This window comes from Vibrio sp. 10N.222.55.C6 (assembly GCF_041473395.1).
In the GTDB taxonomy this organism is placed as follows: domain Bacteria; phylum Pseudomonadota; class Gammaproteobacteria; order Enterobacterales; family Vibrionaceae; genus Vibrio; species Vibrio crassostreae_C.
Genome location: NZ_JBFRSD010000028.1, coordinates 230,687 through 288,357, shown reverse-complemented (window position 1 = coordinate 288,357; position 57,671 = coordinate 230,687). Strand labels below are relative to the sequence as shown.

At 44.5% G+C, this 57,671-nt stretch carries 49 protein-coding genes and 1 other annotated feature (2 of these 50 running past the window's edge); of the genes, 20 read left to right on the top strand and 29 right to left on the bottom strand.

The window, feature by feature from the left end; translation table 11 throughout:
- Nucleotides 1-539: the 5' portion of a 23S rRNA pseudouridine(1911/1915/1917) synthase RluD gene (rluD, locus tag AB4486_RS16935; protein ID WP_017059364.1), read on the bottom strand. Its footprint begins 436 nt before the window's first position; only the first 539 of its 975 coding nucleotides appear in the window; its start codon is at nt 537-539; its stop codon lies beyond the left edge, outside the window.
- Nucleotides 540-676: 137 nt separating this feature from the next.
- Between rluD and AB4486_RS16930 the strand changes: the two genes are divergently transcribed.
- The 6 genes from AB4486_RS16930 to yjjX all read left to right on the top strand — a co-directional run bounded on the left by AB4486_RS16930 (nt 677) and on the right by yjjX (nt 8,346).
- A complete protein-coding gene (locus AB4486_RS16930; RefSeq protein WP_017059363.1) occupies nt 677-1,405 on the top strand; it encodes an outer membrane protein assembly factor BamD in 729 nt (242 codons plus the stop codon).
- A 140-nt stretch (nt 1,406-1,545) separates the two neighbouring features.
- Nucleotides 1,546-2,970, top strand: coding sequence for a lytic transglycosylase F (locus AB4486_RS16925; RefSeq protein ID WP_346393666.1), 1,425 nt, complete (start codon nt 1,546-1,548; stop codon nt 2,968-2,970).
- A gap of 424 nt (nt 2,971-3,394) precedes the next feature.
- Nucleotides 3,395-3,730 carry a ribosome hibernation-promoting factor, HPF/YfiA family gene (gene hpf, locus AB4486_RS16920; protein ID WP_004735034.1) on the top strand — a complete coding sequence of 112 codons (336 nt, stop codon included), beginning with the start codon at nt 3,395-3,397 and terminating at the stop codon, nt 3,728-3,730.
- A 110-nt stretch (nt 3,731-3,840) separates the two neighbouring features.
- Nucleotides 3,841-3,962: a sequence feature (Phe leader region), on the top strand.
- Nucleotides 3,963-3,974: 12 nt separating this feature from the next.
- Entirely contained in the window at nt 3,975-5,150 is a 1,176-nt protein-coding gene (pheA, locus tag AB4486_RS16915) for a prephenate dehydratase (protein WP_017059361.1), read from the top strand.
- A gap of 333 nt (nt 5,151-5,483) precedes the next feature.
- On the top strand, nt 5,484-7,862 hold the full coding sequence (locus AB4486_RS16910; protein ID WP_372117841.1) for a putative bifunctional diguanylate cyclase/phosphodiesterase: 2,379 nt from the start codon (nt 5,484-5,486) through the stop codon (nt 7,860-7,862).
- The gene (yjjX, locus tag AB4486_RS16905) at nt 7,825-8,346 is read left to right on the top strand and encodes an inosine/xanthosine triphosphatase (protein ID WP_017059359.1); all 522 of its coding nucleotides are present in this window, start codon (nt 7,825-7,827) and stop codon (nt 8,344-8,346) included. The genes AB4486_RS16910 and yjjX overlap by 38 nt, the downstream gene beginning before the upstream one ends.
- A 128-nt stretch (nt 8,347-8,474) precedes the next feature.
- Here the strand turns inward: yjjX and trpR are convergent, their stop codons facing one another.
- A complete protein-coding gene (gene trpR / locus AB4486_RS16900; protein WP_017059358.1) occupies nt 8,475-8,768 on the bottom strand; it encodes a trp operon repressor in 294 nt (97 codons plus the stop codon).
- Nucleotides 8,769-8,940: 172 nt separating this feature from the next.
- Nucleotides 8,941-10,890, bottom strand: coding sequence for a murein transglycosylase (gene sltY, locus AB4486_RS16895; RefSeq protein WP_372117839.1), 1,950 nt, complete (start codon nt 10,888-10,890; stop codon nt 8,941-8,943).
- 263 nt (nt 10,891-11,153) lie between these two features.
- On the opposite strand from sltY, the gene ettA reads away from it, so the two are divergent.
- From ettA to AB4486_RS16880, 3 genes are all read left to right on the top strand, one after another.
- The gene (gene ettA / locus AB4486_RS16890) at nt 11,154-12,821 is read left to right on the top strand and encodes an energy-dependent translational throttle protein EttA (RefSeq protein WP_017056147.1); all 1,668 of its coding nucleotides are present in this window, start codon (nt 11,154-11,156) and stop codon (nt 12,819-12,821) included.
- 90 nt (nt 12,822-12,911) lie between these two features.
- Nucleotides 12,912-13,280: a PilZ domain-containing protein gene (locus AB4486_RS16885; RefSeq protein WP_017059356.1), complete on the top strand. Its 369-nt coding sequence runs from the start codon at nt 12,912-12,914 to the stop codon at nt 13,278-13,280.
- 49 nt (nt 13,281-13,329) lie between these two features.
- Entirely contained in the window at nt 13,330-14,361 is a 1,032-nt protein-coding gene (locus AB4486_RS16880; protein ID WP_372100381.1) for a M23 family metallopeptidase, read from the top strand.
- Nucleotides 14,362-14,490: 129 nt separating this feature from the next.
- On the opposite strand, the gene tyrA is transcribed toward AB4486_RS16880, so the two are convergent.
- The 3 genes from tyrA to nagZ all read right to left on the bottom strand — a co-directional run bounded on the left by tyrA (nt 14,491) and on the right by nagZ (nt 18,045).
- On the bottom strand, nt 14,491-15,618 hold the full coding sequence (gene tyrA / locus AB4486_RS16875; protein WP_017056144.1) for a bifunctional chorismate mutase/prephenate dehydrogenase: 1,128 nt from the start codon (nt 15,616-15,618) through the stop codon (nt 14,491-14,493).
- Between the two features lie 117 nt (nt 15,619-15,735).
- Nucleotides 15,736-16,809, bottom strand: coding sequence for a 3-deoxy-7-phosphoheptulonate synthase (locus AB4486_RS16870; RefSeq protein WP_017059354.1), 1,074 nt, complete (start codon nt 16,807-16,809; stop codon nt 15,736-15,738).
- Between the two features lie 246 nt (nt 16,810-17,055).
- The gene (nagZ, locus tag AB4486_RS16865; RefSeq protein WP_050654338.1) at nt 17,056-18,045 is read right to left on the bottom strand and encodes a beta-N-acetylhexosaminidase; all 990 of its coding nucleotides are present in this window, start codon (nt 18,043-18,045) and stop codon (nt 17,056-17,058) included.
- Nucleotides 18,046-18,166: 121 nt separating this feature from the next.
- Between nagZ and AB4486_RS16860 the strand changes: the two genes are divergently transcribed.
- Together AB4486_RS16860 and murQ are read left to right on the top strand one after the other, a co-directional pair.
- Entirely contained in the window at nt 18,167-19,282 is a 1,116-nt protein-coding gene (locus AB4486_RS16860; protein ID WP_102332793.1) for an anhydro-N-acetylmuramic acid kinase, read from the top strand.
- A gap of 45 nt (nt 19,283-19,327) precedes the next feature.
- Nucleotides 19,328-20,248, top strand: a complete 921-nt coding sequence (murQ, locus tag AB4486_RS16855) for an N-acetylmuramic acid 6-phosphate etherase (RefSeq protein WP_032545650.1) — start codon at nt 19,328-19,330, stop codon at nt 20,246-20,248.
- A gap of 117 nt (nt 20,249-20,365) precedes the next feature.
- On the opposite strand, the gene AB4486_RS16850 is transcribed toward murQ, so the two are convergent.
- Complete coding sequence (locus tag AB4486_RS16850; RefSeq protein ID WP_017059350.1) at nt 20,366-20,716, bottom strand: DUF2799 domain-containing protein; 351 nt, start codon at nt 20,714-20,716, stop codon at nt 20,366-20,368.
- Nucleotides 20,717-21,070: 354 nt separating this feature from the next.
- Between AB4486_RS16850 and AB4486_RS16845 the strand changes: the two genes are divergently transcribed.
- The 3 genes from AB4486_RS16845 (at nt 21,071) to btsR (ending at nt 25,330) form a co-directional block, all read left to right on the top strand.
- Complete coding sequence (locus tag AB4486_RS16845) at nt 21,071-22,561, top strand: carbon starvation protein A (protein WP_372074523.1); 1,491 nt, start codon at nt 21,071-21,073, stop codon at nt 22,559-22,561.
- Between the two features lie 261 nt (nt 22,562-22,822).
- Nucleotides 22,823-24,493: a LytS/YhcK type 5TM receptor domain-containing protein gene (locus AB4486_RS16840; RefSeq protein ID WP_372117836.1), complete on the top strand. Its 1,671-nt coding sequence runs from the start codon at nt 22,823-22,825 to the stop codon at nt 24,491-24,493.
- A 105-nt stretch (nt 24,494-24,598) separates the two neighbouring features.
- Nucleotides 24,599-25,330, top strand: coding sequence for a two-component system response regulator BtsR (btsR, locus tag AB4486_RS16835; protein ID WP_055319044.1), 732 nt, complete (start codon nt 24,599-24,601; stop codon nt 25,328-25,330).
- Between the two features lie 139 nt (nt 25,331-25,469).
- Here btsR and ispH read toward each other — a convergent pair whose 3' ends face one another.
- The 6 genes from ispH to murJ form a co-directional block, all read right to left on the bottom strand.
- A complete protein-coding gene (gene ispH, locus AB4486_RS16830) occupies nt 25,470-26,426 on the bottom strand; it encodes a 4-hydroxy-3-methylbut-2-enyl diphosphate reductase (protein ID WP_029235087.1) in 957 nt (318 codons plus the stop codon).
- Nucleotides 26,427-26,601: 175 nt separating this feature from the next.
- The gene (gene fkpB / locus AB4486_RS16825; RefSeq protein ID WP_081090518.1) at nt 26,602-27,033 is read right to left on the bottom strand and encodes an FKBP-type peptidyl-prolyl cis-trans isomerase; all 432 of its coding nucleotides are present in this window, start codon (nt 27,031-27,033) and stop codon (nt 26,602-26,604) included.
- A 149-nt stretch (nt 27,034-27,182) separates the two neighbouring features.
- Entirely contained in the window at nt 27,183-27,683 is a 501-nt protein-coding gene (gene lspA / locus AB4486_RS16820) for a signal peptidase II (protein ID WP_004739521.1), read from the bottom strand.
- A 157-nt stretch (nt 27,684-27,840) separates the two neighbouring features.
- Entirely contained in the window at nt 27,841-30,717 is a 2,877-nt protein-coding gene (gene ileS / locus AB4486_RS16815) for an isoleucine--tRNA ligase (protein ID WP_372117833.1), read from the bottom strand.
- A gap of 63 nt (nt 30,718-30,780) precedes the next feature.
- Nucleotides 30,781-31,716 carry a bifunctional riboflavin kinase/FAD synthetase gene (ribF, locus tag AB4486_RS16810; RefSeq protein ID WP_017062867.1) on the bottom strand — a complete coding sequence of 312 codons (936 nt, stop codon included), beginning with the start codon at nt 31,714-31,716 and terminating at the stop codon, nt 30,781-30,783.
- Nucleotides 31,717-31,786: 70 nt separating this feature from the next.
- The gene (gene murJ, locus AB4486_RS16805; protein ID WP_032545655.1) at nt 31,787-33,349 is read right to left on the bottom strand and encodes a murein biosynthesis integral membrane protein MurJ; all 1,563 of its coding nucleotides are present in this window, start codon (nt 33,347-33,349) and stop codon (nt 31,787-31,789) included.
- A gap of 251 nt (nt 33,350-33,600) precedes the next feature.
- Between murJ and rpsT the strand changes: the two genes are divergently transcribed.
- A complete protein-coding gene (rpsT, locus tag AB4486_RS16800; RefSeq protein ID WP_004739529.1) occupies nt 33,601-33,861 on the top strand; it encodes a 30S ribosomal protein S20 in 261 nt (86 codons plus the stop codon).
- A 277-nt stretch (nt 33,862-34,138) separates the two neighbouring features.
- Here the strand turns inward: rpsT and AB4486_RS16795 are convergent, their stop codons facing one another.
- Both AB4486_RS16795 and nhaR read right to left on the bottom strand, forming a co-directional pair.
- A complete protein-coding gene (locus AB4486_RS16795) occupies nt 34,139-34,432 on the bottom strand; it encodes a metalloregulator ArsR/SmtB family transcription factor (RefSeq protein ID WP_004735028.1) in 294 nt (97 codons plus the stop codon).
- Between the two features lie 100 nt (nt 34,433-34,532).
- Nucleotides 34,533-35,423, bottom strand: a complete 891-nt coding sequence (nhaR, locus tag AB4486_RS16790; RefSeq protein WP_017059341.1) for a transcriptional activator NhaR — start codon at nt 35,421-35,423, stop codon at nt 34,533-34,535.
- A gap of 389 nt (nt 35,424-35,812) precedes the next feature.
- Between nhaR and AB4486_RS16785 the strand changes: the two genes are divergently transcribed.
- Nucleotides 35,813-36,958: a Na/Pi symporter gene (locus AB4486_RS16785; RefSeq protein ID WP_372117830.1), complete on the top strand. Its 1,146-nt coding sequence runs from the start codon at nt 35,813-35,815 to the stop codon at nt 36,956-36,958.
- Nucleotides 36,959-37,513: 555 nt separating this feature from the next.
- Here AB4486_RS16785 and AB4486_RS16780 read toward each other — a convergent pair.
- From AB4486_RS16780 to rppH, 5 genes are read right to left on the bottom strand one after another with little or no spacing between them, the layout of a single operon-like run.
- The gene (locus tag AB4486_RS16780; protein ID WP_017059339.1) at nt 37,514-38,365 is read right to left on the bottom strand and encodes a thymidylate synthase; all 852 of its coding nucleotides are present in this window, start codon (nt 38,363-38,365) and stop codon (nt 37,514-37,516) included.
- A 9-nt stretch (nt 38,366-38,374) separates the two neighbouring features.
- Nucleotides 38,375-39,196 (bottom strand): prolipoprotein diacylglyceryl transferase, encoded by an 822-nt coding sequence (gene lgt, locus AB4486_RS16775; RefSeq protein WP_017059338.1) that lies wholly within the window; start codon nt 39,194-39,196, stop codon nt 38,375-38,377.
- Nucleotides 39,197-39,253: 57 nt separating this feature from the next.
- A complete protein-coding gene (locus AB4486_RS16770) occupies nt 39,254-40,045 on the bottom strand; it encodes a sulfite exporter TauE/SafE family protein (RefSeq protein WP_017059337.1) in 792 nt (263 codons plus the stop codon).
- Between the two features lie 8 nt (nt 40,046-40,053).
- Nucleotides 40,054-42,303, bottom strand: a complete 2,250-nt coding sequence (ptsP, locus tag AB4486_RS16765; RefSeq protein WP_017059336.1) for a phosphoenolpyruvate--protein phosphotransferase — start codon at nt 42,301-42,303, stop codon at nt 40,054-40,056.
- A 2-nt stretch (nt 42,304-42,305) separates the two neighbouring features.
- Nucleotides 42,306-42,824 (bottom strand): RNA pyrophosphohydrolase, encoded by a 519-nt coding sequence (gene rppH, locus AB4486_RS16760; RefSeq protein WP_017059335.1) that lies wholly within the window; start codon nt 42,822-42,824, stop codon nt 42,306-42,308.
- Nucleotides 42,825-43,440: 616 nt separating this feature from the next.
- On the opposite strand from rppH, the gene mutH reads away from it, so the two are divergent.
- Entirely contained in the window at nt 43,441-44,106 is a 666-nt protein-coding gene (gene mutH / locus AB4486_RS16755) for a DNA mismatch repair endonuclease MutH (protein WP_102332791.1), read from the top strand.
- Nucleotides 44,107-44,174: 68 nt separating this feature from the next.
- On the opposite strand, the gene AB4486_RS16750 is transcribed toward mutH, so the two are convergent.
- The 8 genes from AB4486_RS16750 to xerD form a co-directional block, all read right to left on the bottom strand.
- Nucleotides 44,175-44,486 carry a DUF6482 family protein gene (locus AB4486_RS16750; protein ID WP_004735016.1) on the bottom strand — a complete coding sequence of 104 codons (312 nt, stop codon included), beginning with the start codon at nt 44,484-44,486 and terminating at the stop codon, nt 44,175-44,177.
- A 214-nt stretch (nt 44,487-44,700) separates the two neighbouring features.
- On the bottom strand, nt 44,701-44,952 hold the full coding sequence (locus tag AB4486_RS16745; protein WP_004735015.1) for a hypothetical protein: 252 nt from the start codon (nt 44,950-44,952) through the stop codon (nt 44,701-44,703).
- 587 nt (nt 44,953-45,539) lie between these two features.
- On the bottom strand, nt 45,540-46,874 hold the full coding sequence (gene vpsR / locus AB4486_RS16740; RefSeq protein ID WP_372117827.1) for a cyclic-di-GMP-binding transcriptional regulator VpsR: 1,335 nt from the start codon (nt 46,872-46,874) through the stop codon (nt 45,540-45,542).
- Nucleotides 46,875-47,145: 271 nt separating this feature from the next.
- Entirely contained in the window at nt 47,146-48,678 is a 1,533-nt protein-coding gene (gene lysS / locus AB4486_RS16735) for a lysine--tRNA ligase (protein ID WP_017059330.1), read from the bottom strand.
- Nucleotides 48,679-48,776: 98 nt separating this feature from the next.
- A protein-coding gene (gene prfB / locus AB4486_RS16730; RefSeq protein WP_100208942.1) for a peptide chain release factor 2 occupies nt 48,777-49,875 on the bottom strand; the annotation gives its coding sequence in 2 pieces (ribosomal slippage) (nt 48,777-49,799 and nt 49,801-49,875; 1,098 coding nt in all).
- Nucleotides 49,876-50,110: 235 nt separating this feature from the next.
- Complete coding sequence (recJ, locus tag AB4486_RS16725; protein ID WP_017059329.1) at nt 50,111-51,847, bottom strand: single-stranded-DNA-specific exonuclease RecJ; 1,737 nt, start codon at nt 51,845-51,847, stop codon at nt 50,111-50,113.
- 80 nt (nt 51,848-51,927) lie between these two features.
- Entirely contained in the window at nt 51,928-52,707 is a 780-nt protein-coding gene (locus AB4486_RS16720; RefSeq protein ID WP_372117825.1) for a thioredoxin fold domain-containing protein, read from the bottom strand.
- A gap of 26 nt (nt 52,708-52,733) precedes the next feature.
- Nucleotides 52,734-53,648 (bottom strand): site-specific tyrosine recombinase XerD, encoded by a 915-nt coding sequence (gene xerD / locus AB4486_RS16715; protein ID WP_017059327.1) that lies wholly within the window; start codon nt 53,646-53,648, stop codon nt 52,734-52,736.
- Nucleotides 53,649-53,798: 150 nt separating this feature from the next.
- Between xerD and fldB the strand changes: the two genes are divergently transcribed.
- A complete protein-coding gene (gene fldB / locus AB4486_RS16710; RefSeq protein ID WP_372106043.1) occupies nt 53,799-54,320 on the top strand; it encodes a flavodoxin FldB in 522 nt (173 codons plus the stop codon).
- A 146-nt stretch (nt 54,321-54,466) separates the two neighbouring features.
- Here fldB and brnQ read toward each other — a convergent pair whose 3' ends face one another.
- On the bottom strand, nt 54,467-55,780 hold the full coding sequence (gene brnQ, locus AB4486_RS16705; protein WP_017059325.1) for a branched-chain amino acid transport system II carrier protein: 1,314 nt from the start codon (nt 55,778-55,780) through the stop codon (nt 54,467-54,469).
- 314 nt (nt 55,781-56,094) lie between these two features.
- Here brnQ and AB4486_RS16700 point away from each other — a divergent pair, with 314 nt between their 5' ends.
- Together AB4486_RS16700 and srmB are read left to right on the top strand one after the other, a co-directional pair.
- Nucleotides 56,095-56,823: a tRNA1(Val) (adenine(37)-N6)-methyltransferase gene (locus tag AB4486_RS16700; RefSeq protein WP_017062876.1), complete on the top strand. Its 729-nt coding sequence runs from the start codon at nt 56,095-56,097 to the stop codon at nt 56,821-56,823.
- A gap of 107 nt (nt 56,824-56,930) precedes the next feature.
- On the top strand, nt 56,931-57,671 hold the 5' portion of the coding sequence (srmB, locus tag AB4486_RS16695; RefSeq protein WP_017059323.1) for an ATP-dependent RNA helicase SrmB. It continues 525 nt past the right edge of the window; the window shows 741 of its 1,266 coding nt (coding positions 1-741); the start codon lies at nt 56,931-56,933; its stop codon lies off the right edge, out of view.

Below are 57,671 nucleotides of genomic sequence, written 5' to 3'. Positions count from 1 at the left end.
GTCATTTTGCCAATTGCAATTGCTTCATACTCACGAGTAATACGACGCTTAGCAAGCGCACGCACAAGACGAGTTTGAGCTGGAACCGTTTTAGCCACAACCATAAGGCCTGTTGTGTCTTTATCAAGACGGTGCACAATACCTGCACGAGGCACTTCTGCAATCTGTGGGTAATGGAAAAGCAATGCGTTTAGTATGGTTCCATCCGGTGTGCCTGCGCCTGGGTGTACAACCAGATCGCGAGGCTTATTGATAACCAATAAGTCATCATCTTCGTAGACAATGTTTAGAGGAATATCTTGTGCTTCCCAGCGCTCTTCATCTGCAAGTTCAGCTTGCAAGATGATCTCTTCACCGCCCAAAACCTTAACGCGCGGCTTTGTAATAACTTCGCCATCCACTTGGATTTTGCCGTCAAGAAGCCACTCTTTAATGCGAGAGCGAGAAAAATCGGTAAATAGTTCAGCGACAGCTTGGTCTAAACGTTGACCTAACTGGCTGCTTTTTACTGTGTCTGTTAATGTGATCTGCTGAGCCATATCGAACTTTTTTAAAAACCGTGAGACTAATACCCATTAGTATGGATAAAATAGAATAATTGCATCATTGTATCTGTTACTGGTTAGAAAGTAACGGAAGCTTACGAAATATTTAATTCAAGGAATCGACGCCTGACATGAAACACCTTACTTTATCGGGTCTATTAGCCGTATCACTCTTGGTTGGTTGTTCAAGTAGTGAAGAGATAGTGCCAGATGTACCACCATCGGTTCTCTACTCTGACGCTCAAGAATCACTGCAGAGCGGTAGCTGGCTTTCAGCAATAGAAAAGCTAGAAGCCCTAGACTCACGTTACCCATTCGGCGCCTATTCTGAGCAAGTACAGCTCGATCTGATTTACGCTTACTACAAAAATGATGACTTGGCACTTGGCCTCGCTACCATTTCACGTTTCCTACGTTTGAACCCAACGCATGAGAAACAAGACTGGGTTCTTTACATGCGCGGCTTAACGCACATGGCGCAAGACCGAAACTTCATGCACGATATTTTTAATATCGACCGTAGTGACCGAGATCCTGAACCAGTGAAACTTGCGTTTGCTGACTTCAAGCGACTACTCGAACGTTTCCCTAGTAGCCCTTATGCTGAAGATGCACAAAAACGCATGTTCGCACTTAAGAACCGCCTAGCAGAGTATGACTTAGCAACCGCTGATTTCTACCTACGCCGCGAAGCTTGGATTGCTGCGATCAACAGAACGCAAGAGCTGCAAAAAACTTACCCAGACACCATTGCTGCGCGTAAGTCTTTAGATATCCAGCTAAAAGCTTATCAACAACTCGGCCTAGATGACGCTGTGTTAAGAACAGAAAAGTTGATTGAGTTAAACCCACTACCTTAATCAAACCTCTTACATCTCAATCCTAAAAGCGCGCTAATTTACTAGCGCGCTTTTTTTCATCTACATATCGCAAACTTGATGGATCGCATAATACACGGTATCTTCAAAAGATAACTTTTAACAAAACATCAACATGGAGTGTGGATGTGAGTAGGTTGTTATTATTTATCTGGATATCGCTATTTAGCCACTTATCCTACGCATTAGAACTGTCTCCATTAAGCAATAAGCCTTACATGGGTGACTTGGATGTGCTCAAAACCAAAGGAACGGTTAGAGTGCTAGTGTCTGCCGATCTTGGTTTCTATTACATCGAGGATGGCAAGCCAAAAGGCATCGTGGCAGAAATGCTCTACCACTTTGAGAAAAGCCTTCGTAAGAAACATCCCTATCTCAATGTTCAAATCATCCCCGTGCAACGAGATGATCTACTTCCCTCTTTAGAGTCTGGCTATGGTGATGTCGCTGTCGCTAACCTAACGATCACCGATAAACGATTACGAACCATCGATTTTTCGGATCCGATGATTAAAGATGGTAAAGAACTCATTATCACAGGGAAAAAGGCCGAACCTATCACCGAAATCAAGCAATTGAGTGGCAAAGAGGTGTGGATACGAGCAAGCTCGAGTTACTTCGAGAGTGTACAAAGAGTTAATAAGGAGCTTAACGAGCTAGGTTTACCACCACTGCATGTCCACTTTATCGAGGAGTCATTACAAGACTACGAGCTGATAGAACTGGTTAACCAAGGTTATATACAAGGCACAATTCTGGATAACCATAAAGCCAAGCTCTGGATCGATGTAATGGAAAACATTCAAGTCCATAACGACTTACCTTTACGAGAAAATGGTCGTATTGCTTGGGCTTTAAGAAAAGACAGCCCTCAACTGAAGAAAGAGATAAACAAATACGTCAAGACCGCACGAACAGGCACCCTGCTTGGGAATGTCATCTACCAGAAATACATCGACAATACTCGCTGGTTAGGCCGAGCACTCAACCCCAATAAAGTAGACCGAGTAGCTAAACTCTCAGATGTCTTTGAAAAGTATTCGAGCAAGTATGAATTTGATCCTTTAATGATGTCAGCTCAAGGTTTCCAAGAATCAGGACTGGATCAGAGCCGGATTTCTCATCGCGGGGCTATTGGTGTGATGCAGGTATTACCGAGTACCGCCAAAGATAAAAACGTCAACATCAAGAACATCCATAAGGTGGATAACAACATCCATGCGGGTGTGAAGTATATGCGCTTTATCAAAGACCGATATTTTGACGACCCGGCAATATCACCCGACAATCAAATCTACTTTACCTTGGCTTCTTACAACGCTGGTCCTGCTAAGATCAGAAAGATGAGGAGCATTGCCAAGCAGAAAGGTTACAACCCAAACATCTGGTTTAAAAACGTAGAAATCATCACTCGCAAATACGTGAGTAAAGAACCCGTAACCTATGTTGCCAACATCAATCGTTACTTCGTAATCTATAAACAATTACAAGCTATCAATGCTATCCGAGAGGACGGCACAGCGAGATTACTGAACACTAACGACTAGGATCGCCTCCATCCCAGAGCTGGGGAGCCAAAGGTATTAGGTAAAGCTAAAAAACACAAAAGCCGCATAAGAATACTTATGCGGCTTTTGTTTATCTAATTCTGAAGAAGCTTATGTAGCGACCTATATTACAAGACCTATATCACAAAACACTATTGAGTAAATTTCAATCAAGCACTTTCCATAGGCTGTAGGACGCCCCTAAAAACTGATTTAATTTTTAGCGAAGCCTTGCCTCCAAGTTATCGTTTTTCATAAGGATAACAAGCATTTTTCGCCAAAAAGATACTAAGACTTGCGTAAGATCACATTTGATTTTAATGCTTATCCCACCCAACCAAAACAAGATCTAGATCACATTCTTTATTCCTAAAAGTCGTAATCTGAAGTTAACCCATGAGGGATACAACAGAGGAAAACTTCTATGAAAATGAACATCACTGGTAAAAACATCGACATTACCTCTGCAATCCGTGATCACATAGAAAGCAAATTTAAAAAGCTAGATAAATGGCAAGTAGACATCATTGGCTGCCAAGCGAGCTTTAGCGAAGAACCAAACAAGAAGAAGAAATTTGAAGCGGTATTAACCGTACCAAAAGGCCAACTTGTTGCTTCATCAATCCATGACGACCTCTACGTAGCGATCAACGAAGTAGAACAAAAACTAGAGCGTCAACTCAACAAGCTACGCCATAAACCAGAAGCGCGCCGCGCTGAAAAGCCTGAAATCGAAGAGCTAGAAGCTGAAGTAGAATAAGGAAAGAGAACAGATTAAAAAATAGCGCCTCAGGGCGCTATTTTTTTGCTTGACGCTCGTAGCTCGCTTGCTTATTGTGTTTAAACATTCATAAAACAATCACTTTTTATGCACACTCAATCTTTGTTTATTTTTGACTTCTTTTTTCTTCCGTAAATCGGAGGCTAAGTCGTTTTAGAAAAACAAGTCAAAAACGAACAAGAAGCCTCCCACACTAGGGAGGCTTTTTTATAAGGACACATTTATGACTGACCGCTCAATTTCACTGGATGATATCCGCCTTCGTCTTAATGATTTAGACGACGAACTCCTGAAGTTACTTTCAGAGCGTCGCAAGCTAAGTATCGAAGTCGCTAAAAGCAAAGTAGAGACATCAAAACCAGTTCGTGATGCAGTACGAGAACAACAACTATTAGTTAAGCTGATCAACAACGGCAAAGATAAATACGAACTTGATGCGCAGTACATTACCAAGCTGTTTCACACCATCATCGAAGATTCCGTTTTACTACAACAGTCATACTTACAAAACCTAGCGAACCCGCAAAGCCGTAAACCATTGGCTCGCGTTGCATTCTTAGGTTCTAAGGGATCGTATTCTCACCTTGCGAGCCGCGAATACTTCAGCCGCAAGAATATGGAATTGATTGAGCTGAACTGTAATCACTTCAAAGAAGTCGCATCAACAGTAGAGTCTGGCCATGCCGACTACGGTGTCCTGCCGATTGAGAACACCAGTTCAGGGTCAATTAACGAGGTCTACGACCTGTTACAGCATACGACTCTATACATTGTTGGCGAACTTTCTCAACCGATTGAGCACTGCCTTGTTGCTAAAAGTGATATCCGTTTAGAAGACATCAAAACACTCTACTCGCACCCACAACCTCATCAACAATGCAGTGAGTTCTTGAGCCGCCTTAAGGGTGTCAACCTTGAGTCTTGCGCAAGCACCGCTGATGCAATGAAAAAAGTTAAAGAATTGGGTGGTAATGACGTAGCTGCTATTGGTAATGCATCGAGCGGTAAGCTTTATGGACTACAGCCAATCCAGAGCAATATTGCAAACCAAACAGAGAACCACACTCGTTTCATCGTTGTGGCGCGTAAGCCTGTTGAAGTATCGACTCAAATACCAGCGAAAACAACGCTCATCATGTCGACATCTCAAGAGGCGGGTTCTTTGGTAGAAACACTACTGATCCTGCAACGCTTAGGCATCAACATGACTAAGCTAGAATCTCGTCCTATCATGGGTAACCCTTGGGAAGAGATGTTCTATGTCGATTTAGAGGCGCATCTGGATTCAGATAATATGCAACAAGCGATAACGGAACTAACAGCCATTACTCGCCACCTTAAGGTGTTGGGTTGCTACCCAAGTGAGAACATCAAAGCGACTCAAGTTAAGTTGTCATAGCTGAAAGTGAGTATCAGCTTTTAGCTAACATAAGTATTTGGCCTACAGCAGGCCAAATACTTAAATCACCCTCTAGTCGAGTACTATTCTCGCTAAGAAAACTCACCCTAGCATGCCTGAAACACAATTCACTTGTTTCGCACATTCGGCACGCTTACTCTCTCCACTACTTGAGCCTTTCTAACAAAAACTCATTAGTGGCTTTTTTTATCAATAAAGACAAAACCTTACCCCCTTCACAGGAAATCATCGAACTACGTATAATTAATAGCGAGTAAGCATTAAGTAACATAAACTTATGCGCTTAATTTATAAATAGTGTTGTCATTAACTATGAAGCTAAGTACTAAAATCTTACTACTAATAGCCCCTGTGATACTGATCAGTACCGCGGCTTCTAGCTATATTATTTATTCGACGCAAAAAAGCAGTTTCATCAAACGCGAAGACAACGCACTTCAACTGAACATGGAAAAACTAGCCGGATACTTTCGCCAATCTCGTTCGTTCCTCAATAGCTACTCTTACACCTTGACCCAGAGTGATATGGTGAAGCGTTATTTTCTCACTGATCAAAATCTATCTCGCGATCTTGAACTGGTCAGTAATCTTCGAGAAGCCATTCATTTCCTGCAAGATGACGATGAAAGCTATACAGGTTTAGCGCTTCTTAATGGTGATCGAAAACTGCGTTATTACGCGGATAATAGCAATGACTCACGCACTCAGATTGACAGTAAGATATTGGAGTATGTTGACCTGCACTATCAAGACACCTTAGCAACATCGAGTACCAACTATATTCAAAACTCCCAAGGCGAAGGGATGTTGGTTCACTATGACAAGGTAGATAGAAAAGCGATTTTCCCAACCGTTAACAATCAACCCGACGATGTGTTCTTTGTTGTTGTCTCTGTCTCTCTCGACAAATTTAATGCGCTGAGAAAACAGATAGAGTTCGACTACCAAACCAGCTTGTTCTTCACATCCATAGCGGTTTCTTTGGAAAATGATGTTACTCACTCAGTCAAGCTTGCACCAGAACTGTACGCCACGGTCGATCCGGCGCAATTCCTGTTGGAAAACAAGCTCGATTCAATTTGGAACAAGCTGAGTTTGTCGTTTGCACTGTCTGCGTTTGTAACTGTCGCTCTGCTACTCATGCTTCTGTCTCGCACTGTGATTACTCCAATAACACGGCTCGATCGACAGCTACAGCAAGTCGAAAAAAAACAACGTAAGAACATTGAACGCTTAGGCACTCGTGATGAACTTGGCCGCTTATCACAGCGTTTTTATGACATGTACCAAGAGCTAGACAACACCTACCAGCAAACCAAGCTCTTGGCCGAAAATGATCAGTTAACCCAAATAGCCAATAGGCATCAGTTTCAAACCTTCGTTCAGCAATCGTTGCCAAAACCGAGTTCGAATACCGAAACCTGGGTTCTCTATTTTGACTTGGACAACTTCAAGTTTGTGAACGACAAATACGGGCATCAAATCGGCGACTCGATTCTGGTTTCTTTTGCTCAGCGTATTTCAGATATTTGTCGTCATTATAAAGAGGAATTCGACGCTCATTGTATGCCAGCCCGACTTTCTGGAGACGAGTTCGTTGTCTACATTAACGCTCCTAGTCACCGAGGAAATGTCGCGCATCGATTCTCGAACGATTTGCTCACTCCACTGCAAAAAGGCTTTGTCACCGAATCAGGCAGCTTTCCGATCACGGTCAGTATTGGTATTGCGACCTACCCTAATGATGGCAACTCAATCGAGAAGCTTCTGTCCAACGCGGATACCGCGATGTACCAAGCCAAGCGTGCCGGTAAAAACCAATTTGCTGACTATTCACGGGATTTAGACAAAGCCATTCAGCGCCAAGCAGATATTGAACGTGCGCTTAGAGGTAAGAATTTTGATGATGAATTCAGGCTCGTTTACATGCCCTACATGGATTCCACCGGGACTGATGTTATTGGCGTTGAGGTGTTATTGCGTTGGAATTCAAAGCAACTTGGTTTGGTTCCACCAGATGAGTTCATTCCAATAGCCGAACAAACCGGGCTGTTTGAACATGTTGACCGCTGGGTAATACAGAATGCGTTTGCTTCATTCCATCGACTTCAGGCTCAATTTGATCACTCAATTCAATTGTCGATCAACCTATCTTCTGCTGGCATTGAAACCACTCATCTTGCGGGTTTCATTAAAGAACACGCGGAGTTAAATCGAATTCCACCAAGCCTAATCGATTTTGAAATCACTGAAACCTTTTACTCAAATTCAGAAGGTTTTCCATTGCTGAACGAACTGGCATGCATGGGCTATCGACTTGCGATTGATGATTTTGGTTCCGGTTACACCTCTATCACTCAACTGGTGCAGTATCCAACTCAGAAAATTAAATTGGATAAAGCGTTTTTGGATACCTTGATTGAGACCAATAACCAGAACATCGTAAAACCGGTTATCGGGTTGTGTCATGCTCAGGGGAAAAAGGTCACCGCCGAAGGGATTGAAACTCAAGACATGCACCAGTGGTTACAGGATGCACAGTGCGATATGCTGCAAGGCTATTACTTTGGTAAACCCATGCCACTAGAAGAGTTGAGTGACTGGTACCGACAACATCAACTCAATCTAATCGACAACAAAAAGAATCCGACACATGAAATCTGTAATCATCGCATCGCTGAACCCAGCTAAAATAAACGCCGTTAAAAGTGCGTTCTTATCTGCTTTTCCTGATACTGAATTTGATTTCAAAGGCATCAGCGTCCCTAGTGGTGTCGCCGATCAACCGATGAGCAATGATGAAACCTATCAAGGTGCCGTGAATCGAGTTCACAACGCAACTCAAGCTCAGCCTGATGCAGACTTCTATGTTGGTCTAGAAGCGGGGATAGAAACAAACGTCACCTTTGCCTGGATGGTGATCGAAACGAATGGCCAACGTGGCGAGTCTCGTTCAGCAAGTCTGATGCTGCCACCAGCCGTGCTTGAGAAACTAGAGCATGCAAACGAGTTAGGGGATGTGATGGATGAAGTGTTTGGTACCGACAATATCAAACAGAAAGGTGGTGCCATTGGCCTACTGACACATAACCAATTGTCACGCAGTTCGGTCTATCATCAAGCTTTAATTTTGGCTCTGATCCCATTTGTGAATCCTGAACACTTTCCTATTTAGTATTTGAGGCTTCCTTAAACTTCAAAAGATTCCAAGAACAATCTTCAGAAACAAAAAACGCTAACATCCAGTTAGCGTTTTTTATCGAATTCGTATTCATACTATCGCGTGATAGCTTAATTCCATTATTACTTTAGCAATAGGTCGGCGATCACGACTTTCTCTTGCTCAGATTTGGCCTTTAGCTCATTTGAGCCTCTGGTTATCGTCGCTACGCCTACGCCCAGCATTTGACTCACCTGTCGTTGAGACATATCGCCTTTCATCAGCTCACAAAAGATATTAATTCGAGCAACCAGAGCATCTCGCTCGTCTGGTGTCATCATCATAGTCAACAACAGCTCGTGCTGATCTTTTTCGACAGCCGTCTTTACCAAGTCCATCAGTTGTTGCCAATTATCATATTCAGGTTGTGATGCCATATCTCTACACTTACTTTTAAATTCTGACTTTAAAGAGTCGCTTAACGATTGAAAGCGTTTAACACTTTATACCGAAACACTTGATGCGATCCAATGTAAAAAGGCAGTAAGTGGAAATGGTTAGCACTCACTGCCTTTATTCTTACTCAGTTTCGGGCCAAATGCCGAAGGCTTAGTATTTCGTTTTTGCCTCATGGGGCGCTAAAAACGTCCCTTTCTCACCCAAGATATCTCGATAGTAGGTCTCAAACATCAAGATATTCTGAACGTAGCCGCGCGTCTCTTTGAATGGGATCATTTCGATAAATGCAAAGGCATCGAGCTTTTCATCGCTGCGTGAACGCCACTGTTTCACACGGCTAGGTCCAGCATTATAAGCCGCAAACGCAAAGATACGGTTGTCATCATATTGAGCGAGTAAACCATCTAAGTAGTGACTGCCAATCTCAATGTTTTTGCCGACATCATAAAGATCATCGCTGCCCTGATACTTAATCTTATGTTTGTTCGCTGTGTATTGCGCCGTCTTGGGCATAATTTGCATAATGCCACGCGCGCCAACTGGAGAGCGAGCTTCTGAATCCATCGCACTCTCTTGTCTTGCTAAAGACATCAAAGTGATTGGATCGAGATCGTGCTTTTCAGCGTAGAAGTTAAACCACCACTTATGAGCAACAGGGAAGCGCAGCGCAATGTTATCCCACATCTTCGCAGAGATACTCGCTGTTACGGTAAAGTGATTCCAACGCTGTGTCGCAGCGTAAGCGGCAAGCATCTCTTTTTGCTCTTTATCTGCATTGGTCAGTAACCAGCGCCATTCACTTTTCGCTGCCGCAATTTTGTCTCGGTCAATCAGTTCACCAATACGCACCAAAGAGGTGTCGAATGGCTTCACTGTTTCAGCATTGTATTTAAGTGTCGATGTTGGATATTGAACTGGCTTACCTAACTGCTTAGCCGCAGCCACACTGTAGAAATTACGCTGACCCAAGATATCTGACAGTCGCTTATTGCCTTTGTCAGTATCGCCCGTCGCGATTTCAGCTCTGCCCTGCCAATATTGCCAACGAAGCGAAGCCTGATGTTTATCATCCAAGCGCGCTATCCACTCTTTCAAACCCGTCCAATCGGCATGTTGAATTGCTAAGCGAGCACGTCGTTCCAGCAGAACTTGCTTTGATGAACTCGCGAGCATTTTGTCGCGCCACACCATTAACTCTTCAGAGTCGGTGTTGATCAGACGAAACGTTAGGTAATCAGCGAGCTCTTGAGATTTCTCTTTCGAAAACTTCTGAGCCTTGATGACATCATCAAACACCTTTTGAGCACTGCTTGATGATTTCCTTGCTAGCTTCTCGAAAGCAAACTCGGTTTGAGCTTGGTAGAATTCATTCGCTGGATGTTTTTTAGCAAACGCGAGTACATTTTCAGGCTTGTTGTACAACGCCTTCATCTGCTTCGCTTGAGCAATTGACTCATCATGATCCAATTGCTTAATCAGATAGCTCATTAACTTACCGTTACGGCCCTCGAACGCTAGCAGCATTCTATCCAGAATCAGCTCATCAGTTCTTAGCCCAGCTTGATCCCAGCTTTTAAATAAAGGGTCACAAGCGTCATCAACACCACTACCACTCAACCAAAGTTGTTTAGCTCCTTTAAAGGCAAGCTCTTGGTTACCTTGCTCGTAATGCGCTCGATAATAAATACATTGGTATTTTTCACCGACAGGCTCTTTGGTTTGAAACTCAAGGATCGTCTTCCACTGTTTTTGAGAAGCCAATGAGTCCAAATAAGGTGCGCGTATTCGATTGGAGAAAGGCAATGCCTTGTTCTCTTCAATGAAAGCATCGACCTCAGCAGGTGTGCGATCACCTAAGCCAATCAGAAAGGCCCGATAATCGGTGTAAGGTGTTAAAGGGTATGTTTGAATTTTGTTACGCAGCGCGGAGTAAGCTTTTAGATCACGGCTGTCTAAAACCTCTTGCGCTTTGTCATAAAAGTCACGCTGCATTTCAAGCTCGGATGCATTGCTAGCCATAGCGACCGGAGCCAGTGAAACCGAAGACAAAATTGCCGATGCAGCCACAGCAATTTTCGTATTACCAATGCGGAAAAACATTCGCTCTTTCCTTAGTGCGTGTATGAATACGTGAAGTCTATTTACGCCCGACATCACATCAAATGTAAAGGATTTGAGTGTAAATATTATTAATATTTAACACTTCGCCTCAGAAGCCCATTAAATATAGTTTTAATGACCAATGTGACAATAATAGGTAAGGATTAGTTCAAGAGTGGCTTTTCTGCCCTAGGAGTAACATCTTTGAGGATATTGGTATAAAATAGCAGACAATTTTGAACAATAATTAGGATCGATCGGCAATGGCTGAATACGTATATACCATGTCTCGGGTGAGCAAAACTGTTCCACCTAAGCGTCAAATTCTTAAAGACATTTCTCTTAGCTTTTTTCCTGGCGCTAAAATCGGTGTTTTGGGTCTAAATGGTTCAGGTAAATCTACCCTACTACGTATCATGGCTGGTATTGATACTGATATTGATGGTGAAGCACGTGCACAACAAGGCCTTAAAGTAGGTTATCTACCACAAGAGCCTGTGCTAGACGAATCAAAAACTGTTCGTGAAATCGTAGAAGAAGCGGTTTCTGACGTTGCTGACGCGCTTAAGCGTATTGATGCGGTTTACGCAGCTTACGCAGAACCAGATGCAGACTTCGATGCACTGGCAAAAGAGCAAGGCGAACTAGAAGCTCTGATTCAAGCAAAAGACGGTCACAACCTAGAGACTGCTCTAGAGCGTGCTGCTGATGCACTTCGTCTTCCTGAGTGGGATGCGAAAATTGAATTCCTATCAGGTGGTGAGCGTCGTCGTGTTGCTATCTGTCGTCTACTTCTTGAAAAGCCAGACATGCTGCTTCTTGATGAACCAACCAACCACTTGGATGCAGAATCAGTAGCATGGCTTGAGCACTTCCTTGTTGATTACAGTGGTACTGTTGTGGCGATTACCCACGACCGTTACTTCCTAGACAACGCAGCTGGCTGGATTCTAGAACTTGACCGTGGTGAAGGTATCCCATGGGAAGGTAACTACACGTCTTGGCTAGAGCAAAAAGACGAGCGTCTTAAGCAAGAAAAAGCGGGCGAAAGCGCACGTCAAAAGACAATCGAGAAAGAACTTGAATGGGTTCGTCAAAACCCTAAAGGCCGTCAAGCTAAGTCTAAAGCTCGTATGGCTCGTTTTGAAGAACTGACAACTGGCCAATACCAGAAGCGTAACGAAACTAACGAACTGTTTATCCCGCCAGGTGAGCGTCTAGGTGACAAAGTTCTTGAAGTGAACAACCTAACTAAATCGTTTGGTGATCGCGTTCTTATCGACGACTTATCGTTCAGCATGCCTAAGGGTGCAATCGTCGGTATCGTTGGTGCCAACGGTGCAGGTAAATCAACACTATTCAAGATGCTAAGCGGTGCAGAACAGCCAGATTCAGGTACAGTTGAACTAGGCGAAACCGTTAAGCTTGCTTCTGTTGATCAGTTCCGTGACAGCATGGACGACACTAAGACAGTATTCCAAGAGATCTCTGAAGGCGCTGATATCATTAAGATCAACAACTTCGAAATCCCTGCGCGTGCTTACTGTTCTCGTTTCAACTTTAAAGGCAACGACCAACAGAAGATCATCGGTGAGCTTTCTGGTGGTGAACGTAACCGTGTTCACTTAGCGAAACTGCTAAAAGCGGGCGGTAACGTACTGCTACTCGATGAGCCTACCAACGACCTTGACGTTGAAACGCTACGTGCTCTTGAAGAAGCACTGCTTGAATTCCCGGGCTGTGCAATGGTTATCTCGCATGACCGTTGGTTCCTTGACCGTATTGCGACCCATATCTTAGACTACCGTGATGAAGGTCAAGTTAACTTCTACGAAGGTAACTATACTGAGTACACTGAGTGGCTTAAGCAGACTCTAGGCGCACAAGCGGCAGAGCCGCACCGTATCAAGTACAAGCGTATAGCTAAGTAAATAAGCTTGTATTTTGAACAAAGGCCGCGATAATAGCGGCCTTTGATATATCTGGCTTACGTGTAATGCATCGATATAGAGAGATTACTTATGGTTGAAAGACGTCAATTTTCACGAGTTATTTATCAAGTCCCGACTGAGATCTCACAAGGACAAGTAAAGGTATCAGGCTCAGTGCAAGACTTATCACTCCATGGTTTACTCATTCAATGCAATGAATCAAAACAACTTAGCCATGATGTCCCTGTTCAAGTGAGCTTTAAACTCGAAAACAGTGATATCAATATTCAGTTAGAAGCAACGATAGTCTCTACCATCAATACCTCAATGCGTTTACGCATAGAGCATTTAGATATTGATAGTATCAGCCACCTTAAGCGCCTTGTTGAGCTTAATGTTGGTGACGATGACCTGCTTTATAGAGAGATTGAACACCTTACCGACTTAGGTAAGGAATAATATCTCCATTACCCTTTTTCTATTAGAAGCATTTAGTTAATACAGAACCATGTCTAAAAAAGTGTCCATTACTATTCCCTCTAGTCAGGGGGAACAGACGTTTTACTTCGGTCGAAAAGCCGTACTCTTATGCATGACAACCCTGCTCTCAGTACCGATGTTGATTGGTGGTGCAACCTACATGCACCTTGAGAGTAAAAACAAGCTAGCTGCACAAGCCGGTGATGCACAACAGTTAATTGAAACTCTGATTGTTGAAAAAGAGCAGACCGAGTTCTTATACGCGGAACAAGTTGAAACCAACCACAACCTATCTCAAACCTTAACTGAGAAAGAAGGTACGATTCAATTACTGGGTAAGCGTGTATTCGATGTGGAATCCGTTCTAGGCCTGGCTGATGAAGAGTTACACACCGATGAGGTTTCACTAGAAGACCGTATTGATGCTGCAGCCGTCGATTCCGCGGTAAGAGCTACCATGTTCCGCTTAATTCCTAATGATAGTCCGATGGCTTATCAACGCATCTCGTCTTCATACGGTCGCCGTACTAACCCAATTACAGGCAAACGCCACAACCATACTGGTATCGACCTTACTTGTAAGCGTGGTGAAGATATCTTAGCACCGGCAGATGGTGTGATTGAAACCGTACGCCCAAGCAAGAAAGGCTTTGGTAACTTTATCACCATGCGCCATTCATTTGGCTTCATGAGCTCTTACGCGCATCTGCAAAAATTCAAAGTTCGCAGCGGTCAGTTTGTCAGTAAAGGTGATGTGATTGCGAGCTGTGGTAACTCAGGTAACTCAACTGGGCCACATCTGCATTATGAAGTACGCTTCCTTGGTCGCTCATTGAACCCTCAATACTTGATGGATTGGACACCAGAAAACTTCAATTACGTGTTTGAGAAAGAGAAAAAGGTGAAATGGGGCCCACTCGTTCAGCTGATTGATAACGTGGTTCGCTTGCAGATCAACCTAACTAACGTGCCTTACATCAGTTCAACTATCGACACAGTATCCAGCGATGATAACCGAGTCTCGAACGAGAATAACAAAGAGCCTATCGTGACTAACTAGGTTTGTTCGTTTGGCCCATGATGATCCAAATGCATTTCGCCTACTATAGGCCAGATGCAATATCGGCATTCAACACAAACAAAAAGAGCGACCAAATGGTCGCTCTTTTTTATTTTTCAAACCACACTATTAACCGCGATGAATCGAGTCATGTGCTTGTTTTAACAGGCTTTGGCTCTCTTGTAAAAATTGTTGTGAGTAGTCACCAAACCAATCACTCACTTGGTTGAAGCTCTCAACAAACTTAGCCTTATCTTTGCCATCTAGAATTTCTAACGCTTCTCCGAAACAGCTATGGAAGCGTCGAATCATCTCAATATTCTCATCCGAAGAAAGAATGATATCGCCGTACAAGTTCGGGTCTTGAGCAAACAGACGACCAACCATCGCAATCTCAAGTCGGTAGATTGGCGAGCTTAGTTTCAGAAGTTGATCAATGTTCGGGTTCTCTTTACTCAGGTGCAAGCCGTAAGCAAAAGAGGTGAAGTGACGAAGTGCTTGAATCAAGGTCATGCCGTGATCGTGTTCAGCTGCATCCATCTGGCAAAGGCTCGCGCCCCAAATACCAAATTGATTCAGTAGCCATTGGTAACTTTCAGAACCACGACCATCACTGTAAACAATCACCTGCTTAGCAAGGCTAGGAACATCAGGGCCAAACATTGGGTGCAATCCAACTACTGGGCCTTGATGCATGTTCATCATTGCTTGTAGAGGTTTAGATTTAATTGACGTCAAATCACATAGAATACAATCGCTTGGTAGATTACCTAGCTTCGCAATCACACCTTCCGTTAGGTGAATTGGAACCGTAACAACCACAAGCCCAGCATTATCTAAGATTTCGTCGGCCTTATCCCAATCTTGGCTGCCAAGGATTTTTACTTCGTAGCCAGACAGTTTGAACATACGACCAAACAAGCCACCAAGTTGACCATTACCACCAACGATAACCACTGAACGTAACTCTGGGTTAAGACACTTAAAGCCAGAATCTTTCTCGCTGGCATAAGACTCACGCATAGTACGACGCAAAATATCTTCGATTAACTGTGGTGGAACCCCTATTTTCTCAGCTTCTTGACGACGAGATGCCAGCATCGCAGCTTCACGCTCTGGTACATAAATAGGTAAACCATGTTCACTTTTTACTTCGCCTACTTTCTCTACTAGAGCAAGGCGTTGAGCCAGTAAATCCAACATTTGTTTATCGACAGCATCGATTTGGTCGCGTAATTCGTTCAGTTCAACGGCCATTTTATTCCTTACTAATCTATAAGCCCGTGCCAATCTATAAGCCCACAATCATGCAGGTTCGCTAGCAACAGATCTTAAAATGCCTCATTAGATGAGGCACTTAAATTTAAACTCTGACTAACCTTTCAAGCGGTTCTCTAAGAACGGGACTAATTCCGTATGTGCATGTTTTAATAGTGCCTCAGTTGAATCCCAATTGATACACGCGTCGGTAATAGAAACGCCGTATTTCATCTCATTGAGAGGTATATCCGAAGATTGGTTTCCTTCGTTAATATGGCTTTCAATCATCAGGCCGATAATCGACTTGTTGCCTTCACGAATTTGGTGAATCACATCTTCTGCAACTAAAGGTTGGCGACGGAAATCTTTACGAGAGTTCGCGTGGCTACAGTCGACCATTAGCGCTGCCTCTAAACCAGATTTACCCAGCTCTTGCTCACATTCGTGTACCGATACTGAATCGTAGTTCGTCTGCTTACCGCCACGTAAAATCACGTGACCATTTGGGTTACCTTGCGTTGTTAGTAGTGCAACCTGACCTTCGCGGCTGATACCCATGAAACGGTGGCTAGAAGAAGCCGCCTGCATTGCGTTGATTGCAGTGCCTAGGTTGCCATCGGTGCCGTTTTTAAAACCGATTGGCATTGAAAGACCACTTGCCATCTCACGGTGAGTTTGAGATTCAGTCGTACGTGCGCCGATAGCTGCCCAGCTGAAGGTATCTGCTAGGTATTGCGGGCTGATTGGATCTAATGCTTCAGTCGCCAATGGAATTTCCATCTCAGCGAGTTCAACAAGTAGCTCACGACCAACATGCAGACCATGCTCAATATCGAAAGTGCCGTCTAGATGCGGGTCATTGATCAAACCTTTCCAACCTACAGTGGTACGAGGTTTCTCAAAGTAAACACGCATAACAATATACAGTTGATCGCTAAGTTGCTCAGATAAGGCTTTAAGGCGTTTCGCGTACTCTTTCGCAGCTTCAATGTCATGGATAGAACATGGGCCACATACAACAAGCATGCGATGATCTTTCTTATGAATGATGTTTGCGATAGTTTGACGAGACTCTTGAATGAAACGACGAGCATTATCACTCAAAGGCAGTTTTGCTTTTAACTCCTCAGGAGTAATCAGTACCTGTTCGTCGATGATATTGACATTGCTTAATTCACTTTTCTGCATAACTCAACCTGTATATTTATTTTTACACCCAACATTTCCGTTTGGGTTAACAATCTTTAAAAACACAATAACAGCTAAAAAAACGATTGCAAGTGTAAACAATAAAAAACATTAAGTGTAAATTTTATTTTACACATTAGATTTGACTCACTCTAAGAGATAAATAGGTTTAAACCACGGATCACACATACAAAAAAGGCGATATTTATCATATCGCCTTATCTAAAATTATAATGTGTTTATTTATCACTCACTGCCTAGCATTCGCTTAATCGTCTCTGAGGTCTCTTTCCACCTAGCATCCGAGTGAAGTGTCGACAAATCAAAGCTGTGTTTTTTAAGCAATGAGTTGGCTAAAGGCACCTCTTGAATCGCTAAGTGATCCAGAGCTTCAATTTGTGCATCTCGTTTATTACACATCAACACCATGTCACAACCTGCATTCAAGGCCGCTTTCGCTCTGTCGGCTGGTCCACCCATTATGGCAGCGCCTTCCATCGTTAAATCATCAGAGAACACCAAGCCTTTAAACCCAAGCTGCTGCTTCAATACTTTCTGCAGCCAATACTGTGAACCGCTCGCAGGTTGATCATCATAGTGAGAGAAAACCACGTGAGCTGGCATCATGGCATCCAATATTCCAGCTTCAATTTGCGCCTTGAAGATTGCCATGTCTGTTTCAAAGATGTCGTCTCTAGGGTCATATGGCGTCTCTAAGTGTGAGTCAGCAATCACGCCACCGTGTCCAGGGAAGTGCTTGCCTGTCGTCGCCATGCCAACCGACTTCATGCCTTTGATGAAAGCGCTGCTATGACGAACAATAGTATCAATATCTTCGCCAAACGCTCGGCTACCAATCGCTTTACAGTCATGGCCTTTGTCTAATACTGGCGCAAAGCTCAGATCGATATCGTGGGCAATCAATTCTGCCGCCATCAGCCAGCCAGCCTGTTCTGCTAAATGTTCACCGTTATTCTTAGTCGCGAATTCTTGAGCAGCTGGGATAATTGAAAAGCCATCGCGGAAGCGCTGAACTCGACCACCTTCTTGGTCAACACCAATCAAAATAGGACGTTTCGCTACCTTACGAATTTCTTTGTTTAACGCCGATAACTGTTTGCTATCGTGGTAGTTTCGAGCAAATAAGATGAGACCACCAACAGTTGGGTGCTCTAAAATTTCTCTGTCTTCAGCTGTCAGCTCGTAGCCTGCAACATCAACCCACAACGGTCCCATATTTATCCCTTATTAAACCTAATTTCATAAACTTCCCGAGATTATTCTCTTTAAATTTGCTTTACAATGTTTTTAAACCAATCTGTGGAAGACTTTAAGAATGCAGTGCAAGAGCTTAGAAATGGATCATAAAGAACTGTATATCGGTGTGATGTCAGGGACGAGTATGGACGGTGTTGATACTGCCTTAGTGTCGATTGAAGATACGCGCATCACATTGCTTGCTCATGATGAGTTCCCAATGCCTGACGACCTCAAAGCGCGTCTGCTTGAAGTTTGTATTGGTCAGAAAACCGATTTGATTGCCATTGGCGAACTCGACCACCAGCTTGGCCATCTGTTTGCTGATGCGGTTCTGCAACTTCTCGAAAAGTCAGGCACACCAGCACCTTCTGTAACTGCGATAGGTAATCATGGTCAAACAGTGTTCCACCAGCCAACAGGCGATTCGCCATTTACCATGCAGTTGGGTGATGCCAACATCATTGCCGCTAAAACACAGATTCAAACGGTTGCCGATTTCAGGCGTAAAGACATGGCATTAGGCGGACAAGGTGCGCCATTAGTCCCCGCCTTCCACCATACGATTTTCCACCCGCAAGACAGCTCGGTTGTGGTGTTGAATATTGGTGGTATCTCGAATATTTCAGTGCTGCGCCCTAATCAGCCAACGCTTGGTTATGATACAGGTCCGGGCAATATGTTGATGGACGCTTGGGTTGATAAACACACGGGTGAGAAGTTTGACCGTGATGCGCAATTTGCGCTTAAAGGTCAACTCAATCAAGCTTTACTCGAACAGTTGTTAAATGAGTCTTATCTATCTCAAATGCCACCGAAAAGTACTGGTAGAGAACTATTCAACCTACCTTGGCTAGAGCAACAATTAACAGAATTTAAAGATCTTGCAGTAGAAGATGTTCAGCGCACGCTTTGTGAATACACCGCATTGACGATAGCCAATGAAGTGGAGACTTATCGCTTGGGTAACCAGCCTGCACTGTATGTGTGTGGCGGTGGTACAAGAAACCCATTGTTGATGAAGAGACTGTCTGAACTGCTTCCAAGTTGGGAGGTTGACTCAACCACCAGTAAAGGCGTGGATGCTGATTACATGGAAGCAATGGCCTTTGCGTGGCTTGCTCAGCGTCATGTTCATAAACTGCCAAGCAATTTACCAGAAGTGACTGGCGCAAGCAGAGCGGCCTCTCTAGGCGTTCTCTATCGAGCTGACTAAACAACTTTAGAACCATCATTTTAGAATCACCATTTAAGGATCATTATGAGTAACGACGCTCTCATATCAGCGCTCTCGCACCTCGTTTCGGAGGGGAGAAACCCTGACACTATGGATATTGATCTGCTCACCTCTCTCGAAGTGGTTGAAAAGATTAACCAACAAGACAAGCAAGTCCCGCTGGCGATTGAAGCGGAACTGCCACAGATCGCGAAAGCGGTCGATAAAATTGCTCATGTCTTTCAAAACGGTGGTCGACTGATTTATATGGGCGCAGGCACCAGTGGTCGATTAGGTGTGTTAGACGCCTCAGAATGCCCACCGACTTTCGGTGTTTCGGACAAAATGGTTATCGGCTTAATTGCAGGCGGACCAGAGGCGATTTTAAAAGCCAAAGAAGGTGCAGAAGACTCGCTAACTCTCGGCATTGAAGATCTGAAAGCGATTCAGTTTTCAGAAAATGATGTCGTGGTAGGTATTGCTGCGAGCGGTCGCACACCTTACGTGATTGGTGCACTCAACTATGCCAATCAGCTTGGCGCAGTAACGGTTGCATTATCTTGTAACCCTGACTCTCCAATTGCTGAAATCGCTCAAATCGCAATTAGCCCGGTGGTTGGCCCAGAAGCATTGACTGGTTCAACACGACTCAAATCAGGTACAGCACAAAAGCTGGTGCTTAATATGCTGACCACTGCCAGCATGATTCGCATTGGTAAGAGCTACCAAAACCTTATGGTCGACGTAAAAGCGACCAATGAAAAGTTGGTTGCCCGCGCCGCTCGTATCGTTATCCAAGCAACGGAGTGCGATAAAGCACTGGCGGTGTCGACACTTAAAGCGACTGATTACGATGTGAAGTTATCTATTTTGATGATTCTAACAGGGCTAGATTTAGAGTTAGCCAAGGCTCAGCTTGATAAGCAAAATGGCTTCTTGAGAAAAGCCGTCGAGAATAATCAGTAATCTTAATTTGGCTTGTAGCTTCTCATTTAGACAGCTACTTCAACGACATACAAAAAGACCAGCACACACGCGGTACTGGTCTTTTTTTAGTTTTAATTTTTTATGGCTAGCTTGGGCTTAATAGTCGTTTGAGAACTCGTCCCAGCCGCGTTGCCATTCCATACGGAAACGTTGAGCGTCTTCCGTACCAGAACACACGCCTTCATACACCTGACCAGATAAACCAATCTGATAAGCATGGTTCGGATTACAATATTCAGTCACACCTAGGTGATAACCTTCTGTGTAACTCGCTTGATCGACTGCGCCAAGCTCAGTCATCTCTGAATACGAACGCTGAGTGTGGCCTTTGATACCATCACGATAACCAATCTCTTGCCAATTGCCTTCAGCTGCTAAATCTTGAACATTGGCGCTGCATCCTGCAAGGCTAAATGCCACGGCGAATAGTACGATTATTTTTTTCATTTCAATCCTTTATATTGTTACTTCACCACTTTCTGACGAAGCGCTGCCTTTGTGGTGATTCTCCGCTGAACGCCTATCGATGTCCACTTATTGTCTAATGTTCGCCACTTTAGGTTCATTCCGACCACTCAGAATCAATAGTCGCCGTTAAGCCAACTCAAACAACCTCTCTATAGAGCTAATAGGCCTCTCGATAGAAATATCGGCCACTCAGCACAGTGAACAAACCACTAAATCAGTTATAACACCGCTAAATTGGCTATTCGACCACTCACTCTCGTAGCGGAAGTTTCTTCTCATCGACTCCTTTAATATACACCCTGACTTAATTAATACATTCAGGGATAACAAATTATGATGTGGTTTCTTACCTGTGTCGCAGCACTCATTGGTGGCTACTTTATTTACGGTACCTTTATCGAGAAGATTTTCGGTATCAATGAAAAACGCCAAACACCTGCTCACACTAAGCAAGATGGCGTGGACTACGTTCCAATGTCGACACCAAAGGTTTACCTAGTTCAGCTGCTTAACATCGCAGGTGTAGGTCCAATCTTCGGCCCTATCATGGGTGCCCTTTATGGTCCAGCAGCAATGCTTTGGATCGTTCTAGGTTGTATCTTCGCAGGTGCAGTACACGACTACTTCTCAGGTATGTTATCTATCCGTAATGGCGGAGCTTCGGTTCCAACCATCACTGGACGTTACCTAGGCAATGGCGCAAAACACTTTATGAACATCTTTGCCATTGTTCTACTGCTTCTTGTTGGTGTGGTATTCGTATCTGCTCCAGCAGGTATGATCACTAACCTAGTGAACGACCAAACTGATTTCGCGATGTCTGCAACTACGATGGTTGTTATCATCTTTGCTTACTACATCATCGCAACGATTGTCCCTGTCGATAAAATCATTGGTCGCTTCTACCCACTGTTCGGTGCACTGCTTATCTTTATGTCTGTTGGCCTAATCACTGCGATTGGTCTATCTGACGAACACCAAATCATGGGGGGCTTTGAGATCAGCGACATGTTCACCAACATGAACCCGAATGACCTACCACTTTGGCCTGCTCTCTTCATCACTATCGCATGTGGTGCTATCTCTGGCTTCCACGCCACTCAGTCTCCTCTGATGGCGCGTTGTATGGAAAACGAGAAGAACGGTCGCTTCGTATTCTACGGCGCAATGATTGGTGAAGGCATCATCGCTCTAATCTGGTGTGCACTTGCTCTGTCTTTCTTCGGTTCGGTTGAGTCTCTGTCTGACGCAATTGCAAACGGCGGCCCAGGTAACGTAGTATACAGCGCTTCATTTGGTCTACTGGGTGTATTTGGCGGTATCCTTGCTTTCCTTGGCGTGGTTATCCTACCAATCACTTCTGGTGACACAGCGTTCCGTTCAAGCCGTCTTATCCTTGCTGAATACTTCAACATGGAACAGAAAACACTGCGTAACCGTCTACTAATGGCGTTACCACTGTTCGTTATCGGTGGCATCCTGACTCAAGTTGATTTCGGTATCATCTGGCGCTACTTCGGTTTTGCTAACCAATCAACAGCCGTAATGATGCTGTGGACAGCTTCAGCTTACCTACTTCGTCACAATAAACTGCACTGGGTAACAACGGTTCCAGCTGTGTTCATGACATCTGTGTGTATCACATTCATCCTGAACAACAGCCAACTGGGCTTCGGTCTACCAATGCAGCTTTCAACCATCATCGGCGTGGTGAGTGCATTCGGAATTGCGGCTTACGTTATCAAAATTTCAAAAGGCAAAGGCGATATCGACCTTGCTGATGAAGAAGAAAAAGAAGCAAAAGGCGTCACCAAAACCGCCTAGTTCTTTCAGACTCTTGAGAACAAGAGACACGTCTTCATAGAGAGACAAAAGAACAAGCCAAACACACTTCGCTTGCTCCCGTATCACCCAGTGATTCGTGGAAATTAAGACTAAAGCCCGTCCTCTGTGATGGGCTTTAGTGTTTTCAGGCGTTAGTGCTTTCGACTCTGGGAAGCGAATATAACCTACGAAAACACAAGCAAAGCTACCGTTACCAAGCAATGAGCTTTACACTTAACAAGCGTCTCAATAGGTGAAAATATGGAACTCATTCTCTCTCTGCTGCAACAAACCTGCGTCTACTTAGTGATTGCTTACATGCTGAGTAAAACCCCACTGATTCTCCCTTTGTTGAGCATCTCATCTCGCTTAAGCCATAAGATCAGCTGCTACGTTCTGTTTTCCCTGTTCTGCATTATGGGTACCTATTTCGGACTGCAGATCAATGATGCCATCGCCAACACGCGTGCGATGGGTGCGGTAATGGGAGGTCTGTTTGGCGGCCCTGTCGTTGGCTTTGCCGTCGGCTTTACTGGTGGAATTCACCGTTACTCATTAGGCGGCTTCACAGACTTGGCTTGTGCGATTTCAACCACAGCAGAAGGCTTGATTGGCGGCCTGTTACACGTTTATCTCGTGAGAAAGAACAAAGCCAGCCAACTGTTTAATCCGTTAGTGGTTTTCTCGGTAACCCTGTTTGCAGAGATCATTCAGATGCTGATTCTGCTGGCGGTCGCAAAACCCTTCGAACAATCCTATGCTCTGGTCTCCGATATTGCGGCGCCAATGATCATCGCTAACTCGGTCGGTGCAGCACTGTTCATGAGCATCATCCAAGACAGAAAAACCATCTTCGAAAAGTACTCGGCTACCTTCTCACGCCGCGCACTGACCATTGCCGAACGTTCGGTGGGTATTTTGCATGGTGGCTTCAATTCCGATAACGCACAAAAAATCGTACGTATCGTTTATGAAGAGACCAACGTAGGGGCGGTAGCGATTACCGACCGAGAGAAAATCCTCGCGTTCGTTGGTATTGGTGATGAACACCATATTCCGAACACCCCGATTTCATCGCAAAGCACGCTCACTTCGATGGAACAGAACGACATCATCTACCTTGATGGCAAAGAGAACCCATACCAATGCTCCTTGTCGCAGGATTGTAAATTGGGTTCTGCGTTGATTATTCCATTGCGCGCGGGTAACGAAGTGGTCGGCACCATCAAGCTCTATGAGCCAAAGCTGAAACTATTCTCAACTATCAATATGTCGATGGGTGAAGGTATCGCTCAACTATTATCGAGCCAGATCCTATTTAGCAACTACCAGCAGCAGCAAACGCTACTGACACAAGCAGAAATCAAACTGCTGCACGCTCAAGTGAACCCGCACTTCTTGTTCAATGCGCTTAATACTATCAGCGCAGTAACACGTCGTGACCCAGATAAAGCTCGAGAGTTGATTCAACACCTGTCTCACTTCTTTAGAAGCAACCTAAAGCAGAACATCAACACCGTGAAGCTCAAAGACGAACTGGCACACGTCAACGCTTACCTGACCATAGAGAAAGCACGCTTTACCGATCGACTAGAAGTGGAATGGGATATCGACCCGCAGTTATATGAATCTCAATTGCCGAGCTTTACCCTGCAACCGCTGGTAGAAAACGCCATCAAACATGGGATATCTAATATGTTGGAAGGTGGCACAGTAAAGATCTACAGCGAACCTTTCGGAGGTGGATTCAAACTGATCGTCGAAGACAATGCAGGCAACTATCAGAAACCATCTCAAGATCATGTCGGATTAGGTATGGAGATTGTTGATAAACGACTCACTAATTTCTTTGGACAAGACTCAGCACTAAAAATAGAATCTCAACCACAGCAATTTACTCGAATGAGCTTTATCATACCTATACTCAAATAATGGTATTTTCGGAGACGGATCGCTCCGAGTTGAAACATTTAGAAGCAGACATTTAAAAGATAAGCGTGAACCAAGCAGGGATAGAACCAAGATGAAGATTGTAGGATGTTAAAGGCACTAGTTATCGATGATGAGCTTTTTGCTCGCGAAGAGCTGATTGAGCTGCTGACCGAAACCGGAGAAGTGGAAGTCATTGGCCAAGCGAGTAATGCAATTGAAGGGCTAAAGCAAATCAACCTTCTCAAGCCTGACGTGGTGTATTTGGACATTCAAATGCCTCAGGTTACTGGGATTGAATTGCTGAGCATGCTTGACCCGGAAACCATGCCTTATGTGGTGTTTGTGACCGCCTACGATCAATATGCGATTCAAGCCTTTGAAGACAATGCCTTTGACTACCTACTCAAACCCGTCGAACCTTGTCGATTAAACAAGAGTGTTTGCCGTCTGAATAAGGTCATCAAGCAGAATCAGAAAGCGCCAGCACAAGACATCTCTGCGATTGCTCCCTGCCACTTAGAGCAGATTCCGTGTATTGGTCATAACCGCATTGTGATCATGGCAAGCCAAACGGTTGAATGCGCCTATTCTGATATCAGTGGCGTGCATGTTCGTAGCTCATCACAAACAGCAACCTCGCAACTAACGCTTAAGATCTTGGAAGAAAAGACCGATTTGATCCGCTGTCATCGACAGTATTTGATCAACATAAAATCGATCCAAGAGATCAAACTGCTAGAAAATGGATTAGCAGAGATCATTACCCTGACTGGCTTTGAAGTCCCGGTGAGTCGTCGTTATTTAAAGACTTTAAAAGAGCAACTCGGTCTCCAGTAACGCGTTAGAATTAGACGCCTTGTTCCAAAGCACGATCAAAAAAGCCAACGTATCAACGTTGGCTTCCTGCTGTTTACAAATCAATAGTGTTTGCAAATCGATAGTGTTACGCATCGATCTTGTCACCAATCAATAGAGATTAGTCGACTTGCTTAATCTGTAGCTCTTTTGGTACTTCAAAGAACATGTTCTCTTCACGACCTTGAATCTCTTCAACGTCAGTCGCACCTAGCTCACGAATACGATCTAGAATTTGGTTTACCAGCTCTTCAGGAGCAGAAGCACCGGCTGTTACACCGATTTTCTTTTTCCCTTCAACCCACTCGGTTTGAATGTCTTCAGGACAGTCAGTTAGGTAGCCTGGTGTGCCTAGTTTCTCAGCTAGCTCTTTTAGACGAGTTGAATTCGATGAGTTCTTAGAACCAACCACTATCACCACATCAACGTCATTCGCCATCTCACGCACAGCGTCTTGACGGTTTTGAGTCGCGTAGCAGATATCGTCCTTACGTGGACCTTGGATCTCAGGGAACACGCGACGTAGCTCTTCAATCACATCGGCTGTTTCATCAACTGATAGCGTTGTTTGGCTAACGTAGTGCAGGTTACTCGGGTCGTTCACTACTAGGTTCTGTACGTCTTCTGGCCTTTCAACCAAGTACATACCACCGGTTTGGCTAGCGTATTGACCCATGGTGCCTTCCACTTCAGGGTGGCCCGCGTGACCAATCAGTACCACTTCCATATGTTTGCGGCTCGCACGAGCAACCTCCATATGAACTTTAGTCACCAAAGGACACGTCGCATCAAATACCGTTAACTCACGCTCTTTCGCTTCTTTACGAACCGCTTGAGAAACACCGTGAGCCGAGAATATCACGATGTTGTCGTCTGGCACTTCACTCAGTTCTTCGACAAAAATAGCACCACGCTGCTTGAGCCCCTCAACAACAAAGCGGTTATGTACCACTTCATGGCGAACATAAATCGGTGGCTGATACATTTCAAGTGCACGCTCTACGATACTGATCGCACGATCGACACCGGCACAAAAGCCACGAGGGTTAGCTAACATTATTTTCATTTCATTGCTCATCATTTACCGCGGAACTAAGGTTGTTTCTATAGAGTTCGCCGTCAGCGAGGTTCGCATTCTACAGTGAAGCGTCTAGACAGTGAAGCTCTGGGTTACATCACAGCTGTAGGCGGTGCTACTCTAACGTTAAGATGGTTATTCTACCGTTAAGATAGCTACTCCACCGTAAAGATAATTATTCAACCGCTAAGATGTTGACATCGAAAGTAACGTCTTGACCTGCTAATGGGTGATTAAAATCAACCGTCACTGAATCACCTGCGATCTCAGTAATAATACCTGGAATTTCCATACCGTCAGGACCTGAAAATGCCATGATAGTGCCCACTTCAACTTCAGAGTCGCCAACAAACTTAGCACGATCCATATAGTGAATATGATCTGGGTTTGGCATACCAAACGCGTCTTCCGCCTTCAGTTCGATAGACTTTTCAGTGCCGGCTTCAAGTCCAAGTAAGCACGCTTCAAAGTTCTCACTTAGGCTGCCATCACCCATGACGAACTTCGCTGGTTTGCCCATGTTCTCCGTACTATCGGCAACTGAACCATCCTTCATTTTAATCGTAAAATGTAGAGTTACTGCTGAATCATTTTTAATTGCTGCCACGTTACTTTCCTTAGACTTCTTTATTATTTGAGGATGCGCTGTGCTTTGCTTCCTTGTTGACTGAAGCATAAAAAAAAGCGCCGTCGGAATCAACCGACAGCGCTTAGGGCTATTCTATTCTGTGAGTCATAGACTGACTTTGAAGCAAGCTATTTGCTTTCGTCTTTCTTACGGAAACCATCTAAGATGATCATCGCAGCACCGATACAGATTCCCATATCCGCTAAGTTAAATGCAGGCCAGTGGTAAGTGCCCCAGTAGAAGTCTAAGTAATCGACAACAAAGCCATGTACGACTCGGTCAAACACATTACCTACTGCACCACCAATGATGATCGCATAAGCAATGTTATTCCACTTCTCTGTTGCTGGTAGTTTGCTCATCCAGTACGTCAGCATACCTGTTACCGCAAATGCGATACCCGTAAATAACCAACGCTGCCAACCACTTTGGTCGCTCAAGAAGCTAAATGCTGCACCGTAGTTGTGAACATACAAAAAGTTAAAGAACGGCAGCACCTCAATACGGTTTGCCCAGCCATAACCCATGTTGTCCATGACAAAAAGTTTAATGCCGATATCTGCAAGGAAGACTAATAGAGCCAACCATAACCAACGCACACCAGATTGTTTTAACGAAACTTCACTCATTTCTATTCCTAGTATTTACGAAGTTGGTATTCATTGTTAGTCACTTTAAGTGACCTTGATTACCAACTTGGTTAAACACATTTCCTATAACTAAAAATAACCCCAGTTGATACTGGGGCTATGATTTTTACAAAAAGTTCAGTCTTTCTCTGAGCGGTTATGCGAATTTACGCACTTCGCCTTCACCGTCAATGTTCGACACACAACGACCACAAACTTTCTCGTGACCTTCGATAGTGCCTACATCTGGAGTGTGGTGCCAGCAACGGTCACACTTCTCAGCTTCAGTCGCCGCTACTTCAACGAATAGACCTTCAACGTCTGTCGCTTGAGCCGCATCAGACTTCTCGCTCAGTGGCTTAACAACCGCAGCAGAAGTGATAAGTACGAAACGTAGCTCATCTTCTAGCTTGTTGATTTTAGCCGCTAGTGCATCGTCAGCGTATAGAGTAACTTCAGCTTGCAGTGCACCACCGATCGTTTTCTCTTTACGAGCATCTTCAAGAAGCTTGTTCACTGCGCCACGAACAGACTGGATTTCAGTCCAGAATTCGTTGCTTAGCTCTTCGCCTTCTGCAAGACCAAATAGACCTTCGAACCACTCACCTGTGAATACGAACGTGTCGCGCTGCTCTCCAGTTGGTAAAGAGCTTGGCATTTCGTTCCAAATTTCATCTGCAGTGAACGACATGATAGGTGCCATCCAACGAACTAGAGCTTCTACGATGTAGTAAAGCGCAGTCTGACAGCTACGTTGAGCATGGCTGCCCTGCTTCGCTGTGTACTGACGGTCTTTGATTACGTCTAGGTAGAAAGAACCCATTTCGATAGAACAGAACTGCATTAGACGTTGAGTCACACCGTGAGTGTTGTACTCGCCGTATGCTTTAACAATCTCTTCTTGTGCAGCTTGAGCACGGCCAACAGCCCAGCGATCAAGTGCAACCATCTCTTCAGCAGGAACTAGGTCAGTTTCAGGGTTGAAACCGTTCAAGTTCGCTAGGAAGAAACGAGCCGTGTTACGAATACGACGGTAAGCATCCGCTGAACGCTTCAGGATTTCATCAGAAACCGCAACTTCACCCGTGTAGTCTGTAGAAGCAACCCATAGACGCAGGATATCTGCACCTAGCTTGTTGGTTACGTCTTTAGGAGCAACAACGTTACCGATAGATTTAGACATCTTACGGCCGTTACCATCCACTACGAAACCGTGCGTTAGTACTTGCTTGTACGGTGCTTCGTCTTTCATCGCGATAGATGAAATTAGAGAAGACTGGAACCAGCCACGGTGTTGGTCTGAACCTTCAAGGTAAAGATCAGCACTGTGAGTGCGCTCTTCGTTCGGGAAGTTGTACTCTTCACGAGAATCAACAACAGAGAAGTGCGTAACACCTGAGTCGAACCATACGTCTAGCGTATCCATTACTTTTTCGTACTTATCAGCGTCTTCTGCGCCCATAAGTTCAGCAGCGTCTACATCCCACCAAGCTTGAATGCCTTTCTCTTCAACTAGCTTCGCAACTTTTTCAATAAGCGCTGGGCTTTCTGGGTGAAGTTCTGCTGTTTCTTTATGAACAAACAAAGCAATTGGCACACCCCAAGTACGTTGACGAGAGATACACCACTCAGGACGACCTTCAACCATGCCTTCGATACGGCTTTGACCCCATTCAGGCAACCACTCAACACTCTTGATTGACTCTAGTGCTTTAGCACGTAGGCCAGCTTGATCCATAGAGATGAACCATTGTGGTGTTGCGCGGAAGATGATTGGAGTTTTGTGTCTCCAACAGTGTGGGTAGCTGTGCTCGTAAGCGTGGTGATGCAGAAGTGCACCTTTCTCTTTTAGAACTTCTAAAACAGAGTCGTTCGCTTTGAATACGTGCTGACCAGCAAATAGCTCTGTATCTGGCAGGTAAACGCCGTTAGAACCAACTGGGTTAGCGATTTCTAGGTTGTACTTTTTACCAACCACGAAATCTTCTTGACCGTGACCAGGCGCAGTGTGAACCACACCAGTACCTGAATCTGTTGTTACGTGATCGCCAAGAACTGCAGGAACAGTAAAGTCGTAGAACGGGTGGTTGAACTGAGAAAGCTCAAGATCAGCACCTGTAGCAAAACCAAGGTTGTGGAAGTGCTCGATACCTGCACGATCCATTACGTCTTTTGCTAGTTCAGAAGCAACAACGATACGTTGAGCAGGCTGGTCGCCATTCGCTTCAACTTGGATAAGCACGTATTCAAGATCATCACGTAGACATACTGCGCGGTTAGCAGGCAGAGTCCATGGTGTTGTTGTCCAGATAACGATAGAAATTTCGCCTTGACCCGCATGACCTTCAGCTAGAGTAAATTTCTCTAGAAGCGCCGCTTCGTCAGCTGCTGTAAATTTCACATCGATAGATGGAGAAACTTTATCTTTGTATTCAACTTCAGCTTCAGCCAGAGCAGAACCACAATCAGTACACCAGTGAACGGGTTTGAAACCTTTAAGAAGGTGACCTTTGTCTGCGATTTTGCCAAGAGAACGAATGATGTTCGCTTCTGTGCCAAAATCCATAGTGCGATAAGGTTTGTCCCACTCGCCCATGATGCCAAGACGTTTGAAGCTCTCTTTCTGACCTTCAACTTGACCCGCAGCGTACTTTCGACACTCTTCGCGGAATTCAGCCGCCGAAATCTTCTGACCAGGCTTACCTTTCTTCTTCTCAACCATTAGCTCGATTGGAAGACCGTGACAGTCCCAACCAGGGATGTACGGTGCATCAAAACCAGAAAGGGTCTTAGATTTGATAATAATGTCTTTAAGAATCTTATTCAGCGCGTGGCCAATGTGAATATCGCCGTTCGCGTATGGAGGGCCATCATGCAGTACGAAAGATTTTTTACCTTTCTTTGCCTTACGGATTTCGCCGTAAAGATCTTCTTTGTACCAACGCTTCAGCATTTCTGGCTCACGATTTGCCAGATTGCCGCGCATTGGGAACCCTGTTTCTGGTAAGTTCAGGGTATCTTTATAATCACTCATCGATTCTTAATTCCGTTATATTGGGCGAAGTTAGACATTATGTTAATCGGTGGAATCATCCGATTAATTCTTTAGCTGAAGCAGCCACACCCTTGCGGCTTCAGCATCCAATTCTATTTGATTCTTTAGTGCGTCGAACGATTCAAATTTTATCTCGTCGCGCAGTTTGTGCAAAAGTCGTACTTCTAACTGTTTACCATATAAATTGGCTTTAAAGTCAAAAAAATGCACTTCCAATTGCTGCCTTACCCCATTAACTGTTGGTCGTTGTCCAATATTAGCAACGCCACCGACAGGAACACCGTCGATATCCAAAGCTTCAACAACATACACTCCCGATACAGGAGAAACACAACGCTTTAATGGAATATTAGCGGTAGGGAAACCGATAGTTCTCCCTAGTTTTCGACCATGGGACACTCGACCACTAATACTGTAATCACGTCCTAACATGGTAGCACTTGCAGCCAAGTCATCGACCGCTAATGCATTTCGTATCTCAGTACTGCTTACTCGTAATTGGTTTAAGCAATAGCTTTGGGTGCTGACCACCTCAAAACCGTACTTCTCGCCCGCCTCTTTGAGCATAGCGAAATTACCGGTACGACCTTTACCAAAGCAAAAATCGTCACCAACCACCAAGAACTTCACACCAAGCTTATCAACCAAAAGATCCTTAATGAATGCTTCCGCGGATAAACTTGCAAAATACTGATTAAAATTAACACACAATAAGCGACTGATATCTAGCTTACTCAGTTGCACGTATTTGTCTCGTAAACGAGTTAAACGTGCTGGCGCTCTATCTCGGGCAAACAGCTCCATAGGCTGCGGTTCAAACGTCATAACAACAGAAGGTAGCCCTAATGCTGCAGCTTGTTTAGAAACCTGACTCAAAACCTCTTGATGTCCTAAATGAACACCATCGAAGTTACCTATGGTTAATACACAGCCATGATGCTGCGCTTTAATATTGTGTATACCTCGGATCAGTTCCATTATGATCAGCTAAAACCTGTTATTTGCATCATTTATTGTGTGAAACCGACGGATTATATACTAATCAGTATTAATCTGTCGCTGCTTTTAAATGTTTTACTCGGATACCTAAAATCAGTACCGAAACAATATAAACAAAGCCACCAAGTCCAATCAAGCCAGTTAATGTCAGCGCTCTCTGGCTAAAGCTCCATTCAAGCCAATGTTGCATATTATCCAGCTGCCATAAAATAGCCGCTACCATCACCACACCTGAGATAATTAATTTGGCACTGAACAACAAGGTTGTCTTAGTTAATTGATACACACCCGCAAGGTGCAATCCTCGATATAACAAGGCCATATTCACAAAGGCAGACAGTGCCGTCGCAATCGCCAAACCCACATAGCCATAAAAATAAGCAAAGATCGCGTTAAACACCATATTGGTCACCATAGCGATAATGCCGTACTTAACCGGTGTTTTGGTATCTTGGCGAGAGTAATAGCCCGGAGCTAAAACTTTAATCAGCATGAAATTAAGCAAGCCTGATGCGTAAGCTACCAATGACATCGATGCTTGCTGTACATCGTGTGGAGAGAACTCACCACGCATAAATAGCACCATCAACATGGGTTTAGCTAAAACGATAAGACCTAACATCGCAGGAATACCAAGCAGCAACACCATGCGCACGCCCCAATCCATGGTATGCGCGAACCCTTCCCCTTGAGCATCTACGTGTTTACGAGACAAAGCAGGAAGAATCACAGTCGCAATCGCGATACCGAATAAACCGAGAGGAAATTCAAGCAGTCGGTCTGAGTAGTACAACCAACTGATAGAGCCTGTTGCGAGGAAGCTGGCAATAAAGGTATCAAACAATAAGTTGATTTGGCTGACCGATACACCGAACAGAGCAGGGATCATTAATGTGCGGATCTTAACCACACCCGGGTCTCTCCATCCCCACTTCGGCTTAACCAACACACCCGCTTTGATCAAGAAAGGCATTTGGAAAAGGAATTGGACTAAGCCACCAAGAAACACACCAATAGCCAAACCAATTTCTGGTTGTTCTAAATTAGGTGAGATAAACCATGCAGCGCCTATGATCATCACGTTCAAGAACACAGGAGTAAAAGAAGAGACCGCAAATTTACCTAATGTATTAAGAATGGCACCAGATAAAGCGACGAAGGTGATAAACCATAAATAAGGAAAGGTAATCTTGAGCATAAAGCTCGCTAGCTCAAATTTGGGTGCTGATGGGCCATCATTTAGCCAGTCGATAAACCAACCCGCACCAAACATCGCGGTGATCACGCCAGAGCCCAATACCCCGATGACGGTGACAATAGAAACTAAAACCCCGAGCGTCCCCGACACCTTAGCAATTAAATCTCGTGTCTTATCTTTATCACCTGCGGCGTGATATTCCGTTAATACAGGAACAAACGCTTGAGAAAACGCACCTTCTGCAAAAAGTCGACGTAAGAAATTAGGAATTTTATTAGCGAAGAAAAATACGTCGGCACTCGCTCCTGCCCCCATCAAATTTGCTACTACTACATCACGTACTAGCCCCAATACACGGGAAACAAAAGTCATTGCGCTGACAATCAGGCCTGACTTTAATAGTCGTTTACTCACAGAAACCTCTGACACTGGTTGATTACTTTCAAGCGAGGATAAATACTATCCTGTCCTAAGAAGCATATTTATTAGCATTGGTCTAAAAATGCTGTTAGAATCCCCGCCATCTTAACCGCGATGACCTTTCCATACCAAAGTTTGTTTGGCTACGATTGGTTTTTGCACAAATCATTTGACAATTAAGCGCTAATGAGGGATAGTCCTCGCCCTTAAATTGTCACCGAACTAAGTTTTTGGGAGTTAGACCCTTGGCAAACAGTAAATCTGCTAAGAAGCGCGCTATCCAAGCTGAGAAACGTCGCCAGCACAATGCTAGCCGTCGTTCTATGATGCGCACTTACATGAAAAAGACTATCGCAGCTATCGCAGCTGGTGATAAAGAAGCTGCAACTGCTGCTCTTGTAGAAGTTACACCACTTCTTGACCGTATGGCGACTAAAGGCCTTATTCATAAGAATAAAGCTGCACGTCATAAGTCTCGTTTCGCTGCTGCAATCAAAGCTCTTTAATAGAAATTTGATTACAACGCAAAACGAAAAAAACCGGCCTAGGCCGGTTTTTTTATATCTAAATTTTGAGTAACGCTTTTATTTTACGTGCTAACAGCCGTTTTTCTGACCGATAAACAATTTAAGCAGATAGATAAAACAAACAATCAGAAAAATAAATAGAGAAGCAAATTGGTACGTAGATAGATAGGTAAACACTAACGTTCAATGTGAAATGCTAACACTTCCTTGTGTCATTCTATCGCTGATAAGAAATCCCCCTCCCACCAGCAATAAGCTACTTGCAGTAAATACCATGCAGTAGGTTAATCATCGCTTTTACTTCTTCACTACTCAATGTGTAATACACAGTTTGAGCTTCTTTGCGAGTTTCGACCAAACCATCTCTTCTCAACCAAGCAAGATGTTGAGATAAAGCAGACTGACTCAGTTCCAACTTGCCACACAACTCCCCAACCGACAGTTCAGTGCCATGTAATAGGCACAAAATCTGTAAGCGACGCTCGTTAGCCATGGCTTTGAGTAGAATCACAGCTTGTGCTGAGTTCTTCTCCATCTCTTTTAAGTTCATAGTTTGGCTCCCTACAACCTTTACGCCAACTACGGGCTATCAGTATTTCCGGCATATTGCGGAGTTATGATAATCGATATCAATTCATTAACAAACTATCTCACTCGAACAATTTGCTAAAATCTGCGTCACATACGTTTTTTACTGCTGGATGTTGGATCATCCTCTCAGCAAATATGACGTAGTACTCCTCTTTTAACTCTTCAATACCGCCTAATAGTTGCAGTGATGTGTCGTCTTCCACTTCAGACATATAAATCGTCGGTGCTAAAAATATTACGTCATGATGGTAACGAGCAAAAGCCTTCATCAATGCGGCATCATCAAACTCACCTAAAATATCTGGCTTAAGCCCTTGTCTATCAAACCATTGCAGCACTTTACGACCCATTGAGGTTCGGCTGCCAGGGATCAAAAGCTTTCTTTGCTCCAATACAGCAGGGAAATTAACCCCTTCAACCTGACCTGAACTAAAAAAGCTCATTCCACTCTCACCCAGCTTTTTACTGAACAGGCCCGGGCTTTGACTAGAGTCCACCGGACAGTCAGACAAAATCATATCGAGCTTATGTTGAGAGAGTTGCTCAAGTAGCATTTCATGGGTCGATTCAAAACAGCGCAAGTGAATGCTGTTATCTGGAGGGATGGTCGACATCAGTATCTTACTGACGAGTCTTTTAGAGAGCGCATCCGCGACGCCAACATCAAACAGAATATTGGAGTGCTGGCTGTAATTCACGATGTCCAGCATCTCGTAACTCAGGCCAAACATACGATCGGCATATTTAAAGACCAGTTGCCCAAGCTCTGTAGGCTCAACACTTCGGCCATTACGCTTGGTCAACTTGCCATCCATGCGTTCTTCTAAGGCTTTTATCTGCCCCGTTACCGTTTGTGGTGTTAGGAATAGGGCTTCTGCAGCTTTAGTAACAGAGCCTTGCTTGCAAACCATCCAGAAGTAATACAGATGGTTGTAGTTGAGATGCGACATAGATGTGCCGTAATAAAAGAGTAGATACCCTTTTATATCAAATATGACACCGCCACTCAACAAACTCGGAAAAACCTAACCAAACATAGATTTACCACTTATTTTTTCGAAGTGTCTGATTTCATAATGTAATATTTCATCGATTATTTTCAATTTTTTTCTAACTTTTAAGATCTATATCACCTATAGAATTTCCATTAAAAAACAATTTAAAACAACAACTTAAAACAACCACATTAGCAATTGGAATATTTAAAGAGTAAATCATCACAAAAAAGTCGCACCTAAACCAAAATGTAATATTACTGACATATTTCCCCTCTAACATCACGCTCAGATTAAACAAACAGACCAAACACAGACTTAAACGGTCCAATGGAGAAAACATTATGAACCAAGCTACTACTGCAGCAGCGCCTATCTCGAGCACTACTCGTTGGCTACGCTGGGCTAACTTGGCATTCATGCTTTACCTACTATTACTTTCAGTTTCAATGGTTGGTACAGGCTTCAAATGGGCAACAGGCGAGCAAGCAAAGGTTCTTTTCGAATTTGCTTCACACCCAGTTGCAGGCTTAATGATTGGTTTAGTAGCAACAGCGCTTATTCAATCATCAAGTACAGTTACTTCAATTATCGTTGGCCTTGTGGCAGGTGGTTTACCTGTTGAGCTAGCAATTCCTATGATCATGGGTGCTAACATTGGTACTACGGTAACCAATACGCTAGTTAGCCTTGGTCACGTTCGTTGTAAAGAAGAGTTCAAACGTGCATTCGCAAGTGCGACAATCCACGACTTCTTTAACCTATTAGCCGTTGCTATCTTCCTACCACTAGAGATGGCGTTTGGAATTCTAGAGAAAATTTCTCACTGGTTAGTATCACCGATGCTAGCAACAGGTGATATGAGCATGGGTGGTCTTAACTTCATCAAGCCAATCACTAAGCCTGTTGTAAGTGCGATTAAAGAACCACTATCAACGTTTGGCGACACTGTTGGCGGCATCATGCTTATCGCTCTAGGTATCGTAACTATCTTCGTAGCTATTACTGTAATGGGTAAGCTGATGAAGAGCCTAATGGTTGGTCGTGCTCGTGAGATTCTAAAGAACGCAATCGGTCGTGGTCCAATCCACGGTATCGCTTCTGGCTCTATCGTGACTATCCTTGTTCAGTCTTCTTCTACGACAACAAGCTTGATGGTTCCACTAGTAGGTTCAGGTGTTCTTAAAGTACGTGACGTTTACCCATTCACTCTGGGTGCAAACATCGGTACATGTATTACGGCTCTACTTGCAGCTACAGCAGTGTCTGGTGAGTTCGCAGTATTCGCACTACAAATTGCTCTAGTACACTTGGTGTTCAACATCATGTCAACGGTATTCATCTTCGGTATCCCGTTCCTACGTGAACTTCCAGTTAAAGCGGCAGACATGATTTCAGACATGGCTGTGAAGAACAAAGCTGTAGTGGCTGGTTACCTTGTTGCGGTATTCCTTGTACTGCCTGGTAGCGTGTTAGCTCTTACCGCTTAATAGCAAAATAAACATCGCTTATAGCAAAGCCCGCTACCTCCTAGGTTGCGGGCTTTTTCTTTTTAAGAGCAGATACGGGATTCGGGTAAACGAGTAACGAAGAGCTAAAATCAAATTCGAGATATGAGTAAGCTTGTGACAAGAGCTGAAACTGATACGATATAAGAGTAAATCGGTAAGGTAAGCATTACTCACCAAAGAAGTCCGTTCTAGCTCTTCGTATCCCGCATCTCGTTTACCCGCATCTATATATTTCCGTCATTCCCTACAGCGAGGAACGAGCGTGATAGGGAATCCCACAAACACACCACGAAAGAGACTCCCAACTCCTTCCTTCGTCAGTCTAGGGAATGATGAATCGAAAAAAGATTCGAGATGCGTGTAAGCGAGTATCGAAGAGAAAGAGCCAATGCGCGTTGAGAGTATACGAGTAACATAAAGCATCACACAGCATATGATTTCTCTGCTCTTCGAATCTCGATTACTCGTCACTGTAACTTAGATACAAAAAAGGCTGCACAGAGGCAGCCTTTCAATCAAACAAAGCGAGTGAGATTAAACCGAGAATGGGTACTTAATCGCTTCGTGGCATTCGTAACCTTCAACCCAGAAGTCATCCATCGTTACCCATGTTTCCAAATCTTCTAGAGACTTAATCTGAGGATTGATATGGAATGTTGGGCCAGCTAACGGCTCACGCTTTAACTGGATATCACGCATAGGTGCAAGTTGATCTTCGTAAATATGAGCATTTACTAGCTTATGGTAAGCCACGCCAGCTTTCTTACCCGTGATTTGCGCCATGATAGCTAGGAAGACATACACTTGAACCATGTTGAAGTTCAGGCCTAGGGGTACATCGCAAGAGCGCTGAGTGCTGTTTAGGTACAGAGTATCACCAAGTAGTGAGAAGTGATGGCTGTACATACACGGACGCAAACATCCCATGTGGAACTCACCTGGGTTGTAGAAGTTTAAGATCTCGCCGCGGTCATCAATACCGTTAGTTAGATCATCAACAATCTTCTTCAGTTGGTCGATATGACCGCCGTCAGGTTTTGCCCATGCACGTCCTTGAACGCCATAAACACGGCCCATGTCATCTTCACCCTTGCGGTAAGGGTTATTCAGCCATGCTTCATTCAGGTTAGAATTCGCATCCCAAGTTTTAGTCCCTAGCTTACGAAAATCTTCAGCATTGTCGTAACCACGGATATAGCCAAGCAGCTCAGCAACTGCGGCTTTCCAAAAACTCTTACGCGTTGTTACCAGTGGGAATTGGTTATTACCAACATCATATTCAAGGTCAGCATTGATCACGGTTAGGCAACGCTTGCCCGTGCGTTCATTTTCAATCCAAGTACCGTCATCAACGATACGCTGACAGAGATCTAAATACTGTTTCACACCAATTCCTTACTTCGTTTGTTGTGGTAATTCGTCTTTGTAGTGACCACGCTTGTATGCCCACACCATCATCAGCACACCGATGATAACCATTGGCAGTGACAAAATTTGTCCCATAGAGATAAACCCACCGAACAAACCTAGGTGAGCATCAGGTTCACGTACGTATTCTACTAAGAAGCGGAATGTACCATATCCAGCTAGGAATAACCCTGATACAGAACCAAGAGGACGCGGCTTTTTGATAAACCAGTTCAAGATGAAGAACAGCACGATACCTTCAAGCGCCATCTCGTAAAGTTGAGATGGGTGACGAGGAAGTGGACCACCGTTAGGGAACACAATCGCCCATGGCACATCAGTCACACGGCCCCAAAGCTCGCTGTTCATGAAGTTACCTAGACGGCCCATACCTAAACCAAATGGGACGAGTGGTGCAATCATGTCTGCCACGCCAAAGAAGGTGCGACCATTCTTTTTCGCATACCAGAACATTGCGGTGATAACACCCAGCAAGCCACCGTGGAAAGACATACCGCCAGTCCATACCTTAAATAGGTACAGTGGGTCTGCTAGGAAAAGGTCAAAGTTGTAGAAAAGTACGTAGCCAATACGACCACCCAACACCACACCTAGAAAGCCAGCAAACAGTAAGTCTGATACTTGCTCTCGAGTCCAACCACTACCCGGTTGATCAGCTCGGCGATTTGCTAACCAAAGAGCAAACATAAAACCGACAAGGTACATTAGGCCGTACCAACGAACTGAGATTGGTCCTAGTTCAATAAGAACAGGATCGATATTTGGGAATTCGATAAAACCCTGAGACATACTTGGCTCTCTATCTAAATTGATTAACGGTTAGCTCAATGACTAACAGAAAAGACACTACAGCAGCATTGTGGCTGCTATAAACATTAAAAATACCGCAAAGAATTTCTTCAGCACAGGGGTTGGCAATTGAGTGGCCAGTTTCGCACCCACTCGAGTGGTCAAAACTGAGGTACAAGATATCGCGATCAAAGCCGGTAGATAAACATAACCCAAGCTATACGCAGGAAGATCATCGACAGAAGATCCATGCCAAATAAAACCTAGCATTCCCGAAATCGCGATAACACAACCGCATACCGAAGATGAGCCGACGGCTTTACGCATTTCCACACCGTGATGGTTAAGGAAAGGTACCGATAAAGACCCACCGCCAATGCCCGCTAAGCTTGATACCAAACCAATCCCGCCGCCACACAACACGGTTTTAGCTGAACCCGGCATCGATTTTTGGCTCTTGGAGCGAATCGACAATAGCATTTGCAACGCCAACACCAAAACAATCACACCAAAGACTTTTGGTAAGTATTGAGCTGGAATTACATCGGCCACGAAAGAGCCGAGGAAGCCACCTATCACCACACCTGGCATCAACCATTTAACGACAAACATCTCTACGTTACCCAACTTTAGATGGTTAATCGCAGACGATCCCGACGTAACGATGATGGTTGATAGCGAAGTAGCCAATGCCATTTGCATCGCAAACTCTTGGGGGATACCCGCTTTAGGAAGCAAAAACAGTAAGGCAGGAACAACCAGCAAACCACCACCAATGCCTAGCAAGCCTGCTAAAACACCAACAATAGCACCAAGGCCCGCTAACAAGCCTATCAGTTCATATGACACGTTAAATCCTATTTTTTACCTGCTCGAATGAAGCCTGTAAATTCACGCTCTTCGAAATAGTTCAGCATCATACTATAGATGTCACTACCATACGGTTTTGAAAGTGCCTTATTTGCCAAATCCTGTAATTCAGCCAAGTTCGATTGACGAATCAAATATTTGGTTCTTGCGACATTCGAGGTATTCATACTTAACGTCTCATACCCCAATCCAATCAATAGCAGCGCGCCCATCGGGTCACCGGCTAACTCGCCACAAATACAAACAGGTAATTGATATTGCTTACAAGTATCATGAATTTGTTTTAATGCCATGATCACCGCAGGGTGCATTGATTCATAGACATCGGATACTCGTGAATTGTTCCGATCAACCGCTAATAAATATTGGGTTAAGTCGTTGGTACCGACTGAAACAAAGTCGACCTTATGCGCAATCAGCGGCAGTATGTACAGCATGGATGGCACTTCAATCATGATACCAACGCGAGGCATACGCACTCGGTTATCAAGCTCATGCACTTCATCATACGCTTGTTCAATCAACTGTAGCGCGTCATCCAACTCCTGTGCACCAGAGATCATCGGCAGCAAAATACTCAAGTTATGGCTTTCACAGCTCGCACGTAGCATGGCACGTAACTGAATAATAAAGATGTCAGGATGATCGAGCGTAAACCGAATACCACGCCAACCAAGGAATGGATTGTCCTCTTCGATAGGAAAATACGGTAAGGCCTTATCACCACCGATATCGAGTGTACGCATCACCACTTGTTTCTCTGGGTAGCTTGCCAGTACAGAACGATACTGCTTGAATTGTTCATCCTCTGACGGGAATCTTTGCTGCAACAAGAAAGAAATTTCAGTTCGATACAGCCCTACGCCATCAACGCCTTGGTTGATAGCGATGTTAGTGTCTGCACTTAAACCCGCATTAAGCAGAATCTCGACTTGCTTGTTGTCTTGCGTTTTTGCCGGTAGGTACAGCTCGCGATTGACCATAGAGGAGAGCTCACTCTCTTCTAGAATCAGCCCTCGATACTCTTTGAGCAGGCTTTTAGTCGGCTCAATAAAGATCTCACCGCTATACCCATCAACAATCGCTCGCTTGCCATTAGCTTGAGCTAGGTTGAGGTTTACCCCCATGACGGAAGGTATGCCAAGCGCTCGAGATAAAATCGCTGCGTGCGAGTTCGCCGCCCCTTCCAAGGAAATCACCGCTAAGAGCTTTTCTTTGGGAATAGACGCTAATACCGAAGCGGTTAACTCACGAACCACTAGGATAATCGGCTTATCTAACGTGCGAAGTTCATGTTCAGAGTTGTGGAGGAAATAGAGCAGCCTTTGTCCGAGCTCTCGGATGTCTTGTGCTCTCTCACGAAGATACACGTCCGACATACGAGCAAAGCGATTAGAATAACTCTCTACAACCTGTCTTAGTGCCCAATCGGCTTTATCGCCTTTCTGGATTTGGCTTTTTAGATCCTTACGCAGCATAGGATCGTTGAGTAAGTGAGTAAACAGGTCAAAGATCGCCAACGCATCTTTATTGATTTCGCTATCTAAGCGCTTTCGCATGCGCTTAAAGTCATTGAGGGCGTTTTCAACCGCTACCGCCAACAACTCATGCTCTCTCTCTATATTGAGCGTCGAAGCAGGATAAACATCGGTGAGTTCAGGCTGAGTGTTGTCCCACCATAAGTCACCAATCGCCACGCCCGATGAAGCTGCAATACCTTTAGTAGCCGGTAGCTTCTGTTGCTCTAACAGCCAATGGCCTTGAGTTTGGGCGTGCGCCACAATAACGGCAAGTTGTGCAGAGAGCGTGACAAGGAAGGATTCTTCCATCTCACTAAATAAACGTGGGGTCTTCTGTTGAATGACCAATACACCGAGCACTTGTTTGCGGTGGATAATCGGAGTACCGAGAAAAGAGTGATAGACGTTTTCTCCAAGCTCTGGAAAAAACTTATAAGCAGGGTGAGCAGACGCTTGTGCAAGGTTGATAGGTTCAGCACTTCTTTTAACAAGGCCAACCAGACCTTCGTCAAAACCAATGTGAATGCTATTGCCTTTGAAGATCAGGCCTTGAGTTGCCATCAACTCAAGGCGCTGCATATCATTATTTGCCAAATACACGGTGCAACATTCCGTCTGCATCGCACTGCATGTCTCTTTAACCAAAATATCAAGAGCCGTCGACACATCTTCAACTCTTGATACGTGTTCAACTATTTCCCTTAGTTGACTGAGCATGCTTAACCTCTACGCAATTTGCGCTTTCCTTTTATTTTTCGCTCTTTAAACGGCATTGCTAAAGATGCGAACTCTTTCATCGCTCGACGGTAAACATCTCGCTTGAAAGAAACAACTTGTCGAACTGGGTACCAGTAACTCACCCAACGCCAACCATCAAACTCAGGTGTACTTCCACGCTGCATATTGATATGCGATTCATCGCAATCTAAGCGCAAAAGGAACCACTTCTGTTTTTGTCCAATACAGACAGGTTTAGAATCCCACCGAACCAGTCGTTTGGGTAGCTTGTAGCGTAACCAATGACGACTTGTCGCGACGATCTTTACATCCTTTTTAGTAAGGCCAACCTCTTCATACAACTCGCGGTACATTGCCTGTTCCGGAGTCTCACCTTCATCTATTCCCCCTTGAGGGAATTGCCATGAATGTTGCCCGTATCGTTTAGCCCAGAAGACCTGACCATGGTTGTTACAGATTACAATACCAACATTTAATCGGTAACCATCGCCATCTATCACTGGCCAACCTCTATCTAAATTTTTAATTACTCTGATTTTTCCACATATCCCCAATCGGAGCAAACTTAGTGACGTGATAAGCGCTATATTTATGAATAATAACTAGGAATATGGATAAGTTTTGCTCAAATTCTAGTTACCCACACAATAGTGAGACATAGACCACATTTATTCACCTTTTCTGTGAATAACTATGTGAAGAATTACCCGCAATCGTTTTTTTTAATCCATAGATTCATCAACACCAAAAACAACAAATCAGTCAAAATAATTTTATTATTATATAAATCAGTAGATTAAAATAACATTCTAGTTTTAAAAAACATTAGAAATGTAAAAGATCTTTCAGAAACCTGACATGGTTAAAGATCAACCACTCCGATGTTTATCCACACTACTAAGTGAAAGATTCATTTTGAACCCCATTTGGCAAGCATTTTATCCACCATAAACCCCTGTTTATTTATCCACTAAATTAATATTTCAATTAATTACCTTTATGTCCTGTGGATAACCCTGAATTTGATCCCTTCTCTCGCAAGGAGATCATTTCTTAACCAGTCGTCATTTGGTGATAACTTCTGATAAAATCATTTTTTTGATCATGCCTTTTATTATGAAACCAGAACCACAAACACAACAAGAGCTGTTAGAGCGCGCGTATGCCATCGCCGGAATGACCTTTAAAGAGCTCGCTGACGAAGCTGAGATGGTGATGCCAAACGACCTTAAGCGTGATAAAGGCTGGGTTGGGCAGCTATTGGAATGGCACTTGGGTGCACCTGCAGGCAGTAAGCCAGAACAAGATTTTGCCAAGCTCGGTATCGAGCTAAAAAGCATTCCGATTAGCTACTCTGGCAAGCCACTCGAAACCACCTTTGTGTGTGTTGCTCCTTTGATGGGTGTGCAAGGCATAACTTGGGAAACCAGCCACGTTCGAAACAAGCTGTCTAAGGTGTTGTGGATCCCTGTCGAGGGAGAAAGAGAGATCCCGCTAGCAGAGAGGCATGTAGGATCCCCTTTGCTATGGACACCAAGCGAGGCTGAAAACGAGCTTCTAAAAAGGGATTGGGAAGAACTGATGGAATTGATCGTGTTAGGCAATGTTGAACAAATAACAGCAAGGCACGGTGAAGCGCTGCATCTACGACCAAAAGCCGCCAACAGCCGAGTGTTAACGGAAGCCTACGGTGCAAGTGGAAAGCCCATCAAGACTAAACCGCGTGGTTTTTACCTAAGAACTCAATTCACCCACAAATTGCTGACGACACACTACGCATAGGTCGCTTAACGCACTTCAAAGATAGGATGATCAGTGTGTTATCAACCGTCGGTAGTAAGAAACGAGTTCTAATGAGGTTTGAGCGCCAGTTCAATATCACAGTAGCTTTGGCTTGGCTCATTACCAAACTCATCATAGGCGTTGTGTAAGCGAAGATACGCCTTTTCAAAGCCGAGCCGGAGTAACTCTTCTTTCACTTGATCCAAGGATCCAAAGTGAAGCGGCTCACCGTCTTGCTTTACCGGTTCTAGCTTGTGTTTATATTCCACTGCTAATAGATATTCCGAGATATCGGAACAGCCAATAACGTATACCTTTGGTGTTTGATACGAGTCTTTGTGCTCTCCATGTAACCACATGTCTAATTGATGCTTTTGCATAGCCAGCCTCCCTTGCTCTATAAAGCGTAGTAGAACTCTTTTTCTTTACTAGATAACGACTTAAAAAAGCACACATAACGGCTTAAAAAAGCAAAAAAGAGAAGCAAGTGCTTCTCTTTTTTGGCCAGTTCTAGTTCAAAAGCTTGCACTTCCGACGCCACAACTATCGCTGATATTTATCTTAAGGGGTGAAAGGCGCTATCACCCCACAAGATTACGTCGGTATTCGCGCGCTTAAGACTCGACGAAGGTGACGAACTCGACGTTCAATCGTAACGACTTCAGGTTCAGAAAAACCAATTGGTCGACCATCGGCTTCAAGGCCAATATCTCTCAATAAATGAGTATTGTTCCATGGTAGATCGTATGAACTACGACGAACTTTTCGTTGCCATTCACGTTCTTCACGACGAAGGTCTGCACGGATAAGGACTGTTGCTAGTTTTAAGTATACTGAGTGACGCATAATAACTCTCCAGTTGTAAAATAAACTGAGGAAAAATAGCGTGTTAAATAGTATGAGGGCTTCTCACTTAGCTGCTATTTTTCCGCAGCCAAATAAGGGTACGGATCTATTAGTTAGGTTTATCTTGGGTGTTTCGATCGGCCATGGCTGATGTTTGTGACATAACAGTCACCATGTCAGAACACGGATCAAACGAAGCGCAAATATGCTGTATAAAATCGAAATGTTTCATTTGCGCCTCCAAGCTAACTAAGAAATCCAAAAAGAAATGGGGTAGTGAAAGCAGACAAGTCTTTGTTAAAACGCTGCTTTCACGGTTAAAGTCTAACCAAGTGAGTATATTATTCAACCGCTAATTGGCTCACATTTTTAAAACAATGCATTCACCTGGAATATCAGTTGCATATTCATTTATATATAAGATATTCACTATTATTATATAAGATCACAGAACATATCTCTTAGTGACCTAGGGGGCATCTCTCAATTGTTCGAATGTGAACACAGCGACTAACAACAAAAAGAGCCACGCATGATGCGTCGCTCTTAAATTTACACTAACAGATTGAATCACTTAGCAAAGAATTCTAAATAACGCCCTCAGAAATAAGGCTGTGTTTATTCAATAAACGGTACATCGTTGCTCGTGATACTCTGAGCTCCTTAGCAGCCAACGAGACCTGTCCACCGTAAGATTCCAATACAATCAACAATGCATCGCGCTCTGAACGCTCACGAATGCTTTTCAAACTGCGACGTTCATCATTCTGTTTTGGTAAATCCAGTTGGTGATCCTCAATGATCACAGCATCAGACATCAACACAACACGCTTAATCTGATTCATCAGCTCACGCACATTTCCAGGCCAATGGTATCGATTCATAGAACGGATAGCATCGTCTGAGAAGCTCTTCGCTTGAGCATTAAACTCTTTCGAGTACTCACGCAGAAAATGATTCGCCAGTACTGAAATATCGCTCACACGTTCTTTTAAGCTTGGAACATGAATACGCAGAACATTGATATAGTGATAAAGCTCTTCATTGAAGTCGCCCTCGATCAACGCCTTCTCGATATCAGAGGAGTTCGCGGCCAGAATACGCACATCGACAGATTTAGGTCCATTCGCAGTTTCAATCTTACCTTCTTGTAGAAAGCGCAACAGGTTCAGTTGTTGATTGCGTGGCATCGCTAAAACATCATTAAGCAAGATGGTTCCGCCATCGGCTTCTTCCAACATACAAGGCGCAGTCGCTGACTGTGCTGATATGCCAAACACCTCGGCCTCTATTCTCATTTCAGACAAGGCACGACAGTTAACCGTTAAAAATGGTTTCTGTGCTCGCGACGAATTTTGATGAATCGAGCGTGCAATCGTCTCTTTACCAGCCCCACTCTCGCCATAAATCAAGATACTGACATCAGTCGGCCCAATACGCTTTACTTGGTCTCTCAAGCGCTTCACGGCCACAGAATCGCCTAGCAGTCCCATGTTGTTATTGATGCCGTAGTTTGGCCATACCTTCTGCTCAAGCTTAAGCATACCCAGTTGGTGACCAATGGTACTCAGCAATTGAGCATCTGGGATTGGTGCCGTGAAAAAGTCGATACAGAAGTTGACGATAAACTGGCAGATCGTATCAGAGCTTAATTGAGATTCACGGATAAAGGCGAGCCATCTCACCTGCTTGTTATTGCTCACAAGGTTAGCAATACCGTTGAGACTGAACTCATCATGACTAAGATCGACAATACCAATACATGGGCCAATATCAGCAATCAAGGCATCGGCTTTTCGTAAATCTGCACACTGGGTACACTGCCAACCCACTTGTTCTAACACTGATAACCAGGGTTCGTACGCACCACCAACGACGATAAGAGAACCTGGTAAGGAATCCATCTTAAATTGAGTTCCCATCCTTCTTCCTTGTTCTATTTTTATTTAAATCAGACTAATACGAGTCACTGCTTCATCGTTCGACAAAATGCCGCGAGAGCGTATTCAGCGCAGAGACGTATAGTAGTGAGACTATCTTAGATTTTATGTCTCAATAGTAAGACTATGTCAGAAATAACGATTTTTCGAATCAAGAGTGCGGTACAGACTAGGTTTTGAAGCCCCAAAACAGAAAAAGCCACTCTTCAGTGGCTTTTTAATTACATAGGCTGTTACGCCCTATAAGCGAGAATTACGCCTGTGGACGCATTGCCGGGAACAAGATCACGTCACGGATTGTGTGCGTGTTTGTAAATAGCATTGCTAGACGGTCGATACCGATACCTTGACCCGCTGTTGGCGGTAGGCCGTGCTCTAGTGCAGTAATGTAGTCTGCATCGTAGTACATCGCTTCGTCATCACCCGCGTCTTTCGCGTTAACTTGCGCTTTAAAACGCTCGTCTTGGTCTTGTGCATCGTTAAGCTCAGAGAAACCATTCGCAACTTCACGGCCACCGATGAAGAACTCAAAACGGTCTGTGAAGAACGGGTTGTCATCGCTACGACGAGCTAGAGGAGAGATGTCCGCTGGGTAGCCAGTGATGAACGTTGGTTGAATTAGCTGAGGCTCAGCCGTTTCACCAAAGATCTCTTCTAGAAGCTGACCACATGTCCAGAACGTTTCTACGTCTACGTGTACAGATTTTGCGATAGCAACCATCTTTTCACGGTCTTGTAGGTCTGCTTCTGTTAGCGCTTGAATCTCAGCGTGCTCAGGGTTGTAGTGTTTGATTGCATCGAACATGCTCATGCGAGCGTAAGTGCCACCGAACTCAACCGTTTCGTCACCGTAAGGCATAGAAGTAGAACCAAGAACGTCCATTGCTGCCGTGCTTAGCATCTCTTCTGTCAGATCCATAAGGTCTTTGTAGTCAGAGTACGCTTGGTAGAATTCCATCATTGTGAATTCTGGGTTGTGACGTGGAGATAGACCTTCGTTACGGAAGTTACGGTTGATCTCGAATACACGGTCAAAACCACCCACCACTAGACGCTTAAGGTAAAGCTCTGGTGCAACACGTAGGTACATGTCGATGTCTAGTGCATTGTGATGAGTGATGAACGGACGTGCAGTTGCGCCACCCGGGATCACGTGCATCATTGGCGTTTCAACTTCTAGGTAGCCTTTCGCGCTCATGAAGTTACGGATTGAAGATACAAGCTTAGAACGCACGATGAATGCATTACGAGAATCTTCGTTCACGATTAGGTCAACGTAACGCTGACGGTAACGCATCTCTTGGTCAGTTAGACCGTGGAACTTCTCTGGTAGAGGACGAAGTGCTTTAGTCAGCAATTCAAACTCTTCCATGTTCACGTAAAGGTCGCCTTTACCTGATTTGTGAAGCGCACCTTTAACACCGATGATGTCACCGATATCTAGGCCTTGGTACTTCTCTTTCAGTACTTTTTGAACGTCTTTCGCTGCGTATGCTTGGATACGACCAGAAGTTTCTTGAATCGCAAGGAATGGACCACGCTTCGCCATAACACGACCAGCGATCGCAACGATGTGGTTAAGCTCTTCTAGCTCTTCCTTAGTCTTCTCACCGAATTCCGCTTGAAGATCGCCAGCTAGGTGCTCACGACGGAAGTCATTTGGGTGACCGTTAGCTTTGCAGTTTTGGCGGATGTGATCCAGCTTGCTGCGGCGCTCAGCGATTAGTTTGTTCTCTTCAGGTGAAGAAGCTTCTTGTGCGTTTTCGTTTTGAACAGCATCAGTCATTAGAGATGTACCCTGCTTTTAAAATTTGGACCGCTATATTTTTGTAAATATAGGCATTTTTACCAATATTATTGGTAAAGCTTAATAGTTGATAAAGCTTACAGACCTGATTTCAGGCTAGCTTCAATAAACTTGTCTAAGTCACCGTCAAGAACCGCTTGAGTATTACGGTTTTCGATGCCGGTGCGTAAATCTTTGATACGAGAATCATCCAGTACGTAAGAGCGGATCTGACTGCCCCAACCGATGTCTGATTTCGTCTCTTCGCTCGCTTGTTTTTCAGCATTTTGTTTTTGAATCTCAAGTTCAAAAAGCTTAGCACGTAGCTGCTTCATCGCTTGATCTTTGTTCTTATGCTGCGAACGGTCATTCTGACACTGAACCACGGTGTTAGTCGGAACGTGAGTAATACGTACCGCTGATTCCGTGGTGTTTACGTGCTGACCACCAGCGCCAGAGGCACGGTATACATCAATACGTAAGTCAGAAGGATTAATGTCGATCGTAATGTTGTCATCAATCTCAGGATAGATAAACGCAGAGGCAAATGAAGTATGACGACGACCACTTGAATCAAATGGTGACTTACGAACTAGACGGTGAACACCAGTCTCTGTACGTAACCAACCGTAAGCGTACTCACCAGAGATACGTACCGTTGCACCTTTAAGGCCAGCAACATCACCATCAGACACTTCGATAACTTCAGTCTTGAAGCCTTTCGAATCAGCCCAACGTAAGTACATACGCAACATCATTGAAGTCCAGTCTTGAGCTTCTGTACCGCCCGAACCTGACTGTAAATCGATGTAGCAATCTGATGCATCGTGATCACCAGAGAACATACGACGGAATTCCAGCTTCTCTAGCTTAGCTTCAAGCTCGGCCAGTTCTGGTTCAATTTCATCGAACGTTTCTTGATCTTCTTCTTCAACCGCAAGCTCTAATAGGCCATCAACATCCTCAACACCTTGGTCAAGTTGGTCGATCGTTTCTACTACCGCTTCCAATGCAGAACGTTCTTTACCTAGCGCTTGAGCACGCTCAGGTTCGTTCCATACATCCGGTTGTTCTAATTCTGCGTTTACTTCTTCTAGACGCTCTTTCTTAGCGTCATAGTCAAAGATACCCCCTCAGGATATTTGTGCGCTCAGACACATCCTGCAGACGGTTTTTTATAGGATTGATTTCAAACATTTTAGCTCATCATTTATGAGTAGAATTTAACCGAAGAATTGTACTCAAAAGTGTGACGGAGATACAGAATTTTTTAGAGTGGTGAACCAAGATTCAACAACTTAATGGGATATAAAATTGACAGGCATAAAAAACACGTAAATTTTGTAAGGGCAGGAAGGAAAACAAGCCCTGTTTTTGAACAGAGCTTGTTGAATTTGGCACTATATGATGAGCATTATTGAGCCCAAAATCACTATTTGGCTTCGATATGATCAATCATCAGCTGCAACGATTGGTTGCCGCGAAATTCGTTGATATCGAGCTTAAATGCAAGATGAACGGTTTTTACTGATGCATCAGGCCAGCGACGTAGGTCGACGTTAAAGGCAATACCGTCAATCATCACATTGGTTGGGTGGCCTTTGTAGAGCGGCTCAAGCATCAGCTTAAGGTGCTTTTCACCCACCAGCTTTTGGTGCAGCACTTTAAACTCACCATCGAAGATTGGCTCAGGGAAAGCTTGTCCCCACGGGCCACCTGAACGCAGCGTTTCAGCGGTGTGCATCGAGAACTCTTCTGGTAACAGCTCACCATCAGACAAGATAATGCCCTTCAGTGCTGTTTCTCCAAGTTCATTCTTCACCACATCATTGAACAGCTTGCTGAAGCGTTCAAAGTCCTTTTCCATGATGGTTAAACCAGCCGCCATTGCGTGGCCACCAAATTTAAGAATCAAGCCAGGGTTTTGAGTATCAATTCGGTCCAATGCATCACGCATGTGCAGACCCGGAATTGAACGACATGAACCTTTGATACTGCCTTCGCCGCCATCTGCAAACGCAATCACTGGGCGGTGGTATTTGTCTTTGATACGCGAAGCCAAAATACCAATCACACCTTGGTGCCAATCACGTTGGAATAGTGCCAAGCCAGAAGGTAGGTCGTCTTTACCAAATTCAAGGCGCTCACAAAAAGCCATCGCTTCTTGCTTCATACCCTCTTCGATCTCTTTACGTGTTTGGTTCAAGCCATCTAACTCACTCGCCATTCGACGAGCCGCATGGATGTTGTTACTCATTAGCAGCTCAACACCAAAAGACATGTCGTCTAATCGACCAGCTGCATTGATACGAGGACCAAGAGCAAAGCCAAAGTCAGACGCCACCAAACGCTTAGCGTCTCGCTTAGCAATTTCGATCAAGGCTTGAATGCCCGGACGAGCTTTACCCGCACGAATACGTTGCAAACCTTGATGAACTAAAATTCGGTTGTTTTCATCGAGTGGAACCACGTCGGCAACCGTACCCAGCGCCACAAGGTCAATCAGTTCCATCAACTTAGGTTCTGTCATGCCGCGCTCTGCAAACCAACCCAATTTACGCATGTGAACACACAATGCCATCATCAGGTAAAAAGCGACACCAACCCCCGCTAGGGCTTTCGAAGGAAAAGCACAACTTTCAAGGTTTGGGTTAACCATAGCATCGACCATTGGCAGTTCATTGCCCGGCAAGTGATGATCGGTAACCAGAACCTCTAGCCCTTTCTCTTTAGCAAAGCGAACACCTTCAATTGAAGATACACCGTTGTCGACCGTCATGATCACTTCAGCACCAAGCTCGATTGCCTGTTCAACAACCTCAGGGCTCAAGCCATAACCATCTTCAAAACGGTTTGGTACCAGATAGTCGACGTTAGAGCTGCCGAGCATACGTAACGCTAAAACAGACAGCGCCGAGCTGGTCGCGCCATCGGCATCAAAGTCACCAACAATGATGATGCGTTTTTGCTGCTGAATAGCTTTGAACAACAGCTCAACCGCAGCATCAATGCCGCCCAGTTTTTGATAAGAGTGCAAGCCTTTCGCTGCTGTCTCTAGTTGGTCGGCACTGTCGATTCCACGACTCACATAAATACGCTTTAACAAGTCAGGTAAGTGAGCAGGTAAGACTGAAATGTCGACCTCAGGACGGCGTTGGATCTCTATCATATAAAAATGGGCCCGATATCAATCAGGCCACTCCTTAAATCAAAAACATGGGGGATAAATTGGCAATACAGAAAACGAGATTATTGCTCTAAACGTTGAAGAAGTTGTGCTGGCGGTAAGTAACCACTCACCAACTCACCACTTGCTAGCACGATAGCCGGTGTGCCATTGATGCCAAGCTCACGACCCAGTTGGTATTGTTTAGCAATGATCTGCTTTTGCTCTGCTAGGTCTTTACCAGACGCTGGCATTTGACGGTTTACTTTAGCGTCATGCATCGCTGTTTTTGGATCATCTGACGCCCAGATTGCTGCCATTTGATCGGCAACTTGCCCTGTCGCACCTTGGCGTGGGTAAGCCATGTAACGAACGGTGATACCCAAATCGTTGTAGCCTTGCATTTGGCTGTGCAGACGAACACAGTAGCCGCACGTAATGTCAGTAAATACCGTCACAACATACTTTTCGTTATCGGCTTTGTATTCAATAACCGTATCCGACATCGCTGCCACTTTTTCAGCATTCAGCGGAGCTTGACGCTCAGCCAAAACATCACTGAACTTTCCGTTTTCATCCAAAGAGTAAAGAGTGCCGGCTAGAAAGTGATCGCCCTCTGGAGAAGAAAAGATAATGCCGCTGTTGGTTTGAACTTCTAAAAGACCATCGATATCCGAAGGCACAATCTTATCGACCTTAATACCGATTTTTTCAAAACGCTTAGTTAACGCAACTGTATCAATAGCTTGAGCTGGAGCAGCTTCTACGGCTGTTGATGTTGTTTCTACTTTCGCTTCTGATGCATTACATGCAGTAATCATAAGAGGAAGCGCTAGTAGAGGAAGACGGCGTAATACGCTCATTAAGTTCACCTTAAAAATAAATGGATTTAAGCACGTGGGTGATGCTGCGCGTGAATTTGCTTGAGCCTTTCAGTCGCCACGTGAGTATAAATTTGGGTTGTCGATAAGTCACTATGCCCAAGTAACATCTGTACGACCCTGAGATCTGCGCCATAGTTCAGTAAATGCGTCGCAAAAGCGTGTCTCAATACGTGTGGTGACAACAGCTCTGTATCGATCCCAGCGACGACCGAGTAGTGCTTAATACGATACCAGAACGTCTGACGGGTCATTTGCTTGGCGCGTTTACTCGGAAAAACCACATCAGAACTGTTTTCGCCAAGTAGATGTGGACGACCCTGTTCAATAAAAGTCTCTATCCAATCCACCGCATTTTCGCCCATTGGTACTAAGCGCTCTTTGCCACCCTTACCAATAACACGCACCACGCCCTGCCTTAGGCTGATGTTTTCCATCGTCAAGCTAACCAGTTCTGTCACACGCAAACCGGTTGCATAGAGTAACTCAAGCATCGCCTTATCGCGAAGCTCAATCGGATCGTTCGGATCTGGCGCATCGAGCAAAGCATCAACCTGTTCTTCGCTCAAATCTTTCGGCAAGCGTTGCGGCAGCTTCGGGCTGATCAACAAGGCACTTGGATCATCGCCTCTGATTTTCTCGCGGTGCAAATATTGGAACAAGCGACGAATCGCCGACAACATACGGGCACGAGAGGTCTGCTTAAAATCGGCGTCGGCTAACCAGCCTTGATAATCCTGTAAACCTGAAAGGCTAATGAAGTCGAGGCGGTAATTGTTCTTTTCCATCCACGCTAATAACTTGGACAAATCGGTACGGTACGAGACAAGCGTATTCTCCGATAATCCTCGCTCCATCCACATAGCATCTAAAAACTGCTCAACGAGACCGTGGTCTGCGCTCTGCCCTTGAGGCGACTGCATAGTGTTACTCACAATATTGGAAACTGTTTTGAGAGTATGCCAGAGCAAATATGAATGCCATAAAAATTACGACTTGAGCGGATAATCGCTGCAATCGAAGTCGATTTATGGTTAGAATTCGCCATCTGAAATTAAAATCGAACGTTTGCTATGAAAATTGGATTATTTTACGGCTCAACCACCTGCTACACAGAAATGGCAGCAGAGAAAATTCGCGGCATTATTGGTGAAGACCTAGTTGATATCCATAACGTGAAAGAAAGCCCTCTTTCATTGATGGCGGACTACGACCTTTTATTGCTGGGCATCTCGACTTGGGACTTCGGTGAAATCCAAGAAGATTGGAATGAACTGTGGGAAGACATCGCAACCACGCCTATGGAAGGCAAGGTTGTGGCTCTGTTTGGTTTGGGTGACCAAGAAGGCTACGGCGAATGGTTCCTAGATGCGATGGGTCTATTGCATGATGAACTGAAAACCGCGGGTGCAGAGTTTGTTGGCTTCTGGCCAAACGATGACAGCTACGAGTTCGAAGCGTCTAAAGCGTTAACCGAAGACAAATCTCAATTCGTTGGTTTGGCGCTTGATGAAGATTCACAATACGAGCTAAGCGACGACCGTATCGAAAGCTGGGTTGAGCAAGTACTGGTTGAGTACAGCGAAAAGCTATAACCAAACAGAAGTACTCCCGGCTAAGTAGCTAACCAAGTAACTAGCTGGATATAAAAAGACCACAGAATACAAAAAGGCCTCATTACTGCGAAGTAATGAGGCCTTTTCTATTTCATCTCGAAGGACAATCTAATCTCAACGGAAGATTAAACAGTCTCTTCAGCCATCTCTTGTTCTGTTGACTTGCCAACAAAGAACATACAGATGATTGCAGCCGTTGTTGGAAGCAACCAACCCATACCGATCTCAAACAGTGGCAGCATCTTAAGTGCAGACACGTCTACACCCGCTACTTTAGCGCCATCAATAAGAGCAAACAGCAGTGACACTAATACCACTACGCGGTAAGCCGCTTTTGGATTAGGGAAACGGCTACGTAAGAATGTCAGAGCAACCAACGCGATAGCGACTGGGTACAGTGCAAACAGTACTGGAACAGACAGAGAAATCAGTTGAGAAAGACCAACGTTCGCAACGGTTGCACAAGCTACACCATTGATGATTACCCAAGTCTTGTAAGACAGAGGCGTTAGCGAGCTGAAGTAATCAGAACATGCTGACACAAGGCCAATCGCCGTAGTTAGACATGCTAATAGTACGATCACAGAAAGCACTAGCTGACCAGAAGGACCAAACAACGATTGAACGTATAGGCTTAAAATAGCACCGCCATTGTCTGCACCAGCTGCGACTGTTGCACTTGTTGCGCCTAGGAAAAATAGAGAGATGTAAACAAACGCCAGACCCGCTGCGGCAATACAACCCGCGCTAATTAGGTACTTAGTCGTCGCTGCACGGTCAGTAATGCCCTTGCTACGAATCGCATCAACAATCAGCATACCAAACATCAAAGAAGCAAAAGTATCCATGGTGTTGTAGCCTTCAAGGAAACCTTTGGTTAGTGGTTGAGTGATGTACTCACCGTGAGCCGCAAGAATATCGCCTTGAGGGTTAACGAATACAGCAATCGCCAGCACAACCAAACCAACGAACAGTGCAGGTGTTAGCACCTTACCAATGACGTCAATAAGCTTACCTTGCGACCATGAGAAGAACATCGCTACTGCAAAAAATGCAATCGAAAAGAGAGTTAGGTGAGCTTGAGAGGCATCGATGAAGAACGGTTTCACCGCCATCTCATAGGCAACAAGGCCAGTACGCGGTGCAGCAAATGCAGGACCGATAATGATAAAGATCAGTACAGCCATGATGGTTGCTGCTTTCTTAGGAAGATCTTTAGTTAAGTGACCCCAAGAGCCACCAGCCACTGCGACCGCGACGATAGTGATTAACGGCAGACCAACGGCAGTCAGCAGAAAACCAGACATCGCTGGAAGGAAGTGATCACCGGCTAATTGGCCAGCTAGAGGTGGGAAGATGATGTTACCCGCACCCAAGAAAAACGCAAAAAGCATAAAGCCCAATGCCATTATATCTGTTAGTTTTAGACTCTGTTTCACAGATAATCCTTAATTATATTTATGAATTTATGTTGTGCTTACATGAATGTTACAGCTCAAAGCTGCCAATCAATCTATAAAATAGTCGCGCATAATGACGAAACAACTGGCTAGCTGCAAGTCACCACACAAAAACACCATATAAATTTGCATATGAGAACAAAAAGCAGTGGATTCCACTAGCTATAGAAAAATAGCCACAATTATAAACTAACCATAATGCACAACAATATTCTTCCAAGCAGAACATTGATTCATACAAGCGGTTAACATTAGAGCTAATCACTTAAAATATCTCGATACTCAGAACATTAATGAAAGACAAAACAGTGCAAACTAAAAGCTTCAATTTTAAGCAATTCTCAATTTACGGCGGGAAAAGCGGTATGCCAGTCAGTACCGATGGCGTATTACTTGGCGCGTGGGTAAGCCTGCCACAAAGATCATGTGTACTCGATATTGGAACCGGGACAGGTCTGCTGGCTTTGATGGCTGCGCAGCGTTTTGAAGATGCTTCAATCTCTGCGATAGATATTGATCAACACGCTATTGATGCTGCCACTGTCAATATTGAGCAGTCGCCTTGGCAAAATCGTATCTCCCTTGATCACGGCAGCGTGTTAACAACCGACTTTCCACAAAGGTTTGATGCGATCATCTGTAACCCGCCCTACTTCAACTCTGGAGAACAGGCGCAGCAAAGCCAAAGAGCCACCGCCAGGCACACCGACAGCTTGGATCATTTAGCGCTTGCCCAGCGTTGTTTCGAGATAACAACCGACGCCGCGACTGCCAGTTTCATCCTACCGACGCCTGAGGGGGAAGGTTTTATCAAGCTTGCCGAGCAATGTGGTTGGTATCTAGCAAAACGCCTTGATGTAAAAACAACAGATAAAAAGCCAGCTAGCCGAATTTTATTCGAGTTATCTAAAGATCCTGCTTGCGAGCAAGATTTGCAGCGCGAATCGCTTACAATTCACCATCAAGGTGGTTATAGCGAAGCATTTATTGCGCTCACTAAAGATTTTTATCTCAAGATGTAGCAAATACCATGTGATCCTAATCACTAATGCTTCTATAATGTCCGACTACTCTTTTTTATCGTCTGCTTTTTGAGGCAGAAACATTTATTGCTTGTGGAGAAACAACAGTGATCAGAACCTTTGCAGAACTCGATCTAAACCAAGAGCTGCTTAAAGCAATTGACGAAATGGGCTACGAACGTCCAACACAGATACAAGCTGAAGCAATCCCACAAGCGTTAGATGGAAGAGACGTTTTGGCTTCTGCGCCAACAGGTACTGGTAAAACAGCATCATTTGTATTGCCAGCACTGCAATACCTACTGGATTTCCCACGTAAGAAATCTGGCCCTGCACGTATGCTTATCCTGACGCCAACGCGTGAGCTAGCAATGCAGATCACCGAACAAGCACGTGAGCTTGCTAAATACACCAGCCTAAATATCTTCACGATCACGGGCGGTGTTATGTACCAAGAGCACGCAGATATCTTAAGTACAACTCAAGATATCGTAGTAGCAACACCTGGCCGTTTGATGGAATACATTGAAGGCGAGCGTTTTGACTGTCGTGCGATTGAATGGCTGGTTCTAGATGAAGCCGACCGCATGCTAGACATGGGCTTTGGTCCTGTTGTTGACCGTCTGTCTGCAGAGTGTCGCTGGCGTAAACAAACTTTACTGTTCTCAGCAACACTAGAAGGTAAAGGCATTGAAGGCTTCACTGAAGATCTACTGAAAAACCCAGCGGAGATCGATGCGAAATCATCACTTCGTGAGCGTAAGAAGATCACTCAGTGGTACCACCGTGCAGACACGGCAGAGCACAAGCTAAACATCCTAAAGCACGTCATCACAGAGCAAGCTGAG

Coding starts and splice junctions, on each gene's coding strand:
- AB4486_RS16930 (WP_017059363.1), top strand. CDS start 677: ATGAAACACCTTACTTTATCGGGTCTATTAGCCGTATCACTCTTGGTT.
- hpf (WP_004735034.1), top strand. CDS start 3,395: ATGAAAATGAACATCACTGGTAAAAACATCGACATTACCTCTGCAATC.
- pheA (WP_017059361.1), top strand. CDS start 3,975: ATGACTGACCGCTCAATTTCACTGGATGATATCCGCCTTCGTCTTAAT.
- AB4486_RS16910 (WP_372117841.1), top strand. CDS start 5,484: ATGAAGCTAAGTACTAAAATCTTACTACTAATAGCCCCTGTGATACTG.
- yjjX (WP_017059359.1), top strand. CDS start 7,825: ATGAAATCTGTAATCATCGCATCGCTGAACCCAGCTAAAATAAACGCC.
- trpR (WP_017059358.1), bottom strand. CDS start 8,768: ATGGCATCACAACCTGAATATGATAATTGGCAACAACTGATGGACTTG.
- sltY (WP_372117839.1), bottom strand. CDS start 10,890: ATGTTTTTCCGCATTGGTAATACGAAAATTGCTGTGGCTGCATCGGCA.
- ettA (WP_017056147.1), top strand. CDS start 11,154: ATGGCTGAATACGTATATACCATGTCTCGGGTGAGCAAAACTGTTCCA.
- AB4486_RS16885 (WP_017059356.1), top strand. CDS start 12,912: ATGGTTGAAAGACGTCAATTTTCACGAGTTATTTATCAAGTCCCGACT.
- AB4486_RS16880 (WP_372100381.1), top strand. CDS start 13,330: ATGTCTAAAAAAGTGTCCATTACTATTCCCTCTAGTCAGGGGGAACAG.
- tyrA (WP_017056144.1), bottom strand. CDS start 15,618: ATGGCCGTTGAACTGAACGAATTACGCGACCAAATCGATGCTGTCGAT.
- AB4486_RS16870 (WP_017059354.1), bottom strand. CDS start 16,809: ATGCAGAAAAGTGAATTAAGCAATGTCAATATCATCGACGAACAGGTA.
- nagZ (WP_050654338.1), bottom strand. CDS start 18,045: ATGGGACCGTTGTGGGTTGATGTTGCAGGCTACGAGCTGACAGCTGAA.
- AB4486_RS16860 (WP_102332793.1), top strand. CDS start 18,167: ATGGATCATAAAGAACTGTATATCGGTGTGATGTCAGGGACGAGTATG.
- murQ (WP_032545650.1), top strand. CDS start 19,328: ATGAGTAACGACGCTCTCATATCAGCGCTCTCGCACCTCGTTTCGGAG.
- AB4486_RS16850 (WP_017059350.1), bottom strand. CDS start 20,716: ATGAAAAAAATAATCGTACTATTCGCCGTGGCATTTAGCCTTGCAGGA.
- AB4486_RS16845 (WP_372074523.1), top strand. CDS start 21,071: ATGATGTGGTTTCTTACCTGTGTCGCAGCACTCATTGGTGGCTACTTT.
- AB4486_RS16840 (WP_372117836.1), top strand. CDS start 22,823: ATGGAACTCATTCTCTCTCTGCTGCAACAAACCTGCGTCTACTTAGTG.
- btsR (WP_055319044.1), top strand. CDS start 24,599: ATGTTAAAGGCACTAGTTATCGATGATGAGCTTTTTGCTCGCGAAGAG.
- ispH (WP_029235087.1), bottom strand. CDS start 26,426: ATGAGCAATGAAATGAAAATAATGTTAGCTAACCCTCGTGGCTTTTGT.
- lspA (WP_004739521.1), bottom strand. CDS start 27,683: ATGAGTGAAGTTTCGTTAAAACAATCTGGTGTGCGTTGGTTATGGTTG.
- ileS (WP_372117833.1), bottom strand. CDS start 30,717: ATGAGTGATTATAAAGATACCCTGAACTTACCAGAAACAGGGTTCCCA.
- ribF (WP_017062867.1), bottom strand. CDS start 31,716: ATGGAACTGATCCGAGGTATACACAATATTAAAGCGCAGCATCATGGC.
- AB4486_RS16795 (WP_004735028.1), bottom strand. CDS start 34,432: ATGAACTTAAAAGAGATGGAGAAGAACTCAGCACAAGCTGTGATTCTA.
- nhaR (WP_017059341.1), bottom strand. CDS start 35,423: ATGTCGCATCTCAACTACAACCATCTGTATTACTTCTGGATGGTTTGC.
- AB4486_RS16785 (WP_372117830.1), top strand. CDS start 35,813: ATGAACCAAGCTACTACTGCAGCAGCGCCTATCTCGAGCACTACTCGT.
- lgt (WP_017059338.1), bottom strand. CDS start 39,196: ATGTCTCAGGGTTTTATCGAATTCCCAAATATCGATCCTGTTCTTATT.
- ptsP (WP_017059336.1), bottom strand. CDS start 42,303: ATGCTCAGTCAACTAAGGGAAATAGTTGAACACGTATCAAGAGTTGAA.
- mutH (WP_102332791.1), top strand. CDS start 43,441: ATGAAACCAGAACCACAAACACAACAAGAGCTGTTAGAGCGCGCGTAT.
- AB4486_RS16750 (WP_004735016.1), bottom strand. CDS start 44,486: ATGCAAAAGCATCAATTAGACATGTGGTTACATGGAGAGCACAAAGAC.
- AB4486_RS16745 (WP_004735015.1), bottom strand. CDS start 44,952: ATGCGTCACTCAGTATACTTAAAACTAGCAACAGTCCTTATCCGTGCA.
- vpsR (WP_372117827.1), bottom strand. CDS start 46,874: ATGGGAACTCAATTTAAGATGGATTCCTTACCAGGTTCTCTTATCGTC.
- lysS (WP_017059330.1), bottom strand. CDS start 48,678: ATGACTGATGCTGTTCAAAACGAAAACGCACAAGAAGCTTCTTCACCT.
- recJ (WP_017059329.1), bottom strand. CDS start 51,847: ATGATAGAGATCCAACGCCGTCCTGAGGTCGACATTTCAGTCTTACCT.
- AB4486_RS16720 (WP_372117825.1), bottom strand. CDS start 52,707: ATGAGCGTATTACGCCGTCTTCCTCTACTAGCGCTTCCTCTTATGATT.
- xerD (WP_017059327.1), bottom strand. CDS start 53,648: ATGCAGTCGCCTCAAGGGCAGAGCGCAGACCACGGTCTCGTTGAGCAG.
- fldB (WP_372106043.1), top strand. CDS start 53,799: ATGAAAATTGGATTATTTTACGGCTCAACCACCTGCTACACAGAAATG.
- AB4486_RS16700 (WP_017062876.1), top strand. CDS start 56,095: ATGAAAGACAAAACAGTGCAAACTAAAAGCTTCAATTTTAAGCAATTC.